Source organism: Duganella sp. CF458, from assembly GCF_900113115.1.
Classification (GTDB): Bacteria; Pseudomonadota; Gammaproteobacteria; order Burkholderiales; family Burkholderiaceae_D; genus Rugamonas.
In genome coordinates this window covers 111,621-169,291 of the sequence record NZ_FOOF01000011.1, presented here as the reverse complement: position 1 = coordinate 169,291, position 57,671 = coordinate 111,621, and the positions used below count along the sequence as shown (strand labels likewise).

The window sequence follows — 57,671 nt, the reverse complement described above, 5'->3', positions numbered from 1 at the left end:
GGTGCAGACGGTGCCGGTAAAGCCGCCATAGCCGACGTTGGCCGGGATGACTTGCTGGGTGTTGACGATGTAGTCGTTGCACAGCTGGTCCAGCTGGGCGGTCGTGACCCCCGGCTTGACGTGCGGGGCGATGAAGGTCAGCACGTCGGCCGCCAGCTGGCCGGCCACGCGGGCCAGCTCGACCTGGTCGGGCGTCTTGATCAGGATGGATTTGTTATTGCGTTTGCGCATAGGGGGTGCATGGTATCACGCGACCTTGGCCCTGTCGAAATGCGGGTTTTCAATCAGTCCGAGCACATTGCCGAACGGGTCGGCCAGCTCGGCCACCTTGATGCCTTCGCCGACCTCCTGGATGTCGGAGTGAATGCTCGCTCCCAGTGCGATGATGCGCTGGACTTCCTTGGCGATGTCTTCCACGCCCCAATAGACCTGGCTGCCGGCCTTGCCCGGTTCGCCGTCCGGCAGCAGGCCCAGCTCGAAGCCGCCGATTTCGAAGCCGACGTAAAACGGCTGGTCGAAGTAGGGCTCCTGCTGGAAGACCCGGCTATACCAGGCTTTGCCGGCTGCCAGGTCGGGGGTGGGGTAAATCGCGGTGCGCAGGCCTTTGATCATGATGTGCTCCTCGGGTTGGTGTGTGATGGCCGCATCTTGCCATGCCGGCGGCTGCCGCGATTGGAAAAATGGAAACTAGCCGGTCTGGTTGGCTTGTTCTTGCTCCGCCTTTGCCGCACGGTAGGCAGCGCGGCGTGCTTCGGCTTCTTGCGCGTAGCGCAGGCGCAGTGCCAGCGTCCATTCCCGTGAGCCTGGCATCTGGCTATGAATGGCGTGCCAGGCACTGCGTGTTGATCCCAGCGACAATTGCACAAATTGGTTGGGTGACATGATCCTGACGATGGCCGGATCAACTCCGCTGTGTTCGCCTTGGAATTCCAGAAAGGCGCGCAGCGTGGGCGCGGAAAGCGCCATACACAGGGTCGGTAACACATTCGTCTCCTTCGCGAGAACCTTAGATTTTTGCCTTTAATTGGCCTGACCAAAGTGAGATTCTGGTAGATTTTTGAAGGCGCAGATCTTTAGACAAGCGAAATCACGAAAGTTCCGGGAAAATCTACCGAAATCTCACTTTGGTCAGGCCAATTTGACCCGGAAATCTAAGGTTCTCGCGACAGGGCGCGTAGGCTCACCGGTTGCCCAAATGGACGTCCGGCGATGCGCCGGTGAAATCGTGGAAATCGCGGATCAGGTGGGATTGGTCGAAATAGCCGCTGTCGAGGGCCAGGGTAGCCCAGTCGTGGCCGTGCTGACCCGCCGTGGCCGGGGCGCTGGCGGCAAGGGCGGCAGCGCGGGCGGCGCGGAAGCGGCAGATGCGGGCGAAGAGTTTGGGCGGCAGGCCGACATGGTCGCGGAACTGGTTGGCCAGATATTGGCGCGAGACGCCCAGCGCGCCCGCCAGCGTTTCCACGCGCCAGGCTCCGCCGCTGGCTTCCAGTGCGGCCACCGCGCGCAGGGCGAGCGCCTGGCCGGCGGGCGCCGCGGCGCTCACGCGCGCAGCCAGGGCAGTGGCGGCACGGGCACCGGCCGGGGCCATGGAAAGGCGTGCATACAGCGCTTCGGTGAGCAATGCCAGGCGTTCGGCATCGCTGCGCGCGACCGACCACAAGGCATCGCCGAGCCGATCGGCCACTGAACGGCCCCATAGCTGTTCCAGGTCCGCGCGCTGATCGATCAGCCCCGCCAGCGGCAGCGGTCCCATGAACAGGCTGGCGGCCCCCGGCCGGAAGCGCACCGCCACGGTGCGCACCCGGCGCGCGGCCGGTACATCGAACCAGGTGCTCATCATGCCGACAAAGTAGGCGGCGCCGCTGTCCTGCCACAGGATATCGGTGCAATTGTCCGGCAGCACACGGTGCGCGACGGACGACAGGGCCGGCCCGGCAGGCCCGGCGGCCGACTCGGACAGCCACAGGCAGTGCACCAAGCCAGCCAGCCCCGGCGGAGGCGGAAATTCCTGATAGCTCATTCTGACGCGCCGCACCAATGCATGGTTATAATGTCCGGTTCATATCCTCTCATTTTAGTGCGCTCCATCATGCAAGAAAAATATAGTCCAGCAGAAGTCGAACAAGCCGCCCAATCGCACTGGAAGGCGATCGACGCCTACAAAGCGGTCGAAAACGACCCGCGTTTCCCTAAAGGCAAGTACTACGCCTGCTCGATGCTGCCTTACCCATCGGGCAAGCTGCACATGGGCCACGTGCGCAACTATACGATCAATGACGTGATGTACCGCTATCTGCGGATGAACGGCTACAACGTGCTGATGCCGATGGGCTGGGACGCCTTCGGCATGCCGGCGGAAAATGCGGCCATGGCCAACAACGTGCCGCCGGCCAAATGGACTTATTCCAACATCGACCACATGAAAGAGCAGATGCAGTCGATGGGCCTGGCGATCGACTGGTCGCGCGAAATGGCCGCCTGCAAGCCTGAATACTACAAGTGGAACCAGTGGATGTTCCTGAAGATGCTGGAAAAGGGCATCATCTACCAGAAAACCGGTACCGTGAACTGGGACCCGGTCGACCAGACCGTGCTGGCCAACGAGCAGGTGGTCGACGGCAAGGGCTGGCGTTCCGGCGCGCTGATCGAAAAGCGCGAAATCCCGATGTACTACGTGCGCATCACCGACTACGCCGACGAGCTGCTGGACTACGTCGACCACAAGCTGCCGGGCTGGCCTGAGCGCGTACGCATCATGCAGTCGAACTGGATCGGCAAGTCGACCGGCGTACGCTTCGCCTTCCCGCACGCGATCGCCGGCACGGACGGTAAGCTGATCAACGACGGCAAGCTGTTCGTGTTCACCACCCGTCCCGACACCGTGATGGGCGTGACCTTCTGCGCCGTGGCCGCCGAGCACCCGCTGGCCGCCCACGCCGCGCAGGACAAGCCGGAACTGCAAGCCTTCATCGCCGAATGCAAGATGGGCTCCGTGATCGAGGCCGATATGGCCACCATGGAGAAGAAGGGCATGCCGACCGGCCTGTTCGTGACCCACCCGATCAGCGGCGAACAAGTCGAAGTCTGGATCGGCAACTACGTCCTGATGACCTACGGCGACGGCGCCGTGATGGGCGTGCCGGCGCACGACGAGCGCGATTTCGCCTTCGCCAAAAAATACAAGCTGCCGATCAAGCAGGTGATCGCCGCCGAAGGCCAGTCGTATTCCGACGAAGCCTGGCAGGAATGGTACGGCGACAAGACCGTCTCTGTGGTGACCAACTCCGGCAAGTACGACGGCCTGCGCTACACGGAAGCGCTGGAAGCCATCGCCGCCGACCTGGCCGCCAAAGGCCTGGGCGAAAAGAAGACCACCTTCCGCCTGCGCGACTGGGGCATTTCGCGCCAGCGTTACTGGGGCACCCCGATCCCGATGATCCACTGCGAGTCCTGCGGCTCGGTGCCGGTGCCTGAGAAGGACCTGCCGGTGGTGCTGCCGGAAGACTGCGTGCCGGACGGCACCGGCAACCCGCTGAACAAGCATGAAGCTTTCCTGAAGTGCGACTGCCCGAAATGCGGCAAGCCGGCGCGCCGCGAGACCGACACCATGGACACCTTCGTCGACTCGTGCTGGTACTACATGCGGTATACCTCGCCGGGCAGCGACCAGGCGATGATCGACCAGCGCAACGACTACTGGATGCCGATGGACCAGTACATCGGCGGCATCGAGCATGCCGTGCTGCACCTGCTGTACGCGCGCTTCTGGACCAAGGTGATGCGCGACTTCGGCCTGGTGAAGTTCGACGAACCGTTCACCAACCTGCTGACCCAGGGCATGGTGCTGAACGAGACCTACTACCGCGAGGAAGCCTCGGGCAAGAAGCACTGGTTCAACCCGGACGACGTGACCCTGACCACCGACGAGCGCGGCCGCCCTGTATCGGCCGTGCTGAAGGCCGACGGAGCGCCGGTGATCCTGGGCGGCATTGAGAAGATGTCCAAGTCGAAGAACAACGGCATCGACCCGCAAGTGCAGATCGAGCAATACGGCGCCGACACCGCGCGCCTGTTCACCATGTTCGCTTCGCCGCCTGAGCAGACCCTGGAATGGTCCGGCTCCGGCGTGGAAGGCGCCAATCGCTACCTGAAGCGCGTGTGGAACTTCGGCTTCGCCCAGTGTGACGCGATCCGCGCCGCCGGTTCGCCGCTGGCCGCCGTTGCCAGCACCGACGACGGCAAGGCGCTGCGCCGCGAAGTGCACAAGGTGCTGCAGCAAGCCGACTACGACATCAAGCGCATCCAGTACAACACCGTGGTGTCCGCCTGCATGAAGATGCTCAACACGCTGGAATCGGCCAAAGGCGTCGAGCCGGCCGTGCTGGCCGAAGGCTATGCCATCTTCCTGCGCCTGCTGAATCCCGTGGCGCCGCACATCACCCACGTGCTGTGGCAGGAGATGGGGTATGCGGGCGACATCCTGGACGCGGCCTGGCCGCAGGTCGACCCGGCCGCGCTGGAACAGTCCGAGATCGAGCTGATGATCCAGGTCAATGGCAAGCTGCGCGGCTCGGTGAAAGTGCCGAAGGCCGCCGACAAGGCCGCCATCGAAGCGGCCGCGCTGGCCGAGGAAAGCGTGCAGAAGTTCCTGGAAGGCGCGCCGAAGAAGGTCATCGTGGTACCGGGCAAATTGGTCAATATCGTGGTGTAAGGCAAAGATGACGACGACTCTGAAATCCCGCGGCGCCCTGCGCCGCACCATGCTGGCGCTGGCTGCGCTGGGCGTCGCTGCCGTGGCCACCGGCTGCGGCTTCCACCTGCGCGGCTCGGGCGGCACGTACACGCTGCCGTTCAACGCCATGTACGTGGGCTTGCCGGAGTCGTCGCCGCTGGCGATCGAGCTCAAACGCAATATCCGCGTCAACGGCCACACCACGGTGGCGGCCAGCAAGGCCGAGGCGGACGGCGTGATCGAGGTCCTGACCAACCCGGAAAAGACCCGCACCAAGTCGATCCTGTCCTTGAACAGCAATGGCCGCGTGCGCGAATACCTGCTGAGCTACAACATCCTGTTCCGCGTGACCGACCAGGCCGGCAACGAACTGCTGGCGCCGACCAATATCGTGCTGGGCCGCCCGATCACCTTCAGCGAAACCCAGCTCCTGGCGAAAGAGCAGGAAGAAGCCTTGCTGTACAAGGACATGCAGGCCGACCTGGTGCAGCAGATGATGCGCCGCATGGCCGCCATCAAGCCGGGCAGTCCGGCCCCGGCGCCCACCCCGTCCGGCGTGCTGCCTGGCGTGCTGTCGGCGCCCGACGTCACCGCCCCCACCGCGCCGGCCGCGCCGCCGGTCCGCTAACGGCACGCCATGCAGTTGCGCGCCGACGCCCTGGACGCCCACGTCGCCAAGACGTTGGCCCCGCTGTATGTGATCACCAGCGACGAACACTTGCTGGCGCTGGAGGCGGCCGACAAGATCCGGCGCGCCGCGCGCGCGCAAGGCTACTCCGAGCGCGAGGTGCTGAGCGTCGAGCGCAGCTTCAAATGGGGCGAGCTGCTGGCGGCCAACCAGGCCATGAGCCTGTTCGGCGACAAGAAGCTGATCGAGCTGCGCATCCCGTCCGGCAAGCCGGGCAAGGATGGCGGCGCCGCCCTGCAGGCCTACGCCAAAGATCTGTCTCCCGACAACCTCACGCTGATCACCCTGCCCAAGCTGGACTGGCAGACGCAGAAGGCGGCGTGGGTGGCGGCCTTGCAGCAGGCCGCCGTGTACATCGACATCCCGAACATCGAGCGCAATGCGCTGCCGGGATGGATTGCGCACCGCCTTGCCGCACAAGGGCAAAGCGCGGAGCGCGCCAGCCTGGACTTCATCGCCGACCGCGTAGAAGGCAACCTGCTGGCGGCACACCAGGAAATCCAGAAACTCGGCTTGCTGCACGAGCCGGGCAAGCTGGCCCACGAGCAGGTGCAGGACGCCGTGCTCAATGTCGCACGCTACGACGTGTTCAAGCTGTCCGAAGCCATGCTCTCGGGCGACACCGCGCGCCTGATCCGCATGCTGGAGGGCTTGAAGGGCGAAGGCGAAGCGCTGCCGCTGGTGCTGTGGGCCGTCTCCGAAGAAATCCGCACGCTGCTAAAATTAAAGGCAGGCATGGCCCAGGGCCGTCCGCTGCCGGCGCTCCTGAAGGAATACCGCATCTGGGGCCCGCGCGAACGGCTGATGGAGCCGGCGCTGCGCCGCATTGCCCTGCCCACGCTGGAAGCGGCGATGCAGCAGGCCGCCCAGGTCGACCGCATGGTCAAGGGCCTGCGCGCCAAGGCGTTCGCCGGCGACCAGTGGGACGCCATGCTGCAGCTTGCGTTGAAGGTCGCACGAGGATAATTATGGACATCAAGCAGTACATGCAGGACATCGGCCAGCGCGCCCGCGCCGCATCGCGCGCCATGGCGCGCGCCGACAGCGCCACGCGCAACCGCGCTTTGGCCCTGATCGCCGCCGCCATCGAGCGCGAAGCGCCGGCCCTGCGCGCGGCCAACGAGCAGGACCTGGCCGCCGCGCGCGCCGCCGGCCTGGCCCCGGCCATGCTGGACCGCCTGGCGCTGACCGACAAGGCGATTTCCACCATGGTGGAAGGCTTGCGCCAGATCGTCTCCCTGCCGGACCCGGTGGGCGAGATCTCGAACGTGAAGATCCGCCCGTCCGGCATCCAGGTCGGCCAGATGCGCGTGCCGCTGGGCGTGATCGGCATCATCTACGAAGCGCGCCCCAACGTCACCGTCGACGCGGCCGGCCTGTGCATCAAGAGCGGCAACGCCACCATCCTGCGCGGCGGCTCCGAAGCGATCCATTGCAACCGCGCCCTGGCCAAGCTGGTCGCCGAAGGCCTGCAAGGCGCCGGCCTGCCGGCTGACGGCGTGCAGGTGGTCGACACCACCGACCGCGCCGCCGTCGGCGCGCTGATCACCATGCCGCAGTACGTGGACGTGATCGTGCCGCGCGGCGGCAAGGGCCTGATCGCGCGCCTGATGGAAGAAGCCACGGTGCCGATGATCAAGCACCTGGACGGCATCTGTCACGTGTATATCGACGCCAAGGCCGATATCGCCAAGGCGCTCGACATCGGCTTCAACGCCAAGTGCCACCGCTACGGCACCTGCAACACCATGGAAACGCTGCTGGTGGCGCGCGCCGTCGCCGCTGAAGTGCTGCCGCAGCTGGCCGCGCGCTACGCCGCCGAGCAGGTCGAGCTGCGCGCCGACGCCGAAGCGCACGCCATCCTGGCCGCTGGCGCCTACCCGCACCTGGCGCACGCCACGGAAGAAGACTGGGCCACCGAATACCTGGCGCCGATCCTGGCGGTGCGCGTGGTGGACGGGCTGGATGCCGCCATCGAGCATTGCAACACCTGGTCGTCCAAACACACCGAGGCGATCGTCACCGAAGACTACTCGGCCGCGATGCGCTTCCTGCGCGAAGTCGATTCGTCTTCCGTGATGATCAACGCCTCCACGCGCTTCGCGGACGGCTTCGAATACGGCCTGGGCGCCGAGATCGGCATCTCCAACGACAAGCTGCACGCACGCGGCCCGGTCGGGCTGGAAGGATTGACGTCCCTTAAATACGTGGTGTTCGGCCACGGCGAAATTAGGAAATAGCGAATGCTCTGGATCAAAGCGCTGCATATCGTCTTCATCGTGTCCTGGATGTCGGGGCTGTTCTACCTGCCGCGCATCTTCGTCAACCTGGCGCTGGAAACGCCGGGCCCGACCAGCGAACGGCTACTGACGATGGCGCGCAAGCTGTACCGCTTCACCACCATGCTGGCGCTGCCGGCCCTGGTGTTCGGCATCTGGCTGGCGGTGCTGCAATATGGCGCCAGGATGCCGGGCTGGCTGCATGCCAAGCTGTTGGTGGTGTTCCTGCTAATCGGCTACCACCATGCCTGCGGTTCGTTGCTGAAGAAATTTGAACGCGGCGTCAATACGCGCGGTCATGTGTTTTACCGGTGGTTCAACGAAGTGCCGGTGCTGATGCTGCTGGCGATTGTCATCCTGGTGGTCGTCAAGCCTTTCTAAAACCGGTAAACCGGTGTCTGACCCGCAGGCTCAGACACCGCAGTACCAGTTTTGATTTTTACAACGGATAAAGGGTCCCCCAAATGCCATCTTATTTCTGCCCATGCCCGCGCGGCCTGGAAGCCGCCCTGGCGGAAGAACTGACCGAAATCGCGGCCATGAGCCCGACCATGAAAGTCCACAACCAGGTGCCGGGCGGCGTGCACGCCTCCGGCGACCTGTACGACGCCTACCGCATCAACCTGCACTCGCGCATTGCCTCGCGCGTGCTGATGCGCATGGGCGTATGCCACTACCAGAACGAAAACGACATCTACGACCTGGTGCTGGGCCAGGCGTGGGAAGAATGGTTCGGCGTGCACCACACCATCCGGGTCGACGTCACCGCCATCAAATCGCCCTTGAAATCGCTGGAATTCACCACGCTGAAGATCAAGGACGCCGTGTGCGACCGCTTCCGCGACATGTACGGCAAGCGCCCGTCGGTCGACACGCGCGAGCCGGACATGCGCATCTTCGGCTTCCTCGACCAGCGCCAGTTCATGGTCTACCTCGACACCTCCGGCGAAGCGCTGTTCAAGCGCGGCTGGCGCAACGAGACCGGCGACGCCCCGCTGCGCGAAAACCTTGCGGCCGGCCTGCTGCGCGTGTCGGGCTGGAAGCCGGGCATGCCGCTGTTCGACCCGATGTGCGGCTCCGGCACCATCCTGTGCGAAGCGGCGCAGATGGTGCAAGGCATCCCGCCGGGCGCACGGCGCAGCTTCGCCTTCGAAAAATTCCACGACTTCGATCCAGAACCGTGGCAGAACATGAAGACCGACTTCAAGCCCAACCCGCTGCCGTCCGAGCCGACCATTTTCGGCTCCGACATTTCTGGCGACATGGTGGCGATGGCGCGCCACAACCTGAAGAGTGCCGGCATCCTGTTCGAGGTGCCGCTGAAACAGATCGAAGCGCAGCAGGTGCAGGCGCCGACCAAGGAACCCGGTATCCTGCTGACCAACCCGCCGTACGGCGAGCGCATCGGCGTGCGCGGCGACGCCAGCCTGGAAGAAGACGAACTGGCGAAGAGCTTCTACAGCGCGTTCTCGACCACGCTGAAGCAGCGCTTCAGTGGCTGGACCGCCTACCTGTTCACCGCCGACCTGGGCCTGCCGAAGATGCTGCGCCTGAAAGAATCGCGCAAGACGCCGTTCTTCAACGGCGCACTCGAATGCCGCCTGTTCCGCTTCGACATGGTGGCCGGCTTCAACCGCAAGCCGCCCACCGCCAGCCCAGCCGCCGAGTAATTTTTGTCCACCTGGGGTCAGGAACCAGGCGGACATTTCTTGCCTGCCATCACGAGCGGGCCGCGGCGGATCGGCGTAGAATGCCCGCATGCTTTCGACGCCTACTCCGCCGCCTCCGCCAGATGCGCCCACCATCATCCCCGAGCCTGAAGCGCAGCAGCGAAAGCCCCTGGGGCCGGGCGCGCTGGCGGCAGTGCTGGCCAGCCTGTCGATGCTGGGCCCGTTCTCGATCGACGCCTACCTCCCCGCCTTCCCCAATATCCAGGCCACGCTGCACGCGACGCCGATCGAAGTCCAGCAATCGCTGACGGCGTATATGTTGGCCTTTGCCGGCATGGTGCTATGGCATGGCGCGCTGTCGGACGCCTTCGGGCGCCGCAACGTGATCCTGGTGTCGCTGGTGGCCTTCCTGCTCGGCACAGTCGGCTGCGCCGCCGCGCACTCGGTGCAATACCTGTGGTTCTTCCGCGTGCTGCAAGGCGTGTCGGCCGGCGCCGGCGTGGTGGTCGGGCGCGCCATCATCCGCGACCTGTACGCCGATGCCGCCGCCGCGCGCCTGCTGTCGCTGGTGACCATGATCTTCTCCATCGCACCGGCCGTGGCGCCGGTGCTGGGCGGCTTCATCGTCAAGTATTCGGACTGGCGCACCATCTTCCTGGCGCTGGCCGGCTATACCGTGCTGCTGTTCATCGTCTGCTACCGGCGCCTGCCCGACACGCTGCCGCGCGACAAGCGGCAACCGTTCAACCCGCACTACCTGTGGCGCAACTACAAGGCCATCCTGTGCTCGCCGCTGTTTCACCTGAAGACCGGCGTGGTGGCCTTCAACTTCGCCGGCCTGTTCCTGTACATCACGGCCGCGCCGGTAGCGCTGCCGACCCAGCTGCACCTGGGCCCCGAGCAATTCGCCTGGCTGTTCGTGCCGGCCGTGTCCGGCATCTTCCTGGGCGCCCTGGCCGCCAACCGCATCGCCGGCAAGACCAGCTTCATGCGCCAGATCGGCATCGGCTTTTGCTTCCTGATCACGGCCGCCACAGTCAACGCCGGCTACCACCTGCTGGCCGGGCCGGCGCTGCCGTGGAGCGTGCTGCCGCTGTTCTTCTATACCTTCGGCATGTCGATGGCGGCGCCGGCCGCCACCTTGCTGGCGCTCGACCTGTTCCCGCACATCCGCGGCACGGTGGCTTCGGTCCAATCGTTCGCCACCACGCTGCTGGGCGCGCTGGTGGCCGGCGTGCTGGCGCCGCTCGCTTCGCATTCCTTCCTGTGGCTGGCGGCCGGCCAATTGGCACTGACCCTGACGGCGTTCGGGCTGTGGTTGACGGCGCGCGCACTCCGGCGCAAGATAGTGCCTATTTGAAAATATTGTTGGTGCCAAGTAAACGACTACCAATAGTGTAGTTCTTTCTACACAAATGCAGTTTATTGCCGTCAGAAATTTGTATTGCTATTAAGTTATAGTATATTTATGCCAATTTGCGTAGTGGATTGCAAGCCGGAAGACAGCCGCTAAGACCCCATGCAACATCCCGACCAAGACATCCGCAATCGCTTGCTGATCGCGCGGCTCCCCGCCATGCCGCAGATCCTGATCAAGCTGATTGAGCTCCTGCAAGCCGACGACGCCGGCATGCCGGAGCTGGCCGCGCTGATCGCCAAGGATGCCGGAATGGCGAGCAAGATCCTGGCCGTGGCCAACAGCTCGGCTTACCAGCGCCACCAGCGCACGGTGGGCCTGGAGCAGGCCCTGGTCTCGCTGGGCACCGACACCATCAAGACGCTGGTGATTTCCGAGTCGGTGTTCCAGACCTTCAGCAATTTCCCGCACAGCGGCAGCACCGATTTGCGCGCCTTCTGGAAAGGTTCGCTGACCACCGCCGTCATCGCCCGCGACCTGGCGCGCGCGCTCGATTACCCGCACGTGGAAGAAGCCTACCTGGCCGGCCTGCTGCACAATGTCGGCCGCCTGGCGCTGCTGGCCACCGCACCCAAGGAATACGCCTACAACTTCACCGCGCGCGACGACGAAGCGCTGTGCGCCGTGGAGCAGCGCACCCTGCAAATCACCCACGCCGAAGCGGGCGCCTGGCTGATCGAACGCTGGAACCTCGACTCCTTCCTGGCCGACTCGGTGCTGTACCACCACGAGCCGCTGTCGCGCCTGGAAGCGGCGCATCCATTGATCCGCATCGTGCGCCTGGCGCACCAGCTGTGCTATCACGCCGACGCGCCGCAGGCGTCAGCCGAAGCGGCCGCGCTGTGCGGCATCGAGGAGGACAAGCTGGACGCCTTCGTCAAGTCGGCCGCACGGCAAGTGGCGCGCGCCGCCGAAACACTGGGCATCGACCTGGCCGGCGCCGACGACGTGCCCGCGCCGCCGGCCGCGCCGCCGGTGCCGGTCGACCCGGTGCAGGCGCGCCTGTCGGAAGAAGTGCGCAATATGGTGCTGGTGCAGGAAATGGGCCAGTGCTTCGCGCGCCAGCAGGGCGAGGCCGGCATGCTGGACGCCATGACGCGCTCGGCGCGCATGCTATTCGACCTGGAGACCACGGTGATCCTGCTGGAGAGCCCGACCGGCCATGCGCTGCAAGGCGCGGGCACGGGCGACGCGCAGCAGCGCCTGGCCGAATTTGTCGTACCCCTCAACAAGCCCGGCCTGCTGGCCGACGCCGCCAACCAGCGCCAACTGGCGTTTGCCGCGCGCGCCGGCCTCAACGCCAACGCCAGCGCTGGCCCTAGTCTCGGCATCGCGGAAGAACAACTGTTGCGCATCGTGGGCAGCGAAGCGCTGGTGTGCCTGCCGCTGGTGGCCGGCCAGCGCTGCCTGGGCATGATTGTCGGCGGCGCTCCGGCCTGGCAACTGCCGCTGCTGAAAAAGAAGGAGCGCTTCCTGCAAGCCTTCGGCAGCCAGGCGGCCAATGCGCTGGAGACCGCCCTGTCCGAGCGTGGCCACACCAAGCGCCAGGTGGCGCACGTGGCCGAGGAATATCGCGAAGCCTCAAGGCGCGTGGTGCACGAGGTGAACAACCCGCTGTCGATCATCAAGAATTACCTGTCGGTGCTGGACGCCAAGCTGGCGCGGCGCGAGCCGGTGGTGTCCGAAATGTCGATCCTGAATGAGGAGATCGACCGCGTCGGCCACCTGATCAACGGCCTGGCCGACCTGCAGCCGACCGAGGGTGCATGCGTGGCCAATGTGGCGCGCGTGGTGGAAGACGTGCTGCGCCTGTTCCGCGCCACCGACTTCCTGCCCGCCTCAGTGCAGGTGATCACGCGCATGCAGGACGGTCCGCAGGAAATCGACGGCGATGCCGACCTGCTCAAGCAAATCCTGGTCAACCTGGTCAAGAATGCGATCGAGGCGCAACCGAACGGCGGCCGCATCGAGCTTGCCAACCGTGGCTTGGTCAACCGCGAACGCCGGCTGTACGTGGAACTGGTGGTGAGCGATGCCGGCCCGGGATTGTCGCAGGAAGTGCTGGCCAAGCTGTTTGGCGCCGTGCAGAGCAGCAAGGAAGGCAAGCACCACGGCCTGGGCCTGTCCATCGTGCACAGCCTGGTCAAGAAAATGAACGGCATGATCAGCTGCCGCAGCGGCGCCAACGGCACCTCGTTTGAACTCCTGCTGCCGGCCCGCGGCAGCACCAGCCAGCTCGCCCCGGTGCAGGCGCGCGGCGTGGTGGATTCCGTATAAGGCCTGCATGAACCAGATGATCCCGACGTCCCCGGTACCGGAATTCCAGCCACGCCTGCTGCTGGTAGACGACGAACCGCGCCTGCTGTCTTCCCTGTACGAGCTGCTGCGCGTGCAGGACAGCTACCAGCTGGTTACCGCGGCCACCGGTGCCGAAGCGCTGGCCCATCTGAGCCGCCAGCAATTCGACCTGCTGCTGCTGGACCTGCGCCTGCCCGACATGAGCGGCCACGACATCATGGATTTCGTGAACGCGCGCGAGATCGACTGCGACGTGATCGTGATGAGCGGCGAGGCCGGCATCGAGGCCGCCATCGGCGCTTTGAAGCGCGGCGCCTACGACTACCTGCGCAAGCCGTACAACCCGCCCGAGCTGATCAGGACCGTGGAGAACGCGCTGCAAAAGCGCCGGCTGGCGGTGGAGAACCTGCGCATTGCGCAGCGCCTGGAAAATTCGGAAAAGATGTACCGCTACCTGGTGGACAGCTCGCCCGACATCATCTATACCCTGAACCATGAAGGCTGCTTCACCTTCGTCAACGACCGCGCCTACCAGCTGCTGGGATATGCGCGCGAAGAACTGATCGGCCGCCACTACTCGGTGCTGGTGCACGAGGAAGACCAGGAGCGTGCGCGCTATGTGTTCAACGAGCGGCGCGTCGACGAGCGCGCCTCGCGCAATGTGGAGCTGCGCCTGAAGTGCAATAACAGTGCCGCCGGCGACCGCACCTTCAGCAATACGCTGATGACGATTTCCCTGAACGCGATCGGCATGCACGTGCCGGGCGAAGAGATGTCGCGCCACGAATTCTTCGGCACCTACGGCGTGGCGCGCGACATCACCGACCGCAAGCGCGCGGAGGAGATGATCTCCTACCAGGCCTATCACGATATCCTGACCGACCTGCCGAACCGCATCCTGTTCAAGGACCGCCTGGGCCTGGCCGTGATCCAGGCCAAGCGCAAGCTGGCCGAACTGGCCGTGATGTTCATCGACCTCGACCGCTTCAAGCTGGTCAACGATACGCTGGGCCACGTGAAAGGTGACGAACTGCTGCAGCAGGCCGCGCGGCGCCTGAAGGAATGCCTGCGCAAGGGCGACACGCTGGCGCGCCACAGCGGCGACGAATTCACCATCGTGCTGCCCGAGCTGCGCGACCGCGCCGACGCCAAGGCGATTGCCGACAAATTCCAGGAAGTGCTGCAATCGCCGTTCGACCTGGACGGCCACGTGGTGCACATCTCGGCATCGATCGGCATCGCGGTTTATCCGAACGACGGCGACTCGATTGAAGAGCTGCTGCGCCACGCCGACATCGCCATGTACCAGGTCAAGGCGCAAGGCAAGAACGGCCACAGCTTCTACCATCCGTCGATGCAGGACATGTCGCACCAGAAGATCGCGCTGGAGCAGTCGCTGCGCAAGGCGCTGGAAAACAACGAACTGGAAATGTATTACCAGCCGCAGGTCGACATGGCATCGGGCCGCATCATCGGCGCCGAAGGCCTGATGCGCTGGAACCATCCAGGTCGCGGCCTGCTGTCGGCCGGCGAGTTCCTGCCGTTTGCCGAAGAGAACGGCCTGATGCTGCCGATTTCGGACTGGATGATCGGCGCGCTATGCCGCGACCTGCTGCTGTGGAATGCGGCCGGCGCCGACAATATCCGCCTGTCGCTGAACCTGTCGCCGCAATACCTGGATCGCGGCGACTTCTTCGAGAAGATGCGTAACGCGCTGGCGCGCTACCAGATTTCGCCGTCGCAGATCGAAGTCGAGATCACGGAGAACATCTGCATCCGCAACCCGCAGTACGCCATCGAGCAGTTGAACAAGCTGTGCCAGCTGGGCGTGTCGGTCGCCATCGACGACTTCGGCACCGGCTACTCCTCGCTGTCCTACCTGCACCGCTTCCCGATCCACACCATCAAGATCGACCAGAGCTTCGTCAAGGAAATCCACGACGAGCATGGCCACTATCCGGTGATCCTGGCCATCATCTCGATCGCGCGCGGCCTGGGCCTGCACCTGGTGGCGGAAGGGGTGGAGACCGAAGTGCAGGCACGCTACCTGGCCGCCAACGGCTGCGCCACCATGCAGGGCTACCTGTATTACCGGCCGATTGCGCTGACCAGCTTCATGGAAGTGCTGGCGGCGCAGAACCAGGCCGACGCTCCTGCCCTTGCCGCCCCCGCCGGCCTGCGCCTGGCCAGCCAGGCCTGATCGTCCATGCAGCGCCACGCACCGACTGAAGTCGACGAATTCCTGCGCGTGCGCCAACTGGCCGAGCGCGGCGTGGCCAATGCCCAGCATAGCCTGGGCTTCATGTACTTCAACGGACAGGGCGTGGCGCAAAGCTATGAGCTGGCCGTGGCCTGGTATCGCCAAGCCGCCAATGCAGGCCTGGAGCACGCCCAATACAACCTCGGCGTGATGTTCCAGAAGGGGCAGGGCGTCGACACCGATTTCGCCGAGGCGGCGCACTGGTACCAGCTCGCGGCGGAACAGGGCTACGCCGCCGCGCAATACAACCTGGGCTGGCTGTATGCCAAGGGCCGGGGGGTGCCGCACGATACCGAAAGAGCGCGCTATTGGTTCGCCAAGGCCGCCGGGCAGGGCGACCCCGGCGCGCAGAACAACCTGGGCATGATGTACGACAGCGGCAGAGGCGTGCCGCAGGATTTCGAGCAAGCGATCATGTGGTACCGCAAGGCCGCCGACCAGGGGTATGCGCGCGCCCAGTTCAACCTTGGCCTGCGCTACGACAACGGACAAGGCGTGGCGCAGGACGGCAAGCAGGCGCTGGGCTGGTTCCGCAAGGCTGCCGAGCAAGGCTACGCGGCCGCGCAATTCAACCTCGCGCTACGCTACGACAAAGGACAGGACGTGCCGCCCGACGCCGCGCGCGCCATCAAGTGGTACACCCTGGCGGCGGAACAGGACCACGCCAGCTCCCAGTTCAACCTGGGCCTGATCTACGACAACGGCAATGGCGTGCCGCGCGACGAAGCGCAGGCATTGAAGTGGTACCGCCGCGCCGCCGAACTGGGACACGCCGGCGCGCAAAACAACCTGGGTCAACGTTACGAGCAAGGCCAAGGCGTGGCACAAGATCACCGCCAGGCAGCGCACTGGTACCGCAAGGCCTCGGAAACGGGGCATCCCGCCGCACAATACCACCTGGCGCTGTTGCATGAGCAGGGCCTCGGCGTGCCGCGCGACCAGCAGGAAGCCATCTTCTGGTATCGCAAGGCGGCCGACCAGGGCCACTTGCGCGCCCAGTTCGACCTTGGCCTGCGCTATGAAACCGGGCAGGGCGTGGCGCCAGATGCGCGCAAGGCGCTGGCCTGGTTCCGCCGCGCCGCCGAACAAGAGTACGCCGCCGCGCAATTCATGCTGGGCCAGATCCACGACCGCGACGACGGCCCCGCGCCCGACCAGCAGCAAGCGCACGCCTGGTACCGCAAGGCCGCCGGGCAGGGCCACGTGCTGGCCTGCTTCACGCTCGGCCTGCGCTACGACAGCGGCCAGGGCCTGCCGCGCGACTTCCCGCAAGCGCTGTCCTGGTACCTGGCCGCTGCGCGCCAGGGCCACGGCCGCGCCCAGCTCAATGCCGGCCTGATGCTCTTGTGCGGCCAGGGCACGCCGGCCGACGCCGAACAAGCCTGGCGCTGGCTGGCGCTGGCCGAGCGCAGCGGCCAGCCCGCCGCCGCCCGCCATCTCGCCAGCGCCGCCGCCCGCCTCGCGCCGCAGCAACTGAGCGCACTGCGCGCTGCGCCCCTGCTGCTGCCGGCCTGAGGCGAGCCGGGCCGGCTAGGGCGCGGCCAGCAGTTCCGGCGCCCGCTGCGCCGCAGCCGGCGCCGGCTGGGCATCGGCCAGCGTGAAGCGGTGCACCACGCTGTCGTTGAGTACATTCAGGTTGGCCGACGCTATCTTGCCGCCGGCGGTCGACAGCGAGACCGACAAGCCGAAGTAGCTGTTGCCGGCCTCGCCGAACAGGGTGACGCTGCTGCGCTGCCAGCGGCTGCCGTCGAACAGGTAGACCAGGACGGCACCGGAAGCGCCGGCCAGTCCATCGCTGCCGGCCACCAGCATGCGCCCGTCTTCCGACAGGTCGACTGCATTGCCCATGAACGCTTGCGGGTGCTCGCCGGCCAGCGTCTCGCCCAGCTGACGCCAATGGCCCGCGCGGAACCGGTACACGCGGACACTGCCTCGTCCGTTGCTGCAGCTGGGACTGCCCACCGCCACGGTCTCGCCTGCGGCGCAGAGCTTGACAGCCGTGCCGAAGTGGCTCTGCAGCCCACCGCGGATCGGCGCGCCGCGCAGTTGCCAGGCCTGGCCGGCATAGTGGAACACGCTGACCGAGCCGTACAAGCCGGCCTTGAAGGAATTGGCGCCGACCGCCAGCCGCTCGCCCGTGCTGCAGAGCGAAACGGCGATGCCGAAATCGCCCTGCGCGGCAGCGGCGCCGAGCACCGCGCCGTGGCGCTGCCAGCTGCCGGCGGCATAGCGGAACACATGCACTGCGCCGCCGCCGGCCGCGCTGCGCTGGCCGATGGCCACGATATTGCCGTCGGCGCTGAGCGCCACGCTGCTGCCGAAATGGGTGGCGGCCTTGCCGCGCAAGGGCGCCCCTTTCGGGTGCCAGTGCCCGTCCCGGAATTGGTACAGCGCTACGCAGCCGGCGGTCTTCTTGTTGCCATCGCCGGCGATGGCCAGGGTGCGCCCGTCGGCCGACAGGGCCAGCGCATTGCCCAGGTACAGGCCAGGCAGGCTGCCTTCGAAGGGCGCACCGGCATTGCTCCAATGGCCCTGCCGGCATTGGAACAGGTGCACCACGCCGCGCTTGGCGCTGTCGCGGAAGTGGGCGGCGGCCAGGAATTCGCCATTGGCCGACAGGCACACGACTTCGGCGAAAAAGCGCCTGGGCATGGGCTCCTTGCGATGCAGGCGCGGCGCCGCAGCCTCACTCATCGCGCTGCCCGGCGGCCCTGGCAATCGCGGCGGCCATGCCCCGCAGCGAACTGTTTTCCAGCACGGTCGCGATGGAGAACTCGATGCCGAACGCCTGCTGCACTTCAAAGGCCAGCATGGCCGCCAGCAGCGAGTCGCCACCGATGGCAAAGAAGTCGTCCTCAAGGCCCAGCTGTTCGAGCTTGAGCAATCGCTGCCAGAGCGCCAGCAGGCGGCGTTCCAGGGCGCCCGGCGGCGGTGCGGGTGCGGCGGCACAGGGCGCCGCGGCGGCCGGCAGCGCCGCGTAAGCGGTCTTGCCGCTGGCCGTCAGCGGCAGGCTGGCCAGCACGCGGTAATGGCGCGGCAGGGCGGCGCGCGGCAGGCGCTGGCCCAACCAGCGCTTGAGCTCGTCGATCGCCAGCGCGGTCAACGCATCCGGCAGGCCGCCGTCCAGGCCATGGAGCACCAGGTACGCCAGGGTGGCGCTGCAGTGGCCGGCGCTCCATTCCGCCGTCACGGCCGCCGCCGCCACCAGCGGGTGGCTGCGCAGCAGCGCTTCCACTTCATCGAGCTCTAGGCGGTGACCGCGGATCTTCACCTGGCGGTCGCTGCGGCCGACAAATTCCAGCCCCTGGCTGCCCCGGCGCACGCGGTCGCCCGTCCGGTAGAACACGCCGCCCTCGAGCGTCACAAAGCGCTGCCGCTCGCCGGACAGGTAGCCCAGGGCCAGGCCCGGCCCGCCCAGGTAGAGTTCGCCCGTGTCGCCGGGCGCCACCGGGCGCAGTGCGGCGTCGAGTACGCGCAGCTGCGTGCGGCCGATGGGCGCGCCAAGCAGGACGGGCGTGGCCGGATCGCTGATCGGCTGCAGCAGCGACCAGATGGTGGTCTCGGTCGGCCCATAGGCGTGCCAGACCCGCTCGCCCAGCTGCAGCAAGTGCTTGAGCAGGCCGGGCGGCAGCACTTCGCCGCCGCACAGCAGCTGCAGGCGCCGCCGCGGCCGCCAGCTGCCGGCCGCCAGCCACTGGAAGCTGGACGGGGTGGCCTGCACCACGCTGACGGCGGCCGTATCGATCAGGCTGCGGATGGCGGCACTGTCGCCCAGCGCCGCTTGCGGCACGATGGTCGCGCAAGCGCCGCACACCAGCGGCATCAGCAATTCCAGCAAGGCAATGTCAAAGCCCAGCGAGGACAGCACCAGCACATTGTCGTCCGCTTGCAGCGCCAGCGCACCGGCCATCGCCTGCAGCAGGTGCGACAGGCCGCCGCAGCCAAGCTGCACGCCCTTGGGCAGGCCGCTCGAGCCGGAAGTGAACATCAGGTAGCACGGTGCCTGCGCCGACGCCGGGCGCGGCAGCGGCGGCGCGGCGCCGTCTCCATCGTCGAGGTGAATCCGGGTGGCGGCCGGCGCCCCCGGCAGGCCGGGCATGGCGGCCTGGGTCAGCACGTAGCGCAGGCCGGACTGTTCGACCATGCGGGCCAGGCGCTCGGTCGGCGTGGCCGGGTCGAGCAGCAGGAAGGCGGCGCCCACGCTATTGACGGCCAGGATGGCGGCCAGCAGTGCGTTGCCGCGTTCCAGGTAAATGCCGACCACGGCGCCGGCGCCGAGCCGATGCCGTTGCAGCAGCGCCGCCAGGGCCTGCTGCTGGCGGTGCAGCGCCGCGTAGCTGAGCCGTTCGCTGCCGCATTGCACGGCCAGCGCCTGCGGCCGGGCGGCTACCTGGCGCAGCAGCATGGCATGCAGCGACAGGCTGTCATCGATCACAGTGGCTGCGCCGGCGGGCGTGCGAGACAGGTCCATGGGCCCGGCCTTCAGGCGCGCAGTTGCGCCAGCACGGCGGCGGCAACGTGTTCGGCGCTGCCCTCGCTGGCGTCGACCAGCAGGGTCTGGGCGCTGTCGCACACCGCCAGCAACTGCTGCTGCACCGCCGCCTGGTAGGCCATGAAGCTGGCGCGCCCGGCCAGGTGCGGCGCCGCCAGCACCCCGCATTCGGAAGGCTGGAACACCCCGCCCTTGCGCTCGGCAGCCGTGGCCGGGTCGACCTGCAAAAACACGATCCGGTCAGGCCTGGTCAGTTGGGAAAACATCATGCGCACCAGGGCCGGGTCGAAGTCGTCCTTCAGCAGGAAACGCGAGGAGAATTTGTAATGCCAGTTATCCATCACCAGCGTGCGCTGCTGCGCCCTGGCCGGTTTGACCACCAGCTCGTCGATCGCGCTGAACCAGGAGCACATCAGCGATAGCCAGTGCATATTGCCCAGCTCGAGGATATTGGCATCCTTCTGGTAGTCCCACAGCGCCGCCTTGATGGTTTCCATTTGCTGGCGCGCGAACTGGCTGTCGAAGTGCGTGGCGCGCTTGTCCCAGTAGCACGCGCCCGGGTCGTCCTGCTGCAGCGCCTGCGCCACCAGTTGCGCCACGGTGGACTTGCCGGCGCCGTCGACGCCTTCGAATACGATAAAGCCGTTATGCATAGTGTGTCCTGAGTCTGGAAAAGTCGCCGGCGGCCGGCCTCAGGGCGCACGCTGGAACAGGCGCCGGTGGGCTTCCGAGTCCAGCGAGTTGCGCCCGCAATTGTCATAGAACGGCTGGCTGATGCCGAACTGTTGGTAGGTCTCCTGCAGCGCCCAACCCATCTGGTGGATGGCCGCCGGGGCGGCGACAGGAAACTGTGCCAGCGGGGTTTCCGGGTCGGCATGGAAGACGTTGATGACCGGGGTGCCGCCCAGGCGGGCCACATGCGCCAGCCCGGCGCGCAGGCTGGGCAGGGGTTCCAGGCCACCGACAAAGATCGAATAGACGCGCCCTGCCCCCAGCACGCTGGCGCTTTCCTCGATCGCGTCAAACAGCAGCCGCTGGCCGCCGTCGGCATGCTTGCCGGGACAGTAGCGCGCAAACAGCTGCGGGTCGTAGACTTCGGTATTGAAGGCCACTTCCACGCCCAGGCCGGCGAGTTCGCGCAGCAGGGCGCGGTTCCTGGGCGGGAAGGCGATCAGGTGGATCGGCAGCGCCTTGCCCGAGGCGTCGACCGCCCGCCGCGCCGCTTGCGCAATGCGCAGGTAGAACGCGAAGTTGCGGTCGAGGTCGGGGAAGTTGCCGCCGTTGAGCATGACCTGGGTGATGCTGCCATCGTCCAGCGCCAATGCGGTGACGATGGCGCGGTAGACGTCGTCGGGCGCAATCACGCTCTGGAAACCGGAGGACTTGCTGCGGTTCGGTTCGATCGAGCAGTAGTGGCAAGCCTTGCCGGCCGTGACCAGCGCACAATCGCCGTACACGAAGATGCCCAGGGCCGCGCCGCCATACAGGGTGGCCAGCTCGGCCACGCTGAAGCCGTCGTCGGCGCGCTGGTCGTAGTAGCGCGGATGCAGTGGGAAGCCCACCGCGGCCGTGCCCTGGCGCCCGGCACAGCGCAGGAAAAACTGGCCATCGGCATAATCGAGCGTCCACGGCGAATCGAGGCGCACATTGACCGCGCAGACCAGGGCGCCGCCGCCCAGGTAAAGTTCCTGCGGAATGCTGGCCGTACGCAGGGCCACCGGGTCCGGATTGCCGTAGGCGCGCCGCTTTTGCAGGTAGGGCCGGCCATAGTTGGCCAGCAGCGACGGCGTCAGGCGCACGCCGAACGACAGCAATTCGAGCTTGATGTCGATCGGCGCCATGTCGGCGACGGCGCCGGCCATCACTGGCCGTTGATTAAACGCCACTCGTTTCTCGATGACCATTGTTGGAGTTGTTCCCGGATTGGTTGTTGGAAGCGGGCAGGAATGCTGCCGTAGAGCGCCTGGCAGCTGGCCTGCACGGCGGGCAGCAGGTCGGCAAAGGCTTGCTCGAGGATCGCTTGCAGCAGCGGCGCAGTGGCGGCGCTGCCGGCCAGGGGCGCCGCCGGCAAGGCGGTCGGCTGCAGCACCTGCCAGCGCGGCACTTGCTGCAGCACCGGCGGCTCGAACGCCGCCAGGCATAGCGCCAGCAATTCATAGGCGGCATCCTTGAGCAGCAGGCGCAGTTGGCGCACCTGCTGACGCGCATTGCTGTCGGCGACTTTTTCAATGCTCTTTAACAGATAATCCAGGCTGAAGTTGCGGTCCACCCACAGCTGGCAAGCCTGGCTGATGGCGCCCACGCGCGCATCGCGGAACGCCAGCTCGCGCCGGCCCATCAGGGGATTCAGCGCGTGCGCCAGCCCGGCCTGTTCCGCCATCTGCAGGTAGGGGGAGCCGATCAGGCCCTCCATGCTCACCAGCATGTAGGAGACCATGCGGTAGAACGGCACGCCGGCCTGGTGCTGCGCCACATGGGCGGGGTCGCTGAGGCGCTGGAACAGCTGCTCGTATGGCAGGGACGAAGGTTGCATCAGCACGTCGCGCCGCCCGAGGAAGGCAAAGGTGGCAAGCAATTCGGCAAAACTCATCAGTGGATCGAACGTGATGTAAGTGCAGCGGATCGGCAGTGCCAGCGAGGTCAGGATGCGCAAAGCCAGCACGTTTTGCGCCGCCGTGGTCTTCTTGTTGAAGCGCTGCAGGATGGAGTCGACCCCGGATTCCACGCCGAACAGGCAGCGATCGAGCCCGGCCTGGCGCAGGCCGGTCCAGAAACGCATGCGGTTGGCATGCCAGGCCGCGTCCTTGGACGGGCGGCAGACCTGGTCCACGCGCGAACTGGTTTCGTAGCGGAAGCCGTGCGCGCGCAGCGCCTGCCCGAACCGCAGGCAGCGCTGCTGGGCCTGCTCTTCCATCGCATAGCCGACGAACTCTTCGTCGACCAGGAAAATGCGCCGGTCGACCTCGGGAAACTTGCGGTAGACCGCGTCGATCTCGGGCAGCAGGCTGGCAATGGCGGCCGCATCGTCGCCCGACCAGATGCCCTTGTGTTCGCGCGGGCAGAAGGAGCAGGCGTAACTGCAGCCGCGGCTCGATTCGAGCTGCATCACGCCGCCATGCGCCAGGGTGGCTTCGAGCAGGTCGAGTTCGGGATGGATGTCGTCGTACTGGCGGTTGTTGATGCGGCGCGTGCGCCGCACCGCCGCCTGCTCCAGGTAGGCTACGTCGACAATCTCGTCGCGCGCCAGGTCGCCGTGCCAGTGCGCCACCACGTCCTGCATGGTGCGCTCGCCCGGGCCGGTGGCGACGAAGTGCACGGGCAGCGTGCGCAACAGCATGTCGTAGTTGAGCGCAGCGAGGCTGCCGCCGAGCACCAGCAGCGGCTGGTAGGCCGGTTCGGCGGCCAGTCCGGCCAGGATCTGTTCGAGCAGGTCATGCTGGCCAAACGTGATCGAGATGCCGATGATGTCGGGCCGCTCGCGCAGCAGCGCGGCCACGATGGCGGGCGCCGAATGGCCGAACTGCATATCGTGCAGGGAAACGGTGCCCAGCTTTTGCTTGCGCAGCGCCCTGGCCATATCGGAGATGCCCAGCGGGAAGCGCGGCAAGGGGAACTGCTCAGGGTGGTAGAGCGCCACCAGGGCCACCTGCGGAAAGCCCAGCCGGTGCTGCTGGCGCTGGCTGCAGGAAAACCGGGCAAGGCAGGGGCTCAGCAAGTGTTCCAGCTGCAGCAAGGGACTGCCAGGCGGGGCCGACAGCGCCGCCAGCGGCGCACCCAGCGAACACGCGATGCCGCCGTGCGCGGCGGTGGCCAGCAGCAGCAGGCGGTCCTCCAGCGTCCCTGTGACGTGCACCCAATGCACGCGCTCGCCCAGCGCCTGGCGCAGCGCCTGCGCCATGGCAGGCGGTGCCAGCTGCAGTTGCAGCAGGCGGTCGGCCAGCGCTCCCGTGTCGCCGTCCAGCCCTGCCAGCGCCAGCGCATCGCACAGCGTCTGGCGCCGCGCGCCCAGCGATTGCCGCTCCGGCCGCGGGGCCGCCTTGCGGATCAGGGAAACCGCTTTGCCGGGCGCCGTCAATTGGCAAGCACGCGAAGGCGCGGCCAATGTGCCAGCCACTGCTTGGCCTGGATGCGCGCCAGGAAGTCGGCCCGGCTGATGCGGCCCGGGTTCCAGCGCAGCTGCAGTTCGAACAGGTCGTCCAGGCCGAACGGCGCGACCACGTCGAACTGGCCGTCGTCGCGCAGCCGCACCGCGACGGCCGTGGCCGTGTCGGGCCAGCTGGCAACGGCTTGGGCAAGCGTCGCCAGCGGCGCCACCTCCTGTCCGAAATAGTCGCGGTACCACAGGTGCACGTGGGCCTGGTTGGTGACTTCCCATTGGGTCGCGGGCTGGGCCGCCTGCAGGCGGCGCGTGAATTCGGCATCGGCGCCGGGCGCCATGGCGGCATCGAAATACACCACGTCGACGTCGCCGGCCTGGCCGCGCGGGTAGCCGTGCACATGATTCCAGATGCAATTGCGGATGGCGCCGGCGCCGATATAGGCGTCCACCGGCAGCTGCTTGCGGCAGAGCGCCAGCGTTGCCATCAGCCAGTCATCCGAACGAAGTATCGTCGCAAATTCTAAGAGACGGTTCAATGCGCTTTCCAGTGGGCCTGGCACGGATGGCAGGCATGCGGGGCTATTCAGTATCCTTGATCTACATTATCATAATGCAACAATTACCGTCTTTGCAATTAATAAAATGATAGGAATGCGGCCGCAGCGCATGGATTACCTCTCACTTGACTACTACTGCGATGCCGCCGGCCAGGCCGATGCCGTGGCAAGCGCGCTGAATTGCCTGAACAGTAAGTTGTACTTCCATTGCAAGACATGGTTTGGCGCCCAGCGCAACTGGGCCAATATGTTCATGCAGTCGGCCCTGCTGTGCGCCGTGCGCGACTGCCACGGCAACTTGCGGGATTTCGGTTCGCTCTCGTTCATGGGGGCCCATTACCGGGGCATGCCGGTGTTGCCCTGCGTGCAGGACTTCGCGCTGCAGCGCCAGCGCCTGCAAGGCGCGGCCGCGCTCGATGCGATCGATGCGCGCCTGCGCGCCGGACAGGCGGTGACGGTCGACACGTTTTGCGAGCGCTTGCCTTTTTTCCTCAACTTCCGCAGCTTCGATGCGCCCTACGATCCGGCGCGCAAGCACTTTTCCCATTTCATCCTGATCGTCGGCATGAACGCAACGGAGTACTACTATGTGGAAGACCCGGCCGTGCTCGACCGGCGGCAGTACAGGCCGCATCCGCAAAACCGCTGTGTCGGCATCATTGCCAAGCAAGGCTTGCTGCCGGCCTTCGAGGCCTATGCCGAAGTCCATGAGATCAGCATCGACAGCGCGGCAGTCGACTATTACACGGGCGAAGCTTACCTGCGCGATTTCCTGGCGGCGCAGTTGCAAGCCTGCCGGCACGCGCACGCCACGCCGGCCGGCAGGCAGTTGTCGTGCGGGGACGCCTTGCCGGCACTGACTGCCCTGGTGCAGGAGCCCGGCGCCGAGCTGTTTGGCCAGCATGCGCTGTTGCAGCGCAGCGGCGCCCCCGACTTGAAAACTTTCCTGAGCTGGCAGTTTTACGACGTGCTGGCGGCCAAGAAACTGCAGGCCGCAGCGCTAGGCTGCTGGGAGGCCCGCTTGCCGCAGGCGGCTTTTTCCCAATTGAGCCTGAGCCATCGCTACAGCGTGCTGGCATGGGACAAAGTGGGGCGCACGCTGAACACCACGACGCCGGAGCGGGGCGAGCCAGGCCGGCGCGCGCTGCTTGCGGCGCTGGCGGCTGCCAGCGATGTGGAGCAGCGGCTGGCCAGCGCCAGCGCCGCCTTCCTGGACACGCAGGTGGCCCATGGATGAATGCCCGCTGCAAGGCCGCGCGCGCAGCAGCGCCGATCTGTGGCGCGAGATCGGGGCCGTCTGGGCCGACGTTCCCGTCCAGCGCGCGCAAGACCCGTTTACCGGCGCGCCCTGCGTGATTGTCACGGGACGCGATGCGATCGACCACGTTGCGCGCCATCCGCAGCTGTTTTCCTCGGCCGCACGCAGCGCCATGCCGGAAGAGTACGGCGACAGCGCGCTGCACATCCTGCGCCGTCAGTTGATCAATATGGACCCGCCGCAGCACAAGGCGCACCGCGCCATCCTGGCCCGGCATTTCAGCGAGCAGGCACGCCAGCGCTACCGGCCTCACATCGAACGCTACGCGCAACTGACGGTCGACGCACTGCTGGGCAGCCAGCGCTGCGAGTTCGTGGCGCAGGTGGCCGGCGTGCTGCCCTTCCTGACCATCCTGCACATCCTCGGGCTGCCAACGGACGACCACCTGGCGCTCGCGCCGCTGGTGCAGCAAGCGCTGTTCGGCACGCCGGCCGGCAAGGCGCGGGCGGCCTCCGAGTTATACCTGTACGCCTTGCAGCAGTTGCAGCGCTGCCGCAGCGGTGCAGCCGTGCCCGGCAGCCTGATGGCAGCCATGCTGGAGGCCGAGGCCGACGGCAAGCCGCTGAGCGATGGGGACATCGTCAGCTTGCTGGTGTTCGTGCTGATTGCCGGCACATCCAGCACCCGTGCCACCATCGCGCATGGCATGTTGCTGCTGATCCGGCACCCGGCGCAATGGCTGCGCCTACAGGCGCAGCCGCAACTGCTGCCCAACGCGGTCGAGGAAATGCTGCGCCATGCGCCGGCCTTTACCTGCATGCGCCGGACTGCCATGGCGGACACGCAACTGGAAGGGGTGGCGATCGGCAAGGGCGACAAGCTTTTGCTGTGTTACCGGCCGGCGCATTTTTCTGCGGCTTTGTTCGGCCCCGACGCGCAAGCCTTCGATGTGGCGCGCGTGCCCGATGCCGGCAACAGCCATCGCGCATTTGGCGTGGGCCAGCATTTTTGCCTGGGCAATGCCATCGCCCGCATGGAGCTGGTGGCGCTGTTTGCTGCCCTGACCCGCAAGCTCAGTGCGCCGCGCCTGCTGGCCGCGCCGCAATTCTCCGATTCATTGCACCTTGACGACATCGATGTCTTGCACATCGCCTACCGGACCAACGCGCATGGCGGCGGGAGGCTTGATGACTGAGCGCTTGTCCTGGCCCGGCTTGCTGCGCCAGCTGGTGCGTGCCAGGCGCCACCTGGCGCTGGCAAATGGCGCCGCCTTCCTGGTCGGGCTGGTCAGCCTGCCGATGCCGGCGCTGATCCCCAAGCTTGTCGACTGGCTGCTGCTGCGCCCGGGGACGCAGCCGGCATGGCTGGCGCCGGCCGGCGGCTGGGCCGCGCTCCTGTTGCCTGCCTGCCTGCTGGCCTTGCTGTCAATGCGGCTGGCAGTCCTGGTCCTCAACCGTTTCCAAGCCGATGCCTTCATGGGGCTGTCCAAGGACCTGGTGTTCCAGTTGCGGACCGGCTTCATGCGGCACCTGGAACATGTGCGCCTGCATGCGCTGGAACGCGCCGGCGGCGCCATGATTGCCGCGCGCGGCATCAGCGACATTGACCTCATCGGCAACTTCTTGGGCGCGACCCTGAGCCGGGCCCTTGTCGCAGCGCTCAGCTTGCTCTGCATTGCCGCCGCCCTGCTGTGGCTGAACGCCTGGCTGGCAGTCGCGATCTTCCTCATCTATCCCGGCTTTATCGTATTCTCGGTGCGTGCCAGCCGCCAGTTTACCGAGCTGAAAATGCGCGAGATGCAGGCGTCGGAAGAATTGACGCAAGCCTTGTCCAATGCCGCCGAGCATGCCAGGACGCTGCGCGTGACTTCGCGCAGCCAAGCCTATTTCCGCGCCATGGAAGCACTGGCGGCATCGGCGCGCGACACCTCGCGCCAGTTTGCCAGCGCCAGCACGGCCGCCATGCAAAAAAGCATCGTGATATTCAATGTGTGCGTCGACCTGTTCCAGGTAGCGGCGGTCGGCATGGCCTGCTACTTCGGCTTGTCGGTGCCGGAGATGCTGACGATGTTTGCCTACCTGTGGCTGATGCTGAACCCGATGCTGGACCTGATGCAGCTGCCGGGCGGCTTTTTCTCCGTAGGAGCCGCCATGGCCCGGCTCAATGAAGTGTTCGCGCTGGAGCGCGAGCCGGACCCCGGCCGCGCCAATGGCGCTGGCGCGCCAAGCGGCGCCGGCTGGCTTTGCGTGAGCGGCCTGGCATTCTCCTATCCCGGCGGCGCCCCGCTGCTGGCGGGCTTGTCCTTCACTGTCCCGGCCGGCGCCTTGGTCGGCATCCGCGGTCCCAGCGGCAGCGGCAAGTCGACCTTGCTTGACCTGCTGCTGGGCTTCCTGTGTCCGCACCGCGGGGAAATCAGGCTCAATGGCTTGCCGCTGTCGCACTTCCAGCTGGCCGACTTGCGGCGCTACATCGCCCTGGTGCCGCAAAAGCCCGGCCTGCTTGCAGGAACCCTGCGCGACAACGTCAGGCTGGCGAGCGCAGCCGATGACGCGGCTATCCTGCGCATGCTTCGGCATTGCCAACTGGAGTCATGGCTGGCCAGCTTGCCGCAAGGCCTCGATACTGTGGTCGGGCCTGGCGGGCAGGCCTTGTCCGGCGGCCAGGTCCAGCGCCTGGCAATCGCCGGCGCGCTGCTTTCGCCAGCCTCGATCCTGATATTCGATGAAGCGACTTCAGCGCTCGACCTTGAAACCGAGGAGCGCCTGGTCGATGCGATCATGCCCTTGCTGCGCGAGCGGACCACGATTGTCGTCTCGCACCGCCTGTCGATCCTGGCCGCGACCGATGCCACATACGAACTGAACGGCGGCCGCCTGCAGGGCAGCCCGACACTAATGCAACCCCAACTCTTGACACAGGATACCGATGTCTGACAGCGAACGAAAGAAGAGAGCGCACACCTTGTACCTGGCCGGCAACCCGGCCGAGTTTTCGGCAGCCTTGCGCGAGGCCCGCATTGACCTGCCGGCTTTGCTCGATGCCTTGCTGGTGCCGGGCGCCGAATATGGCCTGGTGCTGGGCGGTTCGATTCCGGAACGCACCGGCACCAGTGTTTCCGATGTCGATTTGCTGGTGCTGATCAATTCTTCCCAGGCCTTGCGCGACGTCGCTTCGTCCTTGGGCGCTTACCCGGTGAAATGGCTGTATCAGAACAGGAATTTCACGTCGAACTGGGCCGTCCTATACGTCGAAGGCATCGAGTTGAATTTCGAGATCAAGGTCAACCCCGATATCCGCCTGGCAGGCGGGGCGCAGGTGCTCCTCAATAAGAACAGCAATGAAGTCTCGAACGAAAATGTGGATCACCTGCGTTTCCTGAGCAGGCTGTCCGGCGGTTGGGCGCTGCAGAATGTTGCCCTGGTCGACCTGTGGAAGCGCTATTACGAGATCGACCGGCTGCGGCAAAAGCGCATGATTTCCGAATTCTCGCTGGCTGCAAAAGAGTTGGAGGATATGCAGGCGGCAATTGGCGGGGCGCCCGGATTGAGTGCCATGCTGGGCATTTACGTGGTGACCAAACTGATGAAAGCGCTGCTCGCCAGTCACGACTATTTCAGCCCGGGCGTGAAATGGCTGAGAAAAGTCGAGCAGCTCATTAGCTCGGGACCGGCGCAATCGGCCTCCTTGCTGAGGCAGGGCCGCGACTTGCTGTTCCCGTCGCCCCAGGCCGACAGGGAGGCCCAGCTCGCCTATTTCCAGCAAGTGCTGGCATACAGCCGGGAGGTCGAACGCCAGCTGGCCCAGGACCCGGCAGTGAAAATGGTCATCGGCTGGTTCAACGAGGCGTTCGACACACTTAATCGTTAGGCGCCAGGCCCGTCGATCCTAGCGGCGGCGCTGTTGTGGACGTGGGCCGGGGGCGCCGCGTTGTTCGATGTGGCGGAAGACGATGCGGCCTTTGTTCAGGTCGTACGGGGACAGTTCCAGCGTGACCTTGTCGCCGGCGATGATGCGGATGAAGTTTTTCTTCATGCGGCCACCGGTATACGCGATCAGCTTGTGACCATTGTCCAGGTCGACGCGGAAGCGTTGCTCCGGCAGGATCTCGGTGACCACGCCATTCATTTCGATGAGTTCTTCTTTTGCCATGGTGTTTTCCTTTGCGATTGGGAGGGCGAGGGGCGAAAAAAAAGCCCGCGTTGTTGCGGGCTTCGTTTCAATGTAATGCCAATATTTCAATCGCTGCTACAGCCCGTGCTATCTGCACGGTGCGAAGCGGTCAGCCAATGCTATCTGCAAGGTGCCGGCCTGTGACCAATGTTTGGTGCTACAGGGTGAAGTTCTCGAGTGCCCTCACCACGGAACGCAGTATATCACAGGTTTTGTGCGATGCACAAATTATTTTTAGCCCGGCGTCGGCAGCGTCCTGTTTAACGGTAACTGCCCTGGTCGAAGGGATAGGAGTAGATGTTCTCGATGAAGCGCTCGCCGTCCTTGGCCTGGCGCGCCAGGTAGAGGCGGTTGTCGTGTACGAAGGGCGTGAATTCGGCTTGCGCGGTGTTGAATGGCGCGCCGATATTTTTCGGGACACTCCAACCGTGCTTGCCGTTGAAGCTGATGTAAAGGTCCATGTCGCCCGCGCCGCCCGGCACGTCGGAGAAGTACAGCAGGTAGCTCTGGTCGGCGGCGATGAAGGGATTCGATTCGCGCCAGGGGCCGGTGTTGACCGGTTCGGGCAGGCGTTCGGGCGCGCCGTACTTGCCGTCAACGCGGCGCGAGCGCCACAAGTCCGATTTGCCTTCGGCACCGTTCTTCATGAAGTAAATCGTGCCGTCCGCGGCAATCGAGCCGGACGATTCGGAGTCGTCGCTGTTGATGTCGTGGCCGAGGTGCTGCAGCGGCCCCCAGCGGCCATCCTGCAGCGCTACCGAGTAGATGTCGAAGCCTTTGCGGGCGGGCTGGTCCGGCACCGGGCGGTTGGACTGGAAGATGATCGATTTGCCGTCCGGCGCGAAGGCCGGATCGATGTCGCGCGAGCCGTCGGTGGCGGAGAATGGCACCGGTGCCGGCTTCTGCCACTTGCCGTCCACCTTATGCGCTTCCACGATCACCAGCCTGGTCCGCGCGCCGCCCGATTGCACCCACAGTGCGTGCCGGCCATCGGGCGACAGCGTCAAGCCGAACGCGCCGTTGTCGGACACCAGGCCCGGTTCAAACATGCCATCGCTGGGCGAGGCGGCGAGGACAGTGGTAAGCAGCAGGGCGGAAATATTCATTAATGTGATCGTTGGGGATGTGGATCGCCGCTGCGCAACCGTAATCCACATCGACACGGTGCGCGCAGCGCTGCAGATGCAGCGCCATAGTGACCTAATTGCCAACAGCGTGCAACGTCTGTCGCGCGGCTCGTCATATCTGGCTTTTTTGGCAACGAAATTTGTGCATTGCCGGAAGGAACTATATAATACATAAATTAAAACTTCATTAACTTATTGATATGAAAAAGATTCTGGCATCCGTCATCGCTGCCGCGGCCCTGGCTGGCTGCGCAACCGAAAGCCACCAGGCTATCCAGGTGGAAAAAGTCGCTAGCGCAGCGCGTCCTTACACTGGCCCGCGCACCCTGGTGGCGGTCGGCAAGTTCGACAACCGCTCCTCCTTCATGCGTGGCGTGTTCTCCGACGGCGTGGACCGCCTCGGCAGCCAGGCCAAGACCATCCTGATCTCGCACCTGCAGCAGACCAACCGCTTCAATGTGCTGGACCGCGACAATATGCAGGAACTGCAGCAGGAAGCGGCGTTCAAGAAGCAGGGCCAGAACATCAAGGGCGCCGACTTCGTGGTCACCGGCGACGTCACCGAATTCGGCCGCAAGGAAGTGGGCGACCACCAGTTGTTCGGCATCGCAGGCCGCGGCAAGACCCAGGTGGCATACGCCAAGGTCACCCTGAACGTGGTCAACATCGCTACCTCGGAAGTGGTGTACTCCGCCGCCGGCGCAGGCGAATACAGCCTGTCCAACCGCGAAGTGCTGGGCTTTGGCGGCACCGCCAGCTACGACTCGACCCTGAACGGCAAGGTGCTGGACCTGGCCATGCGCGAAGCGGTGGAAAAGCTGGTGGGCGGCATGGAAGCCGGCGCATTCAATCGCCAGGCGCGCCAATGATGCGCCGCCTTGCCCTGGCCTGCGGCGTTGCCGTAGCGCTGGTCGGCTGCCAGCACCGGCAGCCGACGATCTACCAGTGGGAGAGCTACCAGCCGCAGGTTTACCAGTACTTCAAGGGCGAGAGCCCGGAGGCGCAGATCGCGGTGCTGGAAAAGGACCTGCAGAAGATCAACGCCCAAGGCATGATCCCGCCGCCTGGTTATCACGCCCACCTGGGCCTGCTGTACTCGGTGACCGGCAAGCCGGAACAGATGGCAGCCGAGTTCGAGGCAGAGAAGATGCTGTTCCCTGAATCCGCCGCGTATATGGACTTTTTGCTGAAGAATACGAAGAAAGCCGTTCAATGATCAAGAAATGCATGAAACTGGCGGCGTGCCTGCTGCCAGCGCTGTTCTTCGTGGGGTGCGCCCACCACCCAGCACAGCCCTACGACTACACCGCGTTCAAGGCAGCCCAGCCGAAGTCGATCGTGGTGCTGCCGCCGCTGAACAACTCGCCGGAAGTCAAAGCGACTTACGGCATGCTGTCGCAACTGAGCTATCCGCTGGCCGAAGCCGGCTACTATGTGCTGCCGGTGGCCGCGGTGGATGAGACCTTCAAGCAGAACGGCCTGGCCAACGCTGCCGACGTCCACAACGTCAGCGTGCAGAAGCTGCACGAGATCTTTGGCGCCGATGCCGGCCTGTACGTGACCGTGTCCAAGTACGGCGCCGTCTACACGCTGCTGAACAGCGAAGTGGTGGTGGCGGCGGAAGCCAAGCTGGTGGATTTGAAAACCGGCACGCTGCTGTGGAGCGGCAGGGCCAGCGCTTCCAGCGCGGAGCAAAACAATAACAATGCCGGTGGCGGCCTGATTGGCGCCCTGGTGGCGGCTGCGGTCAAGCAGATCATCAACACCAGCACCGACGCAGCCTACCCGATCGCAGGCGTGGCCAGCGGCCGCCTGATGTCGGTCGGTGGCGGCAACGGCATCCTGTACGGCCCGCGTTCGACCAACTACGGCAAGCCGTAACTTTTCCGCTCGCGCTTTCACTCCCGCTTCCGCCGCGATCGCCGGCGGAAGCATCCAGCCACTGCGCTAGCGCGCGAAGTGCGCTTCAATCTCCTCCAGCGTCTTCCCTTTCGTTTCCGGCAGCAGGAAGGCGGCTGCGAGGAAGTACACCACCGTGCATCCGGCCCAGAAGAAGAACATCGCGGCGTAGCCATGCCGGCCGACGGTCGGCAGGAATACGGCCGCAATCGTGGTGGAGACGAACTGGTTGACCAGCAGCGCAATGCTCATGCCGTTGGAGCGGATGCGGGTCGGCATCAGTTCCGACAGCGCGAGCCACACGCACACGCCGGGACCAACAGCGAAGCTGGCTACGAACAGGCAGATCGCCAGCGTCACATGCCAGCCATGCGCCACCGAAGGCAGGGCGCCGATTTGCGCCTGTTCGATTTTCAGCGGGGCGTTGCGGCCTTCCGCCGGGTCGGCGAACGGGTTCAGGTGCAAGCGGCGGAAGAAGGCGCCGATCACGCTGTCCGGCTGCACGGTGTCGTCGCGCGACAGCACCATCGGCGCCAGGGCGGGGTCGTCGCTGCGGCGTGTTTGCACGTTGGTAAACGGGCCGTAGGAGTAGGACACGGTCAGCAACTGCGGCGTTGCATCGCTGCCGGCCGATGCGCCAAGCGCCTTCAGGGTTTTTGCGTCAAGGCGCAAGGACAGGGTATCGTGTTTGGCTTGCGCGGCCACGGCGGCGCTCACGTCGCGCTGTTCGCTCTCCACGCCGCGGAACAGCAGGCCGGCGGCGAGCAGGGCGATCACGATGCCGCCGCTGCCCAGCATCAGCAGGAATTTGCGGCCCTTGCGGTCGACCAGCAGCACGGCCACCACCGTCATGATGGCGTTCAGCAGCTTGAGGCCGACGTCGGCCGCGTTGGCGGTGGCGCCCGGCAGGCCGGCCTGGTTCAGGATGTTGACCACGTAGGCCAGCACCGAGTTGATGCCGGTGGCCTGCGTGCAGGCCAATACCAGGCAGGCCAGGAGGAAGGGCAACATGTAGCGGCGGCTCAGCAGGCGGTCGTCGGCGGCCATGGCGCCAGCGGATGCGTGGCGAACGATGGAGACGGGGCCGCGCCCGGCCACCACGCCGCGCGCCGCGGCGATATCGCCTTCGGTGGGTTCGCCGGAAACGGTGGCGCGCATGGCAAGGCCGGCAGCGGCCCGCATATCGCGCAGTTCGGCCTCGGCTTCGTCGGCGGCACGGGTGCGCAGCAGCGCAGCGCGGGCTGGTTCGATGCGGCCACGCTGCACCAGCCAGCGCGGCGATTCAGCCAGCAGCACGCTGCCGAAAGTGAATACCAGTCCCGGCGCAAGGCACATCCAGAAGATGCTGCGCCAGGCGTGGTCCTTGGCGTCGAAGACTGCGGCGGCGCGCGCGGCCTCGGGCAAGGCCTGCGCGGCTTGCGTGGCGCCTTCCACGTTTTGCGCCTGCACCAGTCCGATCACAGCCGCCGCCACCAGGCCGATGGTCAGCAGGAGCTGGAACAGGGCGGCGCCGCGGCCGCGCTGCTCGGCGCGCAGGCATTCGGCCAGGTATAAAGGCACCACCACGCCAATCAAGCCGCCGCTGATGCCTTGCAGCAGGCGCCCCAGCAACAGCGGGGTGTAGCCGTCCGACAGCGCGATCAGGGGAATGCTGACGGTGAACAGGGCGCCGGCCAGCACCATCGCCCAGCGTCGGCCGATGGCGTCGGCAATGGCGCCGGCGAACAGGGACGACAGCACGGAGCCAAGCAGCACGGCAGCGACAATGAAGCTCAGTTGCTGCGCGCTCAGCTTCCACGCGACGGAAGCGGTGGATTCAAGGTAAGGCAGGGCGCCGGCAATGATGCCGACGTCGATCCCGTAAAGCAGGCCGCCCATCCCGGCGATAAACAATAAATAGCGCATGGATAAGGCCTGCATCGGATCTCCTGGTATTTTTATGAGAGTGGAATGGCCTCGCCTTCAACGAAGACGGCCACGGGGTGTAGAGACTGGTCCAGCACGACGATGTCGGCCCAAGCCCCCGGCGCCAGGCGGCCGCGCTGCGACTCGCCCAGGTAATCGGCAGGGAACAGCGACAGGCGCTGCGAAGCTTCCGCCACTTCCATGCCCAGGCTGACGAAGTTGCGCAGCGCCTGGTCCATGGTCAATACGGAGCCGGCCAGCGAACCGGTGGCGAGGCGCACGCAGCCCATGCACTTGAACACGCGCTGGGTGCCGAGCGCGTATTCGCCGTCCGGCATGCCGGTGGCGGAAGTGGCGTCGGTCACGCCGTACAGGCGCGGAATGGCGCGCAGCGCCGCGCGCATGGCGCCCGGGTGAACGTGCAGCAGGTCGGGGATGATTTCGGCATATTCGGCGTGCGCCATGGCCACGTCCACCATGCCCGGTTCCTTGTGGCTCATGCCGCTCATGCCGTTGAACAGGTGGGTGAAGCCGGCGGCGCCGGCGCGCATGGCTGCCACGCCGTCGTCGTAGCTGCCGGCGCTGTGGCCGATCTGGACGCGGATACCCATGTCCTTCAGGTGCGGGATCAGTTCCAGGTGGCCCGTCACCTCGGGCGCCATGGTCAGCACGCGGATCGGCGCGATGGCGTGGTAGCTCTCCACCAGGGCGCGGCTGCCGGTCACCACGTCGGGCGGCTGGGCGCCCAGGCGGCGGCGGTTCAGGAACGGGCCTTCCAGGTGCACGCCCAGCATGCGCGCGCCGTGCCGCGGGCGCTGCGCGATGACGCCGGCCAGGCCTTGCAGCGCGTGGCGGATCGAATCCTCTTTGGCGGTCAGCGTGGTGCCGAGCAGCGCGGTGGTGCCGTGCCGCGCGTGGCTGCGTGCCACCACGGCGCCGGCGTCGCCGCCTTCCATGATGTCGACGCCGGAAGCGCCGTGCACGTGCAGGTCGACAAAGCCGGGGATGATGGTCAAGCCTTCGCCGACAGGGCCTTCGGTAATGCCGGCGATGCGCTGGTCGAAGGCGATACTGCCGTTGATCCAGCCGCCGGGAGTGAGGATGCGACCTTGCAGCATTGTCATTCCGCGATGATCACTTCAATGCCGCGCTTGTCCAGCCCTTCGCGGTACTCGGCGCTGATGCTGGCGTCGGTGATGACGGTGTGCACGCGGTCCAGTTGCACGATGCGGTGCAGCGACACGCGGCCGAACTTGGAAGCGTCGGTCAGCACGATGACCTTTTTGGCGCGCTCCACCATCTTGTGATTCAGGTTTGCTTCGGCCTCGTGGTGGGTGGTGATGCCGAACTGCAGGTCAAAGCCGTCGACGCCGAGGAACACTTTGTCGAAGTTATAGGCGGACAGGCAGGCTTCGGCCTGCGCGCCCTGCAGCGACAGCGATTGCTTGCGCAGGCGGCCGCCGGTCAGGATCAGGTCCACGCCCGGCGCATCGGCCAGTTCCCACGCAATGTTCAGGCCATTGGTCAGCACCGTCACGTCGTTGGCGTCGCGCAGGTGGCGCGCCAGCGAGATGGTGGTGGTGCCGGAGTCGATGATCACGTTGTCGCCCGGCTGCACCATGCGCGCGGCCAGCAGGCCGATCTGTTCTTTCTGCGCCTGGTTCAGGGAGTCCTTCTGGCGGATGGTGTGTTCGGTCGGCGGGGTGCGCGCCAGCAGGGCGCCGCCGTGGCTGCGCTGTACCAGGCCTTGGGATTCGAGCACACTGAGGTCGCTGCGGATGGTGACGGCGGAGACGCCAAGCTTGTCCACCAGGTCGGCTACCTGGACCGAACCATGTTGTACGATCGCCTGCAGGATGGTTTCGCGGCGTTGGCTGGTATTTCGCATGTCTTCTGTGGCTGGGTGTCAAAACGTCGAGCTTAACAGATGGCGGCGGCCATGTCCTCGGCTGCGGCGTTGGCGCTGCAGGCGCGCGCATACTGCGCCAGCAGGCGGCCGATCTTGTGTTCCAGCAGGGCTTGCGGCTCGGCGGCCAGCTCGCCCTGCAGCACGGCCGGGAATTGCTGCGGCAGGTATTGGCTCAGCAAAGGCAGCGGAATGCTGCGCCCGGCCAGGTTGGCGAACAAGCGGCTGACAGCGGCGGCCACTTCCGGCTCGCCCCAGTAATAGCGGCAGCGATCCGACAGGCCATAGCGGCGCATCAGGCGCTGCTCTGCGGCGCTGCCCAGGTAATGCTTTTGCCAGTGCCCCGGCTTGGCCAGCATGACTTCGTCCAGCACCTCCATCAGGCGCGATGTCTGTTGCTGGCCCAGCAGGGCTTCTTCGATCAGGCATAGCGCCAGCAAGCCTTCACGCAAGGCGAAGGTGGCGGCCGGGCCGACCTTGAGGATGGCGTAGTGGTCGCGCACCATTTCGTGCAGGCCCGATTCGCGCTGGTAGTCGGTGGAGTGGGCTTCGAACACCAGGCCAGGCTGGCCGGCCACGAAGCCCGATAATTCCACGGCCGCCGCCGCGCTGTAGTGCTGCACGTTGGCCTGGTCAAAATCGACGCCCGGCTGCACCACCATGGCGATGACGCGCTGCCACGCATGGCCCAGGCCGGCCTCGGCGAAAGCGCGGCGGTGCACTTCCAGCGTGCGTGCGGCAGCCTGCGGTGCGGTGACGGCAAGGGCCTGCTCCAGCGAGGCTTCGCCGCCCGGCACCGGCACCTCGGTGCCGATCACATAGACCGGCGGCGGCAGGCCGGCGCGCGCCGCCGCCTGCTCGGCGATGGCAGCCAGGCGCACCGCGCGCGCGGCGACAGTCTCGTCGCTCAGCACCGGTTCGTCGTCGGCGCAGCGCATGCTGCAATCGAGGTGGATCTTGTGGAAACCGGCCGACACGTAGGCATCGATCAGCACTTCGGCGTGCGCCATCGCGGCGGCGGCGTCCTGCGATTGCCAAGCGTTAGGGCCGAGGTGGTCGCCGCCCAGCACCAGGCGATCGGCCGGGAAGCCTTGTTCCTGCGCCAGGCGATGCACGTAGTCGTGGAACTCGGCCGGGCGCATGCCGGTGTAGCCGCCAAACTGGTCCACCTGGTTGGAGGTGGCTTCCACCAGCAGCGGCGTGCCGTATTGCGCGGCCACCTGCATGGCGGCGCGCAGCACCGTGGGGTGGCTGCAGCAAACGCTGTACAGGCCGACCGCTTCGCCGGCGCGGTGCGCCTGGACGATTTGCAGGACTGGGGAATGTTGGGCAGGCAGGTTCATGGTCGTCTTACTTGGTTTGTTGGCGCGCCAGCAGGGCGGCGCCGCGCGCACCGCCGGCATCGCCGAAGCGTGGCGGCAGCACCGGTGGCGTTTGCACGCCGCGGAACAGGTGGCGGCGCATGGCGGCCGGCAGTTGCTGGTACAGGTGCGTCAGCTTGGACAGCCCGCCGCCCAGCACGATGGCGTGCGGATCGTAGGCCAGCACCAGGCCGGCCAGCGCATGGCCCAGCAAGTCGAGGTGGATCGCCAATGCCTGCGCGGCCAGGGCGTCGCCGTGGTTGGCGCGCGCGACAATGGCCAACGGCTCGGCAGCGTCGCCGCCAAGGTGGGCGTGCAGCTTCGACAGGCCGGGACCGGAGACATAGCGTTCCAGGCAGCCCTTTTTGCCGCAAGGGCAGTCGAGCACCGGCAGTTGGTAGCGGTCCAGCAGCGGCGCCGGCACAGTCCAGTGGCCCCATTCGCCGGCGATGGCATTGAAGCCGCGCAGCAGGCGTCCTTCAACGCAGTAGCCGCCTCCAGCGCCGGTGCCGATGATGGCGCCGAACATGGAAGGCAGGCCGGCTGCGGCGCCGCCTTGCGCTTCCGACAGGGCGAAGCACTGGCAGTCGTTGCCGATGATGACCGGCCGCGCCAGTGCATCCTGCAGCGCGGCGGCGACCAGGCGGCCATTCAGGGCCGGCACATTGGAGCTGAGCTGGCGCCCGCTGGCGCTGTCGATCACGCCGGGCAGGCCGATGCCGACTGCTGCGGGAGATGCCTGCGGCCCGAGCGCCGCGTCGCCGCGCGCAACCAGGCCGGCGATCGCAGCGACGAATTCATTGAAGTCGGTACCGGGCGTCGCAATGCGTTCGCGGAACACTTCCTGCAGCTCTGCGCCGGCATCGAGCCACGACACCAGTTCGATCTTGGTGCCGCCGATGTCGATGCCGTGGTAGCCGGTTTGCTCAGAACTGGTCATGGCGGTAAATGGTGACGCCCTGCACGACCCGGTTGACGGTGCCGTCGGCGAAGGGATTGTCGGGTGTGAGGCCCAGCGCAGCCGATCGGTGCAGGGCGTATTGCTGCGCCATCAGCAGCCACAGAGGGGCCAGCCAGGCGTCCGGCAGCACGGGGGCGGCAACCGAAATATCGGCATCGGTGCCGACGGTGACCACCGAGCCGGCCACGCCATCGCGGCGCAGCTCTTGCAGCAGGTCTTCTTCGTAGCGGCGCGACAGCGCTTTGCTGCTGTGGAACAGCACCACCAGCGATTGCCGGTTCAACGCCGATTTCGGGCCGTGGCGGAAGCCAAGCGCAGTGTTCGACATGGCGAGCACGCGGCCGCCGGTCAGCTCCAGGATCTTCAGCGCCGATTCCTTGGCCAGCGCTTCCAGCGGGCCGCTGCCCAGGTACACGACGCGCTCCACCGCTCGCGCGCCCAGTGCGGCCACCGGCGCGGCCCAGTCGCGCAGTGCGGCGCTGCCGGCTTGCGCCAGCGCTGCCAGGCGTTCCTGCCATTCGCCCTTGCCCAGTACGCACAGGGCGGCCAACAGCATGCAGGTGAAGCTGCTGGTCATGGCGAAGCCGCGGTCGCAGCTTGCGGCAGGCATCAGCAGGTTGAATGTGCGCGCGTCGGTGTCTCCCTTGCGCGCCAACTGGCCTTGCGGATTGCAGGTGATATTCAGGAAGCGTGCGTCGGCCACCATGTCGCGCACCAGTTCCACTGCAGCCAGGCTTTCCGGGCTGCTGCCGCTGCGGGCGAACGAGACCAGCAGGGTCGGGGCATCCGGATCGAGATACAGCTCCGGGTGGGTCAACAAGCTGGTGCTCGCCACGGCGCGCACTTGCGCGGGCCAGGCGGCGTTCAATTCATCGGCGACGATCTCGCCCACATAGCAGGAGCTGCCGGCGCCGGTCAGGATCACGCGCTGCTGCGGATTGTGCAGGCAGCCGCCCAGGAAGGCGGCAACGTCGGCGGCGCGGCCTTGCAGGCTGGCGCCCAGTTCGCGCCACAGGGCCGGCTGCTGCGCAATCTCTTCGGCGGTATCGAGGCCGCTGATGCTGCGCCAGGCTTGTGGGTCACGCTGGAGGAGGGTAGTCATCGAAAAAAGAAAGGTTATAAATTGGTTGAAAGCATAAATAGTATATTTCGAAAAGTCAAATACGAAAGTAAAGCGAAAGATATGATCCGGCTGGGAATGTGCGGAAACGTGCCGCGAAGGGCCGCAATTCGGCATGTTACGTTGCGAATACGCTACTAAGTGAAAGCTGTTGCGCTGCAATATCGATTAAACGAAAGATAAAATCACGGAATTTCACCCTAAAAACGTGGTTTTCTTTCTTTTTGTTGACCTTTTTTGCTTTTATTCCTAAAGTAGGTCCATTAAAACGAAAACTTGCACCTTAGGCAGGCTTATGAAGAGACTCACCCGCACCATCATCGCGGCTGCCGCCATGGCCCTGGCCACCGGCGCCGCCCTGGCAGCCCCGCTCGGGAAGCTGCGCAGCATGACCGCCGCGCCTTCCGCTACGACCGGGGGCCAGTCCTGGGACCTGGCAACCGAATCCGGCGCCATCGTGCGTGTCAGCCTGGTGCAGGACGACGTGCTGCGCATCTGGGCTGGCCCGAAGGGCAAGCTGACCGACGCCGGCGACAAGGCTGCCGCTATCGTGGTTGGCAAGCCGGCCGCGCACATCGAGCATAGCGTAAGCGAACAGCCTGACCACATTTTGCTGCGCACCTCCAGGCTGACCTTGCGCATCGACCGCAATCCGGTGCGATTCACCTTGTTCCGCGCGGGCGAAACCGTGCCGCTGTGGCGCGAAGTGCAGCCGCTGGAACTGGGCGACAAGGCCAGCGTACAGACCCTTTCCAGCGACAAGGCCGAGCGATTCTTCGGCGGCGGGCAGCAGAATGGACGTTTCGAATTCAAGGGCCGCCAGCTCGACGTGTCCTATTCCGGCGGCTGGGAAGAGGGTGACCGGCCAAGCCCGGCGCCTTTCCTCATGAGCTCGCGCGGCTGGGGCATGCTGCGCAACACCTGGTCGGACGGCAGCTACGATTTGCGCCAGCACGATGTGGTGGCGTTGCAGCACGCAGAGCCGCGCTTCGACGCCTTCTACTTCGTCGGCAAGGACGTGCGCGATGTGCTGGCACGCTACACCGAATGGACCGGCCGCGCGCGCATGCTGCCGCGCTGGGCACTGGAATACGGCGACGCCGATTGCTACAACGATGGCGACAACGTGAAGAAGCCCGGCACGGTGCCGAAAGGCTGGAGCGATGGCCCGAGCGGCAAGACGCCCGACGTTGTCGATGCGGTGGCGCGCAAGTATCGCGAGAACGATATGCCGGGCGGCTGGATCTTGCCGAACGACGGCTACGGCTGCGGCTACACCAATCTGCCCGAAACCGTGCAGGGCCTGGCCAGGTATGGTTTCCGCACCGGTCTTTGGACCGAGAACGGCGTCGACAAGATCAAGTGGGAAGTCGGTGCCGCCGGCAGCCGCGTGCAGAAGCTGGACGTGGCCTGGACCGGCAAGGGTTACCAGTTCTCGCTCGATGCCAACAAGTCCGCCTACGACGGCATCCTGGATAACTCCGACAGCCGCCCCTTCATCTGGACCGTCATGGGCTGGGCCGGCACGCAGCGCTATGCGGTGGCGTGGACCGGCGACCAGAGCGCGAGCTGGGATTACATCCGCTGGCACGTGCCGACGCTGGTGGGTTCCGGCCTGTCCGGCCAAGCCTATGCCACCGGCGACGTGGATGCGATCTTTGGCGGCAGTCCAGAGACTTTTACCCGCGACCTGCAGTGGAAGGCGTTCACGCCGGTGCTGATGGGAATGTCGGGCTGGTCGGCCAACGCCCGCAAGCATCCGTGGTGGTTCGATGAACCTTACCGCAGCATCAATCGCCGCTACCTGAAACTGAAGCTGCGCCTGACGCCTTACATGTACACCCTGGCGCGCGAGACCGAGCAGACCGGCGCGCCGCTGGTGCGGGGACTGATGTGGGATCATGCGTCCGACCCCGCCGCTTTCACCGAAGCGTACAAGTACCAGTTCCTGCTCGGCCGCGACATGCTGGTGGCGCCCGTGTATCGCAGCCAGGCGGTGTCGCAAGGCTGGCGCAAGGGGATCCACCTGCCGCAAGGAACGTGGTTCGAATACTGGGATGGGCGCCAGGCCACTGCCGGTGCCGCGGGGCGCGATCTCGACCTGCAGGTCACGCTCGACAAGCTGCCGGTCTTCGTTCGCGCCGGTGCGATCCTGCCGATGTATCCCGAAGTCCTGTACGACGGCGAGAAGCCGAAGGATGTGCTGACGCTCGACCTGTATCCTCACGGCGAGTCCTCGTTCACCCTGTACGAGGATGACGGCAATACGCGCCAGTACCAGAAGGGTGCGTTCAGCCAGCAGGTGCTGCGCATGCGTGAAGCTGGTGGCGCCGTCAGCGTCGACATCGCCCCGGTCGAAGGCAGCTACGCGGGCCAGGAGGCGCGCCGCAGCTACGCCCTGCGCATGCTGACCCGCCAGCGCCCGGCGGCCGTCGTCGCGGCGAAACGCCATTTGCCGGCGCTGGCCGAGCGCGCGGCATATGACGTCGCTGCGGAAGGCTGGTTCTACGACCCGCAAGACCGTAGCGGCACCTTGTACGTGAAAACGGCAAGGCAGGACATCCGCCAAGCCCTGCAGATCACCGTGCAGGGTGCGCAAACGCTGGCGGCACAGGACGACAGCTTCCCGCAAGCCCCGGAGCTGGGCCGCGCACTGCCGCCGGACGCGCTGCTGGTGGTGAACCGCCCGGCAGAAGAATCCGGCCACCCGCTGGAGAACGCCTTCGACGAAAAGTCCACCACCTGGTTCCGCACCACCCGCAACCAGTCGATCCGCACCGGCGCGCACGAATGGACCATCGGTTTCACCGAGCGCCGCCTGGTGGACGGTATCGAGATTGCCCCTCGCAGCGACGAACACTGGAAGCACGGCCAGGTACGCGACTACGAAATCTACATCGCCGACACCAACGGCGAATGGGGCAAGCCGAACTTCACCGGCCGCCTGAAGCTGCAGAAGGAAACGCAAACCATCAACTTCCCTGCCACCGCGGGCCGCCTGCTGCGTTTCCGTGTGCTCAGCACGCAGAACCCGGATGGCGAAGGTGCGGCTTCCACCGACCCGATGGTCACGGCCGCGGCGCAGGCGCCGGCCAAGGCAATCAATGCCATGCAGCCGGCCGAAGTCGGGCCGATCGTGCTGTCCACCTTCCGCATCCTCGAGCACCGTGCCAAGGAAGGCGCCGAACAGCAAAGCTTCCTGTCGGACCTGCCGGTGCCGAAAGGCGTCGGACGCGATCGCCCTGCCGGCAAAGGCAAGGAGATGCGCATGAACGGCCTGTGGTTCCGCAAGGGCCTGGGCGTCGGTCCTTCCAGCCGCATCGACCTGCAGCTGGAAGGCAACTGGAACCTGCTGCGCGCCGACCTTGGCGTGGACGACAGCTGCCGTAGCGCCGGCGGCCTGCAGTTCCAAGTCTGGAGCGGCGAGCGCCTGCTGTACGACAGCGGCCAGGTAAGCGCACCTGCCGTCGTCAAGCCGGAAATCGATGTACGCGGGCTGACGCAACTCAGCCTGCGGACCCTGGGTGCGCGCGGCGCCCAGCCCGCCCGGGTTTGCGGCAACTGGGCCAACGCCGTACTGCTAGGCACAGAGGGCGCCACCGTCCGAACGCGCTGACCGCATATTTTCGTCACTAAGAACGAACCCCTCTTCGGACCGGGGAGGGCGTTTTGCAAACTAAAAAAAAGGAGATGCAAGTGGAACTGAAGAAACTGATCGCTGCGCTGGCAGCTATTGGATTTGCCGGCGGCGCCTTGGCAGCCGATGGTGCGGATGACAGGAAGGACGATAAGGGTGATAAGGGCAATAAGGGCGAGAAGGTGCACCGCGTCGAAGTGACCGGTTCCAGCCTGAAGCGCATCAACGCCGAAACCGCATCCCCGGTACAGGTGATCGACGCCAGGCAAATCGAAAACATGGGTGCGCGCACCTTGATGCAGGTACTGGACAACCTGCCGGCAGCGCGCCCGGCGCAGCAAGACTTCCGTTCCATGTTCACCGGCTCGGACGGCGCTTCGCAGGCCAACCTGCGCGGCCTTGGCGCGCAAGGCACCCTGGTGCTGCTGAACGGCCGCCGCCTGTCCTTCTACGGCGCGCCGGCCGGCTTCCAGACCATGTTCGTCAACATCGACTCGATACCCGCAGCGGCAATCGAGCGCATGGAAATCCTGACCGACGGCGCTTCCGCCGTGTACGGTTCCGATGCGGTGGCCGGCGTGATCAACGTGATCACCAAGAAGAACTACCAGGGCCTGGAAGCGAAGGTCAGCACCGACCATTCGCAGAGGGTCTCGGCTTACGGCGAGCACCAGGCCAGCCTGGTGTACGGCAAGGGCGACTTCGGCAACGACGGCTACAACGTGATGGCCTCCCTGAACGTCTACCAGCGTGATCGCATTGCGCTGGCCGATACCTACGACAAGCGTCCGGACTACTTCTACGTCAACAATCCAAACTTCATTTCCAACTTCCGCATCGGCGTCGGCAGCGAGCCTGGCCAGCCAAACCCGGGCACCTTCTTCGTGTTCGACCCCGCCAAGAACAACGCCCGTACCCAGCGTGCGGTAAGCGGCTGCTCCACCATGATCACCGAAGCATCCGGCAGCCGCTGCGTATGGAACAACCTGCCGTACTCCCTGGACACCGGCCCGACTTCCGACCGCGCAACGGGCTTCCTGTCCGGCCGCAAGAAGCTGGGTGAAGACCTGGAAGTATTCGCTGAAGCCGCCTTCACCCATATCAAGCTGCGCGGCGAAAACGGCCCGCGCAGCTTCAACAGCGGCACCACCAGCAACTGGTTCTCGCGCAACACGGGTAACAAGCTGAATACCTTCGTCAACCCTTACCTGGGCCCGAACAACGTCTACCTGCAGGGCAAGCTGGATGCCGACATGGCAGCCAAGATGGGCGGCGCGGCGGGCCTGAACTACATCCTGCAGGATGCGGTCGGCCACTTCGGACAAAAGAACCTGGACGACAACTACCGCGTGCTGACCGGCCTGCGCGGTCATCTGGCCGGCAGCTGGGACTTCGAGACCGCGCTGGGCGTGGCGGGCAGCCACTCCACGCTGTACCAGACCACCAACATCAACACCAAGGGCTTCGAGAAAGCCTTCGGCCCGACTACCAAGGACCCGCTCACTGGCCGTGTGTATATCGCCGACAATCCGGCCTTCAAGTTCGGCGAAGTCAGCGAATCGAATGCTGCCCTGATCCGTGAGGCCTTCCCTACTTTCGACATCCAGTCCTGGACCAAGCTGATTACCTTCGATGCCAAGGTGGAAGGCACGCTGTTCAAGCTGGGTGAGCGTGAAGTGCGCGCAGCCTTCGGCACCAACCTGATGCGCGAAAGCTTCGAGACCCCCGGCAATCCAGACGCCGCCAATGGCCTGATCACGCAGCAGGGCGGTTCCTGGTTCGACGGCAAGCGCACCGTCAGCGCGCTGTTCGGCGAAGTAGTGGTGCCGGTGACCGACACGCTGGAAGTCAATGCTGCGGTACGCCTGGACAAATACCCGCACTTTTCCGCTAACCTGGCCCCGAAGGTCGGTGTGCAATGGCGCGCTCGCCCCGAGATCATGGTGCGCGGCACTTACTCGGAAGGCTTCCGCGCACCGAACTTGGCCGAATCGGGCAGCGGCGGCGTATTCGCTCAGGTGGGCGGCATTCGCGACACCGTGCGCTGCGATGAAACCAATGCCATCGCCACGCTGCTGCAGAAGTCTGTCGCGGCGACGGATCGCGACCTGGGCAAGACCCTGCTCAATTCCAATTGCTCGACCACGGTGGGCGGCCTGACCCCGCCGAATCCGGACCTGAAGCCGGAAAAAGCCAAGATCTCGACCCTGGGGCTGGTGCTGCAGCCGACCAAGGACGTCAGCATCTCGCTTGACTACTGGTTCGTGTACCGCCGCAACGAGATCGTGCGCCAGGACTTCAACCAGTTGTTCACCCAGCTGGTGGACACTTACGGCCCAAGCCTGGCCGGTACCGACAAGGCAATCCGCAATGAGCTGACCGATGCCGACCGCGCCAATATGGCGGCCGTGGTCACCATGTGCAACAATCCGGCCAACCTGCCGGCCTGCGTTGCAGCCGGCATGCCACAGTACTCGGTTGGCAACCTGGGTGGCTTGATCAACTCCTACTCGAACCGTGGCCGCACCTTGATGGACGGCTTCGACATCGATGCGCGCACCCGCTTCTCGCTGGGCGAGTACGGCAAGCTGAATACCGGCGCCGCCTTCACCATCCGCAAGCGCGAAACCTACAATTACGAAGACGGCAGCGGTTTCTCCGGCAACTATGTGGGCTACTACGATTCGCCGCGCCTGCGCGCCACCTTCAACGCCGACTGGAGCTACCAGAACCTGGTCACCAGCCTGTTCGTCAACTACACCGGCAAGGCCAAGTGGGCGTATGGCGCGTACGATACCGACAACGCTCCGCAGAAATGCACCGCCGGCGGCGTGGCGCTGCCCGAAAACCTGTGCGGCGGCCAGCCTTCGTACTACACGGTCAACCTGGGCTTCAACTGGAAGCCGATCAAGAACCTGGACCTGGGCCTGAACATCAAGAACGTGACCGACAAGAGGCCCTATTACGACCCGAACGGCTGGGAAGGCTACAACCACCAGCAAAACCTGTTCGGCCGCGTCTTCTCGCTCTCGGCCAACTACAAATTCTGGTAACCTGCGATCCAACCAAAGAGGCAAAGAATAGATGGACAAGCATTTCAATCGACGACACTTTCTCACCGCCGGCGCCGCGCTGGCGGGCAGCCTGCTGCTGCCGGCCGCCTTTGCAGCCGGCGGCCGCGAGAAGCTCCGGCTCGGCATGATCGGCACCGGCATGCGCGGCCAGGTACTGCTGCGCGAGCTGGTACGCCGCGACGACGTGGAGGTGGCAGCGCTGTGCGATATCGAACCGATCATGCTGGGCAAAGCTCTGGCGCAGTTCGACAAGGCCGGCAAGCCAAAGCCGCGCACTTTCGGCGAGGACGGCGACAAGCAGGCCTACCGCCGCATGCTGGACTCGCAGCAGCTCGATGGCGTGATCATCGCCACCCCGTGGGAATGGCACGCGCAAATGGCGATCGACGCCATGCAGGCCAAGGTTGCCGTTGGCTGCGAAGTGGTGGCCGGCGTGACGCTGAAGGACCACTGGGACGTGCTGGATGCCCAGCTCAAGACCGGCACGCCATATATGCTGCTGGAGAACGTGTGCTATCGCCGGGACGTGATGGCGGTGCTGCAGATGGTGCGCTCCGGCCTGTTCGGCGAACTGCTGCACCTGCAGGGCGGCTACCAGCATGACCTGCGCGCAGTGAAGTTCAACAACGGCGACCCGGCCAAGCCGTACGGAAGCGGCATCGAATTCGGCGCCAAGGGCTGGTCGGAAGCAAAGTGGCGCACCGAGCACTCGGTGCAACGTAACGGCGAGCTGTATCCAAGCCACGGTATCGGCCCGTGCGCCATGTACACCAACATCAACCGCGGCAACCGCTTCACCCGCATCAACACCTTCGCCACCAAGGCGCGCGGCCTGCACGACTATATCGTCAAGCAAGGCGGTGCCGAGCATCCGAGCGGCAAGGTGAAGTTCAGCCTGGGCGATGTGGTGACCACCACGCTATCCTGCGAGAATGGCGAGACTATCGTGCTGCAGCACGATACTTCGCTGCCCCGCCCTTATTCGCTGGGCTTCCGCGTGCAGGGTACCAATGGCTTGTGGATGGATGTTAACCATTCCATCCACATCGAAGGCAAGAGCAAACCGCACCAGTGGGAGGACTTCCAGGCCTACCAGGACCGGTTCGACCACCCGCTGTGGCGCAAGTACGCCGGCGAGGCGGCCGGCGCCGGTCACGGCGGCATGGATTACTTCGTGATCCACGCCTTCGTGGAAGCGCTGAAGGCGCGCGCGCCGATGCCGATCGATATCTACGACGCGGTGACGTGGAGTGCCATTACGCCGCTGTCCGAACAATCGGTCGCGCAGAACTTCCAGACGCTGGACTTCCCCGACTTTACCCGGGGCCAGTGGAGCAAGCGCAAGCCGGTCTTCGCTTTCGACGACCGCTACTGATGAAGCGCACGCGAGTTGCGCTGGCGTCCCTTTGCATCGGCCTCGCAGCATTGGCCGTGCAAGGGAGGTCCGTGGCCCAGTCCGAGCCTTACAAGGTATTCGACACCAGGCCTGTCATTACCGAAGGCCCGTACCTGTCTGCGCTCTCCGATACTTCGGTGTCCGTCATGTGGATGACCGATGCGCCCAGCCACGCCAAGGTACGCTTGCATGATGACGGGAATGTGCGCGAAATCGAGCCGCAGATTGATGGCCTGGTGCCGGTCGGCCAGCGGCATGTGGTGACCATCACAGGGCTGGCTCCCGGCAAGCGCTATTCCTACGAAGCCGTCGCAACCCGCGTGGTGAAGCTCAAGCCCTACTGGCCGGACAAGGGCTTGAGCAGCAGCAGCCCGGCTGCGACATTCACCACCTTCGATCCGCGACAGGCCCGGGTTTCCTTCAGCGTGGTCACTGATACCCACGAGGACACGGCCCGCATCGGCCGCTTGATGAAGCTGGTCGACTGGTCCCGCACGGATGCGCTGCTGCACCTGGGCGACGCCTTCCACTGGCTCGAATCGGAAGAACAGTTGTGGGCCAAATGGCTGCGCCCAACGGTTGCCGCCATGGGGCCTGGCAAACCCTTGCTGTTCGCTCGCGGAAATCACGAACTGCGCGGCGCCTATGCGCGCCAACTGGCGGGCTACGTGCCAACGCCCGAAGGCAGCTACTACTACGCGCGCGCCCTGGGCCCGGTGCATCTGATGGTGCTCGATACCGCCGAGGACAAGCCCGACGACACCAACGTCTATGCCCAGTTGAATCGCACCGCGCCCTATCGCGAAGAGGAACTGGCATGGCTGCGCGGGCAAGTCGGTAGCAACGGGCACTTTGCCAGCGCGGCGTTCCGCGTGGTCGCGATGCATCAGGGCGACTGGGGCTGGCTGCCCGATAATGGCGCCGCCTGGACTGCGCTGGCCAACCAGGCCGGCATCGACCTGTTGATCGCCGGCCATGACCACGCCTTCTCCTACCAGCCGCCCGACAAGGTGCATGCCTACCATCGCCTGATCCTGGGACAGGACCAACTGGCCCGCGTCGAAGCCACCGGGCGCACGCTGACAGTCAAGGTGCTGACCGACAAAGGTGCGCCGGTGCATACCCTGACCATTCCTTCGCGTCGTTGATGTAATATTGCCATTCTCTTAACCATTCAGAAAGAGTAAGAGGATGACAAAGAAAGTGCTATCCGCCGTGGCATTCAGCCTGCTGGCGGCAAGCGCCTGGGCGCAGGAAGAAGCGCAGGTGCCTGAAGGTGAACAGGTGGTGATCACGGGCCAGCGCCCCGGTCCGGGCCTGTGGAAGGTCAGCAAGGGCGAACATGTGATGTATGTGTTCGGCGATTACGCGCCGTTGCCGGTCAAGATGGACTGGCGCTCCAACGAAGTGGAATCGATCATCGCCAAGTCGCAGGAATACCTGCCCAAGCCATCCTTTGGCATCTCGGTAGGCTGGTGGGGCGGCATCAAGATGCTGCCATTCGTCGTCGGTATCAAGAACAACCCGGACGGGGGCAAATTGATCGACGTCCTGCCAGCTGATACTTACGACCGCTGGCAAACGCTCAAGACCAAATACATCGGAAAGAACGACGGCATCGAGCGCGAGCGCCCGATGTTCGTAGCTGACACGCTGTACCGGCAAGGGCTGGAGAAAAATGGCTTGACCATGGGCACCGACGTGTATTCGAAGGTCGACAAGCTGGTGAAGCTGTACAAGGTGAAGATCACATCCAGCAACGTCCATACGGAGCTCGAAAGCCCAAGCCAGGCGCTGCGCGCGTTCAAGAATTCACCGGGAACCGATGTACTTTGCTTTGCCAGGACCGTGGAGCGGCTGGAATCGGATCTCGACGCGATGCGTGTGCGTGCCAATGCTTGGGCGGTCGGCGACATGTCGAAGATTACGTCCTTGAGCTTTGCCGACCGCGAAGCCGCGTGCACGGACGCTGTGCTGAACAACGATGCGTTCAAGTCGAACGAGAACTTGAAGCAGGCGAAGGAAACGATGCGGAAGAATTGGCTGGCCAATGCGGAGCGGGCGCTGGAGGCCAATACTTCGACCTTCGCCGTGCTGCCGCTGGCGCAGCTACTGGATCCGAAGGGGCCCCTGGCGGAACTGCAGGCCAAGGGCTACCAGGTAGAGTCGCCCGAATAAGCCTCCGCGCCTTAGGCGCGCTTGGGCTGGCTGCCGCTTTGCGGCGGCAGCTTGAATACTTCGAGCGCCTTGGCCACTGCCTGCGCTTGCAGGTCCAGCACGCCGGTAGCGGCGGAAGCTTCCTCCACCATCTGGCTGTTCTGGCGCGTCACCTCGTCAAGCTGCACGATGGCGTCTTTCACCTGGTTGACGCCGTCGCTCTGTTCGCGCGTCGCGCCGCGGATATCGCCCATGATGGCGGCTACGCGGCCGATCGCAGCGATCACCGCATCCATATCGTTACCGGCCGTCGTCGCCACGCTGGCGCCGCCTTCGATCTTGTCGGCCGACGCATCGATCAGTGCCTTGATGTCCTTGGCCGCCGCCGCGCTGCGTTGCGCCAGGCTGCGCACCTCGCTCGCAACGACCGCGAACCCGCGACCGCTTTCGCCGGCGCGCGCCGCTTCCACCGCCGCATTGAGGGCCAGGATATTGGTCTGGAAAGCGATACCGTCGATCAGGCCGATGATATCGACGATCTTGTGCGAAGACTGGCGAATTTCGTCCATCGCAGTCACCACCTGCGCCACTGCGACGCCGGTGCGTTCGGCCAGCGCAGTCGCTTCGGTCGCCACGCCATTGGCGGTATTCACATTATCGGCAGTCTGGCTCACCGTGCCGGTGATCTGGCCCATATGGGCCGAAGTCTGTTCCAGGTTCGCCGCCTGCGCCTCGGTACGCGTCGCCAGGTCGACGTTCGCGGTGCGCACTTGCGTGGTGGTGCTGCGCGTTAGCGCGAAATTGCCGCGGATGTCGCCCAGGATCGACGCCAGGTTCAGGTTCAACTGGCGCACGAAGGCCTGGAGCTGGCCCAGTTCGTCGTGGCGGTCGACCGCCATGCGCGTGGTCAGGTCGCCGCCGGCCAGGATGCGGGTGGCGTTGATGCAGGCCTGGACCGGCGCCACAATCGCGCGATGCAGGTTGTACCAGCCGTACAGCGCCAGCACCGCCAGCAGCAATGCCTGCAGGTGCAGGGCGAAGTCGGAATAGGGCAGCACGGCATGCAGCGCCATCGACAATGCCAGCAGCGCCATGCTGCCGAAGCACAGCGCCATGCGCTGGGATAGCGAAATGTCGCGCAGGGCATTGGTGATCTTTTTGCGGCCGCGCGGTGCCGCAGCGCCGCGCGCAATGCGCACGCCGTCCGGATTGGGGCCCTTGACGGTACGGTACAGGGCTTCCGCGTCCTTGACCTGCTCGCGCTTGGGTTTGGTGCAGACCGCCATGAAGCCGGTCGTGCGATTCTTCTCGATGACAGGCGTGACGTTGGCAATGCACCAGAAATAGCCGCCATCGTTGCGGCGGTATTTCACCAGGCCGCGCCACGGCTCGCCCGACATCGTGGTGCGCACCATGTCTTCATCGACCTGGGCCGGCATGTCCGGGTGGTAGAGCGTCTTTTGCTGGCGGCCGATCAGGTCCTCACCTGCGTAGCCGCCGACCGCGATGAAGGTCGAATTGGTGTAGGTCAGGCGGCCCTGCAGGTCGGTGGTGATGACGATGGGTTTGCCGTCTTCAAGCAGGGTTTCATGTTCGGCTGCGGTGAGTGTGCTGCGCATGGATTGACACTTTGTTTCAGTTTGGAAAGATCGCTGAGAATACTAGCAGATCGACGAACGGCCGCGCCGGAAAGCGTGGCCATTGCGTGGTTTTTCCGCCAAAACAGTTGTCGCACAGTTAATCTGGTAGTTGCATTGCGAAGCCGACGCCGAAGCGGTTCCAGGCGTTGATGGTGCCGATGAGGAAGGTCAGCTCCGACAGCTCCTGCTCGCTGAATTGCGCGGTGACCGCGCCATACACTTCATCGGGCGCACCGTTTTTCGACAGTTCGGTCAGCGTCTCGGTCCACAGCAGCGCGGCGCGTTCGCGCTCGTCGAAGAAAGGCGTTTCGCGCCAAGCCGGCAGCGCCATCAGGCGGCGTACGTCTTCGCCGTTCTTCAGCGCGTCCTTGCTGTGCATGTCGATGCAATAGGCGCAGCCGTTGACCTGCGAGGCGCGGATCTTGACCAGCTCGCGCAGTCTGAGTGGAAGCAACGATTCGGCGATTGCGCGTTCCAGGCCCATCATGGCCTTCATGGCGTTCGGGGCGGCGGCGTAATAGTTGATGCGTTTCATGGTGGATTGCTCCGGTTGGTTGCGATGAATCCACTTTAGTCCGGACGGGATCGCGGATAAACTGGTCTTTATCGTTTTAAATATACGGAAAGTCGAACAATCATGGCTTTTGACCGCCTTGAGGCGATGCGCGCCTTCTGCCGCATTGTGGAAGTGGGGAGTTTCGTCGGCGCTGCTGAAGCGCTGGGCGTGCCGAAGACCACCATCTCCGGCCAGATCCAGGGCCTGGAAGCGCACCTTGGCATGAAGCTGCTGCACCGGACCACGCGCCGCGTGTCGCCCACCACCGACGGCGCCGCGTACTATGAAGGCGCGCGCTCGCTACTGGACGACCTGGATGAACTGGAATCCTCGCGCCACGATGCGCGCGGCCGCGTGCGGGTTGAAATGCCTTCGCCGGTCGGCACCGGCCTTATCATCCCCGCCTTGCCGGACTTCGCGGCGCGCTATCCGGATGTGCAGCTCGATATCGGTTGCGGCGAGCGTGTGGTGGACCTGGTGCAGGAGGGAATTGATTGCGCCTTGCGCGGCGGCGCGGTAGCGGACCAGGACCTGGTCGCAAGACCGGTCGGGAATATGCAGTTCTGCCTGTGCGCCGCGCCGTCCTACCTGGCATCGGCACCGCGCCTGGCGTCGGTCGAAGACTTGCCGGCGCACCGCTACCTCGCCTTCGTGTTCGCCGCCACGGGCCGCCAGCACCTGCAAACCCTGCTGCGCGGCGAGCAGCGCTACACCATCGACCAACTGCCGGCGATGCGCTTCAATAGCGCCGCCGCCTATGTCGCGTCGGGCGTTGCGGGGCTCGGCATCCTCAACATCCCGCGGGCGGAAGCCGCGCCGCATCTGCGCAGCGGCGCGCTGGTGGAAGTGCTGGCCGACTGGCACCTGGCAAGCATGCCGATCAGCCTCGTCTACCCTTATGCGCGCAGGCTATCGTCGCGCGTGCGCGCCTTTACCGATTGGGCCACGGCCTTGATGGCCAGCGACCCCTTATGGCGTTAAGGCTTGACGACCTTGGCGCCAACCAGCTTGGCCACCCCGGCCAGCGTGGTCTGCGCCGCGTTCAGGCCAAGCAGGAAATCCTTGTCCGAATAGTTCGAATACAGGTCGGTCGGTTGGTGCCAGTGCGGATTCCAACCGGAGCCGATCTGCTGCCCGCGTTCGTTCTCGCGCAGTGAGATCGACGGCACCAGGTCCATGAAGGGCGTGGAGTCGGTATTGGTCATGTGGCAGCCAACGGCGGCCGGATAATTGGTCGCGTACTTGTCGTTCGCCGCGCGGAAGTCCCATGCCAGCCTGGCCGAAGCTTCCGCCTGTTTCGAGTTGGACTGGAACTCGATGTTCACGTCCGCTTCCGCGCGCTGGTCTTTGGGCAGGACGTAGACTTGATGGCCTTTCGCATCCAGCACCGGCTTGCCCGCTTCATCAAGTTTCGGGACCGGCATGCCATGGTCGAACATCATCATGTCGTGCTGGATCATGCCCAGCCAGCGCGGTTCAGGATATTTGCCCGAGCCTTTCGGCGACTCGATGCCTTGCAGGTTCTTGCGCTGCTCGACGTAGGCGGCAGCGCCGTTCAAGCCGGTCTCCTCGTTGTTCCACAAGGCAAAGCGGATCGAACGTTCGGTTTCCACGCCCGGCGCGCTGAAGATGCGCGCCAGCTCCATCACCAATGCGGTACCGGACCCGTCGTCGTTGGCCGCCTCGCCAAAACCAATGCCGTCCATGTGGGCGCTGACGATGTACATTTCGTCGGGCCGCGTCTTGCCGATCTTGGTGCAGTAGACGTTCTCGCGCAGCGAGGTACCTTGCGGCGTCTGTTCCGCGTTCAGTGCGCGCAGGCGCTCGTCCGGCTGCTTCATCGGATCGGTGTTGACGCCGGTTGGTGCACGGTTGCCGAACAGCGTACTGCCGCCCTGGCCGGGAGGACCGCCGGCACCGCCGCCTGCCGCCACCGCAGGCTTGCCGCGCACGGCCGGCTCGGTGAACTGGTACTGTAGCCGCTCGACGTTGGAACAGCCGTAAGCCTTCAACTGCGCCTCGATCCAATCCAGCGCCTGGCGATTGCGTTCCGTACCCTGGCGGCGGTCGCCGAACCTGGTCAGGCTCTTGATGGTAGCCTTGTATTTCTCCAGTTCGAGCTGGCCCACCAACGAGGAAATCGGATCGGCCGCAGGGGAGGTTTGTGCATGCGCGGCATTTGCCGCGATGGCCAGTGCGATGCTGAGCGCTACGGTTGGTTTCATTTGGACGTCCATGAAGTTGAGTGGCCCGGCCATTCTGCACCAGCACGGCATCGCCGGGCCCGATTTTTCAATACGACATAGAACGTTACAAGGGCGATACCGGCGCCGCTGAGTGTCCTTCTTGCCAACATTGGCCAAAGCCGCATAGAATGCGTGGCACGCGGGTGTAGTTCAATGGTAGAACGGCAGCTTCCCAAGCTTCATACGAGGGTTCGATTCCCTTCACCCGCTCCATTCCCCTTCAATTCCCCCATCACTGACACCATGCCATCGTCGGTGAATCGCGGCCGGTGCCGATGTTCCCGATGAGGTCTCGAAAAAGTGCGCTGGACATGGCATGATGTTGCCATGATTTCAAGCCAACTTCTATTTCTGTTCAGCGCACTCGGAGCGGTCAACGGGATCTTCCTGGCGGGTTACTTCTTCACCCGCCGCACGCATCGCTTGGCGAACTGCATGCTCGGCGCCTTGCTGTTGGCGGTCGGTGTCCGCACCGTCAAATCGTCTTTCTTCTATTTCAATCCTGATCTCGCTGCCGGCTTTGTGCAGATCGGCATCTCGGCATGCCTGTTTATCGGACCGCTGACCTACCTGTACGTGAGCTGCTATCTCGCGGACCTGGCGCAGGCCACGGCGGGCAAGCAGTGGCGCTGGCATCTCTTGCCACCGGCCTTGCTTGCCGGACTGGGGGTGTTGTTGCCCTTTTCCGATTATCCATATGTCTGGCGTTGCGCGATTACCGGCATACATGTTTATTGGCTTGGATACCTGGTCCTGGCGGGCCGGCTGCTATGGCGGGCACAGGCATTTAGCCGGCAGACCATCCTGCTCCAAAGCGTCTATTTCAGCAGCTGGGTGATTCTGATCGCCTACGCCAGTACGCGATTTACGTCCTATATCGTCGGAGCACTTTCTTTCACCTTTACCCTGCACGTCACGATCCTGACGTATTTCCTACGGGCCGATGCCAAGCCGGAACAAACCAAAAACGATAAATACCAGAATCGAAAACTGGCAGAAGGGGATGCCCGCACCATTCTGGACGCGCTGGATGAATTAATGCACCGTGAACAATTGTATTTAAATCCTAATTTAAGCCTTGCGCTCCTGGCCAGGAAAGTCGGTAATTTGCAAACGACGATATCGCAGGTGATTAACGATAATCTCGGGAAAAGTTTCAACCTTTATATTAATGAGTTCCGTATCCAGCATGCGAAGGAATTGCTGGTCCGTGAATCGCACCTGAACATGGAGCTGGTTGCCGAGCGCAGTGGCTTTAACTCCAATTCCACATTCTTCTCGGCTTTCAAAAAGATAGCAGGGCAGACCCCCGCCAGCTACCGCGCAGAATTTGCCTCGTAGGACTACGAAATCATGTATCCGGAGTCCGAAATCATGGTTCGGGATTTCGGACAAGCGCATTGCCGCTAAGTTGTCAGCTCTATCCACAACTTAGGGTCAATCCATGAACAAACACATTTTCTTGGGCGCCGTCCTCGGTGCTTGTCTTTCTCTTTGCCTGCCGGCGCGGGCTCAAACAGATACTGAGCAGATAAGCAAAACGCTCACGGACTATTTTGAAGGCACTGCGAACGGCGAGCCGGACAAACTCAGAAAAGCCTTTCACCCGGATTTCAAGCTGCATGGAGTGAATGAGGCAAATGAGCTTTTGATCCGCTCCGGGGAACAGTACATCGCAGGTGTGACGCCGGGAAAAAAAGTCAATCGCCTCGGCCGGATCCTGGCGATCGACGTTGAAAAGAATGCGGCGACGGCAAAGGCCGAGATTCTTGTTCCAAACTACCGGATATATACCGACTATTTCCTGCTGTTGAAATACCAGGGCGCCTGGAAGATTATCCAGAAAAGCTTCACATGGAAGGAAATTCCAAAGGACAGCAAGAAAATCCTGTTCGTCACCTCGAACCAGCATACCTACGGCAATACGAGTCTCAATACCGCCAACCATTTCGAAGAGATCGCCGTCGCCCATGACATTTTCAAACGGAATGGCTATACCGTGGATTTCGTCAGCCCCAACGGCGGTGCCATCCCCCTGGGTTATATCAAGACATCCGATCGCGTACAAAAAGAACATTTGTACGATCCAGTGTTCATGGGGCTGCTGAAAAATACCAGCAGGCCGGAACAGATCAACGCCGACGACTACAAGGCGATCTACTTCAGCGGCGGTGGCGCGGCAATGTTTGGCGTTGCAGAGAACAAGGGCATCCAGGCGATCGCGGCAAGGATCCATGGAAATGGCGGCGTCATATCGGCTGTCTGCCACGGTACTGCGGGGATAGCGCATCTGAAAGACCGGGATGGCAAGTCCGTCTTCCTGAACAAAAGAGTGACCGGCTTTCCCGATCTGTTCGAAGACACCAAGGCTGACTACTACAAGACCTTCCCGTTCTCGATCGACGCGGAGATCAGCAAGAACGGTGGAGACTTCGTCTATTCAAAGAAGTTTGGGGACGATTTCCATGTTGCTGACGGCAAGATCATTACGGGGCAGGATCCTTCCGCCACGGCATCGGTCGCACAGCAAGTCATCAACACCATCCAGGCAAATTGAGGAGATGCAATGAAAAACCATTACATGGCGGCCACTCAACTGCTGCTGGCATGTCTGCTGTCCTTGCCCTTGGTGGGATACGCCGGGAATGAAATCGATCCAGTGTCAGCACAAGCAATTGAGAAAATCCTTGGCGAAGTCGATTCTCCCGACAAGCCTGCGCTGGCGATCATCGCGCTCAGGAACGGCAAGCCGATCTACCAGAAGGC

47 protein-coding genes and 1 tRNA gene (2 of these 48 cut by a window edge) are annotated in these 57,671 nt (G+C 64.7%); 27 read left to right on the top strand and 21 right to left on the bottom strand.

Annotated elements, in window-relative coordinates; translation table 11 throughout:
• The 4 genes from map to BM269_RS18270 form a co-directional block, all read right to left on the bottom strand.
• On the bottom strand, nucleotides 1-231 hold the start of the coding sequence (gene map, locus BM269_RS18285; RefSeq protein WP_090439962.1) for a type I methionyl aminopeptidase. It extends 561 nt beyond the left edge of the window; the window shows 231 of its 792 coding nt (coding positions 1-231); its start codon is at nucleotides 229-231; its stop codon lies off the left edge, out of view.
• 15 nt (nucleotides 232-246) lie between these two features.
• Nucleotides 247-612, bottom strand: coding sequence for a VOC family protein (locus BM269_RS18280; RefSeq protein ID WP_090439959.1), 366 nt, complete (start codon nucleotides 610-612; stop codon nucleotides 247-249).
• A gap of 75 nt (nucleotides 613-687) precedes the next feature.
• Nucleotides 688-984 (bottom strand): hypothetical protein, encoded by a 297-nt coding sequence (locus tag BM269_RS18275; RefSeq protein WP_139232791.1) that lies wholly within the window; start codon nucleotides 982-984, stop codon nucleotides 688-690.
• Nucleotides 985-1,180: 196 nt separating this feature from the next.
• Nucleotides 1,181-2,020, bottom strand: a complete 840-nt coding sequence (locus BM269_RS18270; RefSeq protein ID WP_090439952.1) for an AraC family transcriptional regulator — start codon at nucleotides 2,018-2,020, stop codon at nucleotides 1,181-1,183.
• Nucleotides 2,021-2,089: 69 nt separating this feature from the next.
• Between BM269_RS18270 and leuS the strand changes: the two genes are divergently transcribed.
• From leuS to BM269_RS18220, 10 genes are all read left to right on the top strand, one after another.
• Complete coding sequence (gene leuS / locus BM269_RS18265) at nucleotides 2,090-4,711, top strand: leucine--tRNA ligase (protein WP_090440265.1); 2,622 nt, start codon at nucleotides 2,090-2,092, stop codon at nucleotides 4,709-4,711.
• Between the two features lie 7 nt (nucleotides 4,712-4,718).
• A complete protein-coding gene (gene lptE, locus BM269_RS18260; RefSeq protein ID WP_170860418.1) occupies nucleotides 4,719-5,360 on the top strand; it encodes an LPS-assembly lipoprotein LptE in 642 nt (213 codons plus the stop codon).
• Between the two features lie 9 nt (nucleotides 5,361-5,369).
• Complete coding sequence (holA, locus tag BM269_RS18255; protein ID WP_090439949.1) at nucleotides 5,370-6,386, top strand: DNA polymerase III subunit delta; 1,017 nt, start codon at nucleotides 5,370-5,372, stop codon at nucleotides 6,384-6,386.
• Between the two features lie 2 nt (nucleotides 6,387-6,388).
• Entirely contained in the window at nucleotides 6,389-7,660 is a 1,272-nt protein-coding gene (locus tag BM269_RS18250) for a glutamate-5-semialdehyde dehydrogenase (protein ID WP_090439946.1), read from the top strand.
• A gap of 3 nt (nucleotides 7,661-7,663) precedes the next feature.
• Nucleotides 7,664-8,080 (top strand): CopD family protein, encoded by a 417-nt coding sequence (locus BM269_RS18245; RefSeq protein WP_090439943.1) that lies wholly within the window; start codon nucleotides 7,664-7,666, stop codon nucleotides 8,078-8,080.
• Nucleotides 8,081-8,163: 83 nt separating this feature from the next.
• On the top strand, nucleotides 8,164-9,369 hold the full coding sequence (locus BM269_RS18240) for a THUMP domain-containing class I SAM-dependent RNA methyltransferase (RefSeq protein WP_373994400.1): 1,206 nt from the start codon (nucleotides 8,164-8,166) through the stop codon (nucleotides 9,367-9,369).
• Between the two features lie 88 nt (nucleotides 9,370-9,457).
• The gene (locus BM269_RS18235) at nucleotides 9,458-10,729 is read left to right on the top strand and encodes a multidrug effflux MFS transporter (protein ID WP_090439940.1); all 1,272 of its coding nucleotides are present in this window, start codon (nucleotides 9,458-9,460) and stop codon (nucleotides 10,727-10,729) included.
• A 159-nt stretch (nucleotides 10,730-10,888) separates the two neighbouring features.
• On the top strand, nucleotides 10,889-13,063 hold the full coding sequence (locus BM269_RS18230) for an HDOD domain-containing protein (RefSeq protein ID WP_229204698.1): 2,175 nt from the start codon (nucleotides 10,889-10,891) through the stop codon (nucleotides 13,061-13,063).
• 7 nt (nucleotides 13,064-13,070) lie between these two features.
• A complete protein-coding gene (locus tag BM269_RS18225) occupies nucleotides 13,071-15,284 on the top strand; it encodes a putative bifunctional diguanylate cyclase/phosphodiesterase (protein ID WP_090439937.1) in 2,214 nt (737 codons plus the stop codon).
• A 6-nt stretch (nucleotides 15,285-15,290) separates the two neighbouring features.
• On the top strand, nucleotides 15,291-16,859 hold the full coding sequence (locus BM269_RS18220; protein ID WP_090439934.1) for an SEL1-like repeat protein: 1,569 nt from the start codon (nucleotides 15,291-15,293) through the stop codon (nucleotides 16,857-16,859).
• A 15-nt stretch (nucleotides 16,860-16,874) separates the two neighbouring features.
• On the opposite strand, the gene BM269_RS18215 is transcribed toward BM269_RS18220, so the two are convergent.
• Genes BM269_RS18215 through BM269_RS18190 form a run of 6 tightly spaced genes read right to left on the bottom strand, consistent with a single transcriptional unit; the run spans nucleotide 16,875 to nucleotide 24,471 of the window.
• Nucleotides 16,875-17,996, bottom strand: a complete 1,122-nt coding sequence (locus BM269_RS18215) for a WD40 repeat domain-containing protein (protein ID WP_139232790.1) — start codon at nucleotides 17,994-17,996, stop codon at nucleotides 16,875-16,877.
• 34 nt (nucleotides 17,997-18,030) lie between these two features.
• The gene (locus BM269_RS18210; RefSeq protein ID WP_170860417.1) at nucleotides 18,031-19,815 is read right to left on the bottom strand and encodes a non-ribosomal peptide synthetase; all 1,785 of its coding nucleotides are present in this window, start codon (nucleotides 19,813-19,815) and stop codon (nucleotides 18,031-18,033) included.
• Between the two features lie 11 nt (nucleotides 19,816-19,826).
• Nucleotides 19,827-20,489 carry a nucleoside/nucleotide kinase family protein gene (locus tag BM269_RS18205; protein WP_090439925.1) on the bottom strand — a complete coding sequence of 221 codons (663 nt, stop codon included), beginning with the start codon at nucleotides 20,487-20,489 and terminating at the stop codon, nucleotides 19,827-19,829.
• Nucleotides 20,490-20,528: 39 nt separating this feature from the next.
• A complete protein-coding gene (locus BM269_RS18200) occupies nucleotides 20,529-21,722 on the bottom strand; it encodes a radical SAM protein (RefSeq protein WP_139232789.1) in 1,194 nt (397 codons plus the stop codon).
• On the bottom strand, nucleotides 21,698-23,950 hold the full coding sequence (locus BM269_RS18195) for a B12-binding domain-containing radical SAM protein (protein WP_139232788.1): 2,253 nt from the start codon (nucleotides 23,948-23,950) through the stop codon (nucleotides 21,698-21,700). Before BM269_RS18195 ends, BM269_RS18200 begins: the two co-directional genes overlap by 25 nt.
• Nucleotides 23,908-24,471 (bottom strand): nucleotidyltransferase family protein, encoded by a 564-nt coding sequence (locus BM269_RS18190; RefSeq protein ID WP_139232787.1) that lies wholly within the window; start codon nucleotides 24,469-24,471, stop codon nucleotides 23,908-23,910. Before BM269_RS18190 ends, BM269_RS18195 begins: the two co-directional genes overlap by 43 nt.
• Before the next feature lie 130 nt (nucleotides 24,472-24,601).
• On the opposite strand from BM269_RS18190, the gene BM269_RS18185 reads away from it, so the two are divergent.
• The 4 genes from BM269_RS18185 to BM269_RS18170 are packed head-to-tail and all read left to right on the top strand — an operon-like array spanning nucleotide 24,602 to nucleotide 29,617.
• On the top strand, nucleotides 24,602-25,729 hold the full coding sequence (locus BM269_RS18185) for a hypothetical protein (protein WP_139232786.1): 1,128 nt from the start codon (nucleotides 24,602-24,604) through the stop codon (nucleotides 25,727-25,729).
• Nucleotides 25,722-26,945 carry a cytochrome P450 gene (locus tag BM269_RS18180; protein WP_090439909.1) on the top strand — a complete coding sequence of 408 codons (1,224 nt, stop codon included), beginning with the start codon at nucleotides 25,722-25,724 and terminating at the stop codon, nucleotides 26,943-26,945. The genes BM269_RS18185 and BM269_RS18180 overlap by 8 nt, the downstream gene beginning before the upstream one ends.
• On the top strand, nucleotides 26,938-28,683 hold the full coding sequence (locus BM269_RS18175) for an ABC transporter ATP-binding protein (RefSeq protein ID WP_170860416.1): 1,746 nt from the start codon (nucleotides 26,938-26,940) through the stop codon (nucleotides 28,681-28,683). Before BM269_RS18180 ends, BM269_RS18175 begins: the two co-directional genes overlap by 8 nt.
• Entirely contained in the window at nucleotides 28,676-29,617 is a 942-nt protein-coding gene (locus BM269_RS18170; protein ID WP_139232784.1) for a hypothetical protein, read from the top strand. Before BM269_RS18175 ends, BM269_RS18170 begins: the two co-directional genes overlap by 8 nt.
• Nucleotides 29,618-29,635: 18 nt before the next feature.
• Here BM269_RS18170 and infA read toward each other — a convergent pair whose 3' ends face one another.
• Nucleotides 29,636-29,899, bottom strand: a complete 264-nt coding sequence (infA, locus tag BM269_RS18165; protein ID WP_090439901.1) for a translation initiation factor IF-1 — start codon at nucleotides 29,897-29,899, stop codon at nucleotides 29,636-29,638.
• Between the two features lie 281 nt (nucleotides 29,900-30,180).
• Nucleotides 30,181-31,026 carry a TolB family protein gene (locus BM269_RS18160; protein ID WP_170860415.1) on the bottom strand — a complete coding sequence of 282 codons (846 nt, stop codon included), beginning with the start codon at nucleotides 31,024-31,026 and terminating at the stop codon, nucleotides 30,181-30,183.
• A 221-nt stretch (nucleotides 31,027-31,247) separates the two neighbouring features.
• Here BM269_RS18160 and BM269_RS18155 point away from each other — a divergent pair, with 221 nt between their 5' ends.
• The 3 genes from BM269_RS18155 to BM269_RS18145 are packed head-to-tail and all read left to right on the top strand — an operon-like array spanning nucleotide 31,248 to nucleotide 32,928.
• Entirely contained in the window at nucleotides 31,248-31,916 is a 669-nt protein-coding gene (locus BM269_RS18155; RefSeq protein WP_090439894.1) for a CsgG/HfaB family protein, read from the top strand.
• A complete protein-coding gene (locus tag BM269_RS18150) occupies nucleotides 31,913-32,263 on the top strand; it encodes a DUF4810 domain-containing protein (protein ID WP_090439891.1) in 351 nt (116 codons plus the stop codon). Before BM269_RS18155 ends, BM269_RS18150 begins: the two co-directional genes overlap by 4 nt.
• On the top strand, nucleotides 32,260-32,928 hold the full coding sequence (locus BM269_RS18145) for a DUF799 domain-containing protein (protein ID WP_090439888.1): 669 nt from the start codon (nucleotides 32,260-32,262) through the stop codon (nucleotides 32,926-32,928). The genes BM269_RS18150 and BM269_RS18145 overlap by 4 nt, the downstream gene beginning before the upstream one ends.
• Nucleotides 32,929-32,994: 66 nt before the next feature.
• Here the strand turns inward: BM269_RS18145 and BM269_RS18140 are convergent, their stop codons facing one another.
• From BM269_RS18140 to BM269_RS18115, 6 genes are read right to left on the bottom strand one after another with little or no spacing between them, the layout of a single operon-like run.
• Nucleotides 32,995-34,866: an MFS transporter gene (locus BM269_RS18140; RefSeq protein WP_229204697.1), complete on the bottom strand. Its 1,872-nt coding sequence runs from the start codon at nucleotides 34,864-34,866 to the stop codon at nucleotides 32,995-32,997.
• A 17-nt stretch (nucleotides 34,867-34,883) separates the two neighbouring features.
• Complete coding sequence (locus BM269_RS18135) at nucleotides 34,884-35,969, bottom strand: N-acetylglucosamine-6-phosphate deacetylase (protein WP_090439885.1); 1,086 nt, start codon at nucleotides 35,967-35,969, stop codon at nucleotides 34,884-34,886.
• 2 nt (nucleotides 35,970-35,971) lie between these two features.
• Nucleotides 35,972-36,739: a DeoR family transcriptional regulator gene (locus BM269_RS18130; RefSeq protein ID WP_090439882.1), complete on the bottom strand. Its 768-nt coding sequence runs from the start codon at nucleotides 36,737-36,739 to the stop codon at nucleotides 35,972-35,974.
• A 32-nt stretch (nucleotides 36,740-36,771) separates the two neighbouring features.
• Nucleotides 36,772-38,100 carry a D-tagatose-bisphosphate aldolase, class II, non-catalytic subunit gene (locus BM269_RS18125; RefSeq protein WP_090440251.1) on the bottom strand — a complete coding sequence of 443 codons (1,329 nt, stop codon included), beginning with the start codon at nucleotides 38,098-38,100 and terminating at the stop codon, nucleotides 36,772-36,774.
• Between the two features lie 7 nt (nucleotides 38,101-38,107).
• Nucleotides 38,108-39,058 carry an ROK family protein gene (locus tag BM269_RS18120; protein ID WP_090439879.1) on the bottom strand — a complete coding sequence of 317 codons (951 nt, stop codon included), beginning with the start codon at nucleotides 39,056-39,058 and terminating at the stop codon, nucleotides 38,108-38,110.
• Nucleotides 39,045-40,181, bottom strand: a complete 1,137-nt coding sequence (locus BM269_RS18115; RefSeq protein ID WP_090439875.1) for an SIS domain-containing protein — start codon at nucleotides 40,179-40,181, stop codon at nucleotides 39,045-39,047. The genes BM269_RS18120 and BM269_RS18115 overlap by 14 nt, the downstream gene beginning before the upstream one ends.
• 313 nt (nucleotides 40,182-40,494) lie before the next feature.
• Here BM269_RS18115 and BM269_RS18110 point away from each other — a divergent pair, with 313 nt between their 5' ends.
• The 5 genes from BM269_RS18110 to BM269_RS18090 all read left to right on the top strand — a co-directional run bounded on the left by BM269_RS18110 (nucleotide 40,495) and on the right by BM269_RS18090 (nucleotide 50,484).
• Complete coding sequence (locus tag BM269_RS18110; protein ID WP_090439872.1) at nucleotides 40,495-43,815, top strand: TIM-barrel domain-containing protein; 3,321 nt, start codon at nucleotides 40,495-40,497, stop codon at nucleotides 43,813-43,815.
• Between the two features lie 74 nt (nucleotides 43,816-43,889).
• The gene (locus tag BM269_RS18105) at nucleotides 43,890-46,889 is read left to right on the top strand and encodes a TonB-dependent receptor plug domain-containing protein (protein WP_090439869.1); all 3,000 of its coding nucleotides are present in this window, start codon (nucleotides 43,890-43,892) and stop codon (nucleotides 46,887-46,889) included.
• A 31-nt stretch (nucleotides 46,890-46,920) separates the two neighbouring features.
• Nucleotides 46,921-48,285 (top strand): Gfo/Idh/MocA family oxidoreductase, encoded by a 1,365-nt coding sequence (locus BM269_RS18100; RefSeq protein ID WP_090439866.1) that lies wholly within the window; start codon nucleotides 46,921-46,923, stop codon nucleotides 48,283-48,285.
• A complete protein-coding gene (locus BM269_RS18095) occupies nucleotides 48,285-49,454 on the top strand; it encodes a purple acid phosphatase family protein (protein WP_090439863.1) in 1,170 nt (389 codons plus the stop codon). Before BM269_RS18100 ends, BM269_RS18095 begins: the two co-directional genes overlap by 1 nt.
• A 43-nt stretch (nucleotides 49,455-49,497) precedes the next feature.
• Nucleotides 49,498-50,484 carry a TraB/GumN family protein gene (locus BM269_RS18090; protein ID WP_090439860.1) on the top strand — a complete coding sequence of 329 codons (987 nt, stop codon included), beginning with the start codon at nucleotides 49,498-49,500 and terminating at the stop codon, nucleotides 50,482-50,484.
• Nucleotides 50,485-50,495: 11 nt separating this feature from the next.
• Here BM269_RS18090 and BM269_RS18085 read toward each other — a convergent pair whose 3' ends face one another.
• Both BM269_RS18085 and BM269_RS18080 read right to left on the bottom strand, forming a co-directional pair.
• A complete protein-coding gene (locus tag BM269_RS18085) occupies nucleotides 50,496-52,082 on the bottom strand; it encodes a methyl-accepting chemotaxis protein (protein WP_090439858.1) in 1,587 nt (528 codons plus the stop codon).
• Between the two features lie 118 nt (nucleotides 52,083-52,200).
• Nucleotides 52,201-52,638 (bottom strand): carboxymuconolactone decarboxylase family protein, encoded by a 438-nt coding sequence (locus tag BM269_RS18080; protein ID WP_090439855.1) that lies wholly within the window; start codon nucleotides 52,636-52,638, stop codon nucleotides 52,201-52,203.
• 102 nt (nucleotides 52,639-52,740) lie between these two features.
• On the opposite strand from BM269_RS18080, the gene BM269_RS18075 reads away from it, so the two are divergent.
• Nucleotides 52,741-53,640 (top strand): LysR family transcriptional regulator, encoded by a 900-nt coding sequence (locus BM269_RS18075; RefSeq protein ID WP_090439852.1) that lies wholly within the window; start codon nucleotides 52,741-52,743, stop codon nucleotides 53,638-53,640.
• On the opposite strand, the gene BM269_RS18070 is transcribed toward BM269_RS18075, so the two are convergent.
• The gene (locus BM269_RS18070) at nucleotides 53,637-54,884 is read right to left on the bottom strand and encodes a M28 family peptidase (protein ID WP_090440249.1); all 1,248 of its coding nucleotides are present in this window, start codon (nucleotides 54,882-54,884) and stop codon (nucleotides 53,637-53,639) included. The two genes, BM269_RS18075 and BM269_RS18070, sit on opposite strands and share 4 nt — an antisense overlap.
• A gap of 160 nt (nucleotides 54,885-55,044) precedes the next feature.
• Here BM269_RS18070 and BM269_RS18065 point away from each other — a divergent pair.
• From BM269_RS18065 to BM269_RS18050, 4 genes are all read left to right on the top strand, one after another.
• Nucleotides 55,045-55,118: transfer RNA gene (locus BM269_RS18065), tRNA-Gly, on the top strand.
• Between the two features lie 114 nt (nucleotides 55,119-55,232).
• The gene (locus BM269_RS18060) at nucleotides 55,233-56,246 is read left to right on the top strand and encodes a helix-turn-helix domain-containing protein (RefSeq protein ID WP_090439850.1); all 1,014 of its coding nucleotides are present in this window, start codon (nucleotides 55,233-55,235) and stop codon (nucleotides 56,244-56,246) included.
• Nucleotides 56,247-56,349: 103 nt separating this feature from the next.
• Complete coding sequence (locus tag BM269_RS18055; RefSeq protein WP_090439847.1) at nucleotides 56,350-57,462, top strand: nuclear transport factor 2 family protein; 1,113 nt, start codon at nucleotides 56,350-56,352, stop codon at nucleotides 57,460-57,462.
• A 9-nt stretch (nucleotides 57,463-57,471) separates the two neighbouring features.
• A protein-coding gene (locus tag BM269_RS18050; RefSeq protein WP_090439844.1) for a serine hydrolase domain-containing protein crosses the window boundary here: on the top strand, nucleotides 57,472-57,671 show its 5' end (the start). It continues 1,528 nt past the right edge of the window; only the first 200 of its 1,728 coding nucleotides appear in the window; the start codon lies at nucleotides 57,472-57,474; the stop codon falls past the right edge of the window.

Coding starts and splice junctions, on each gene's coding strand:
- BM269_RS18280 (WP_090439959.1), bottom strand. CDS start 612: ATGATCAAAGGCCTGCGCACCGCGATTTACCCCACCCCCGACCTGGCA.
- BM269_RS18270 (WP_090439952.1), bottom strand. CDS start 2,020: ATGAGCTATCAGGAATTTCCGCCTCCGCCGGGGCTGGCTGGCTTGGTG.
- leuS (WP_090440265.1), top strand. CDS start 2,090: ATGCAAGAAAAATATAGTCCAGCAGAAGTCGAACAAGCCGCCCAATCG.
- lptE (WP_170860418.1), top strand. CDS start 4,719: ATGACGACGACTCTGAAATCCCGCGGCGCCCTGCGCCGCACCATGCTG.
- holA (WP_090439949.1), top strand. CDS start 5,370: ATGCAGTTGCGCGCCGACGCCCTGGACGCCCACGTCGCCAAGACGTTG.
- BM269_RS18250 (WP_090439946.1), top strand. CDS start 6,389: ATGGACATCAAGCAGTACATGCAGGACATCGGCCAGCGCGCCCGCGCC.
- BM269_RS18245 (WP_090439943.1), top strand. CDS start 7,664: ATGCTCTGGATCAAAGCGCTGCATATCGTCTTCATCGTGTCCTGGATG.
- BM269_RS18240 (WP_373994400.1), top strand. CDS start 8,164: ATGCCATCTTATTTCTGCCCATGCCCGCGCGGCCTGGAAGCCGCCCTG.
- BM269_RS18235 (WP_090439940.1), top strand. CDS start 9,458: ATGCTTTCGACGCCTACTCCGCCGCCTCCGCCAGATGCGCCCACCATC.
- BM269_RS18230 (WP_229204698.1), top strand. CDS start 10,889: ATGCAACATCCCGACCAAGACATCCGCAATCGCTTGCTGATCGCGCGG.
- BM269_RS18225 (WP_090439937.1), top strand. CDS start 13,071: ATGAACCAGATGATCCCGACGTCCCCGGTACCGGAATTCCAGCCACGC.
- BM269_RS18220 (WP_090439934.1), top strand. CDS start 15,291: ATGCAGCGCCACGCACCGACTGAAGTCGACGAATTCCTGCGCGTGCGC.
- BM269_RS18215 (WP_139232790.1), bottom strand. CDS start 17,996: ATGCCCAGGCGCTTTTTCGCCGAAGTCGTGTGCCTGTCGGCCAATGGC.
- BM269_RS18210 (WP_170860417.1), bottom strand. CDS start 19,815: ATGGACCTGTCTCGCACGCCCGCCGGCGCAGCCACTGTGATCGATGAC.
- BM269_RS18205 (WP_090439925.1), bottom strand. CDS start 20,489: ATGCATAACGGCTTTATCGTATTCGAAGGCGTCGACGGCGCCGGCAAG.
- BM269_RS18185 (WP_139232786.1), top strand. CDS start 24,602: ATGGATTACCTCTCACTTGACTACTACTGCGATGCCGCCGGCCAGGCC.
- BM269_RS18180 (WP_090439909.1), top strand. CDS start 25,722: ATGGATGAATGCCCGCTGCAAGGCCGCGCGCGCAGCAGCGCCGATCTG.
- BM269_RS18175 (WP_170860416.1), top strand. CDS start 26,938: ATGACTGAGCGCTTGTCCTGGCCCGGCTTGCTGCGCCAGCTGGTGCGT.
- BM269_RS18170 (WP_139232784.1), top strand. CDS start 28,676: ATGTCTGACAGCGAACGAAAGAAGAGAGCGCACACCTTGTACCTGGCC.
- infA (WP_090439901.1), bottom strand. CDS start 29,899: ATGGCAAAAGAAGAACTCATCGAAATGAATGGCGTGGTCACCGAGATC.
- BM269_RS18160 (WP_170860415.1), bottom strand. CDS start 31,026: ATGAATATTTCCGCCCTGCTGCTTACCACTGTCCTCGCCGCCTCGCCC.
- BM269_RS18155 (WP_090439894.1), top strand. CDS start 31,248: ATGAAAAAGATTCTGGCATCCGTCATCGCTGCCGCGGCCCTGGCTGGC.
- BM269_RS18150 (WP_090439891.1), top strand. CDS start 31,913: ATGATGCGCCGCCTTGCCCTGGCCTGCGGCGTTGCCGTAGCGCTGGTC.
- BM269_RS18145 (WP_090439888.1), top strand. CDS start 32,260: ATGATCAAGAAATGCATGAAACTGGCGGCGTGCCTGCTGCCAGCGCTG.
- BM269_RS18140 (WP_229204697.1), bottom strand. CDS start 34,866: ATGCAGGCCTTATCCATGCGCTATTTATTGTTTATCGCCGGGATGGGC.
- BM269_RS18135 (WP_090439885.1), bottom strand. CDS start 35,969: ATGCTGCAAGGTCGCATCCTCACTCCCGGCGGCTGGATCAACGGCAGT.
- BM269_RS18130 (WP_090439882.1), bottom strand. CDS start 36,739: ATGCGAAATACCAGCCAACGCCGCGAAACCATCCTGCAGGCGATCGTA.
- BM269_RS18125 (WP_090440251.1), bottom strand. CDS start 38,100: ATGAACCTGCCTGCCCAACATTCCCCAGTCCTGCAAATCGTCCAGGCG.
- BM269_RS18120 (WP_090439879.1), bottom strand. CDS start 39,058: ATGACCAGTTCTGAGCAAACCGGCTACCACGGCATCGACATCGGCGGC.
- BM269_RS18115 (WP_090439875.1), bottom strand. CDS start 40,181: ATGACTACCCTCCTCCAGCGTGACCCACAAGCCTGGCGCAGCATCAGC.
- BM269_RS18110 (WP_090439872.1), top strand. CDS start 40,495: ATGAAGAGACTCACCCGCACCATCATCGCGGCTGCCGCCATGGCCCTG.
- BM269_RS18105 (WP_090439869.1), top strand. CDS start 43,890: ATGCAAGTGGAACTGAAGAAACTGATCGCTGCGCTGGCAGCTATTGGA.
- BM269_RS18100 (WP_090439866.1), top strand. CDS start 46,921: ATGGACAAGCATTTCAATCGACGACACTTTCTCACCGCCGGCGCCGCG.
- BM269_RS18095 (WP_090439863.1), top strand. CDS start 48,285: ATGAAGCGCACGCGAGTTGCGCTGGCGTCCCTTTGCATCGGCCTCGCA.
- BM269_RS18090 (WP_090439860.1), top strand. CDS start 49,498: ATGACAAAGAAAGTGCTATCCGCCGTGGCATTCAGCCTGCTGGCGGCA.
- BM269_RS18085 (WP_090439858.1), bottom strand. CDS start 52,082: ATGCGCAGCACACTCACCGCAGCCGAACATGAAACCCTGCTTGAAGAC.
- BM269_RS18080 (WP_090439855.1), bottom strand. CDS start 52,638: ATGAAACGCATCAACTATTACGCCGCCGCCCCGAACGCCATGAAGGCC.
- BM269_RS18075 (WP_090439852.1), top strand. CDS start 52,741: ATGGCTTTTGACCGCCTTGAGGCGATGCGCGCCTTCTGCCGCATTGTG.
- BM269_RS18070 (WP_090440249.1), bottom strand. CDS start 54,884: ATGAAACCAACCGTAGCGCTCAGCATCGCACTGGCCATCGCGGCAAAT.
- BM269_RS18060 (WP_090439850.1), top strand. CDS start 55,233: ATGATTTCAAGCCAACTTCTATTTCTGTTCAGCGCACTCGGAGCGGTC.
- BM269_RS18055 (WP_090439847.1), top strand. CDS start 56,350: ATGAACAAACACATTTTCTTGGGCGCCGTCCTCGGTGCTTGTCTTTCT.